53 protein-coding genes (2 of these 53 cut by a window edge) are annotated in these 57,671 nt (G+C 67.2%); 33 read left to right on the top strand and 20 right to left on the bottom strand.

Annotated elements, in window-relative coordinates:
• The 7 genes from ACWDPV_RS08160 to ACWDPV_RS08130 form a co-directional block, all read left to right on the top strand.
• Positions 1 to 817: the 3' portion of a phosphopantetheine-binding protein gene (locus ACWDPV_RS08160; protein ID WP_449742524.1), read on the top strand. The gene continues 650 nt to the left of window position 1, outside the view; 817 of the gene's 1,467 nt are visible here — the last part of the coding sequence; its start codon lies beyond the left edge, outside the window; its stop codon occupies positions 815 to 817.
• Between the two features lie 66 nt (positions 818 to 883).
• Entirely contained in the window at positions 884 to 1,597 is a 714-nt protein-coding gene (locus ACWDPV_RS08155; protein WP_449742523.1) for a condensation domain-containing protein, read from the top strand.
• The gene (locus tag ACWDPV_RS08150; RefSeq protein WP_449742522.1) at positions 1,594 to 2,457 is read left to right on the top strand and encodes a glycosyltransferase family 2 protein; all 864 of its coding nucleotides are present in this window, start codon (positions 1,594 to 1,596) and stop codon (positions 2,455 to 2,457) included. Before ACWDPV_RS08155 ends, ACWDPV_RS08150 begins: the two co-directional genes overlap by 4 nt.
• 120 nt (positions 2,458 to 2,577) lie before the next feature.
• The gene (locus tag ACWDPV_RS08145; RefSeq protein WP_449742521.1) at positions 2,578 to 3,216 is read left to right on the top strand and encodes a response regulator; all 639 of its coding nucleotides are present in this window, start codon (positions 2,578 to 2,580) and stop codon (positions 3,214 to 3,216) included.
• A complete protein-coding gene (locus ACWDPV_RS08140; RefSeq protein WP_449742520.1) occupies positions 3,213 to 4,490 on the top strand; it encodes a sensor histidine kinase in 1,278 nt (425 codons plus the stop codon). The genes ACWDPV_RS08145 and ACWDPV_RS08140 overlap by 4 nt, the downstream gene beginning before the upstream one ends.
• A gap of 188 nt (positions 4,491 to 4,678) precedes the next feature.
• The gene (locus ACWDPV_RS08135) at positions 4,679 to 5,164 is read left to right on the top strand and encodes a hypothetical protein (RefSeq protein WP_449742519.1); all 486 of its coding nucleotides are present in this window, start codon (positions 4,679 to 4,681) and stop codon (positions 5,162 to 5,164) included.
• 146 nt (positions 5,165 to 5,310) lie between these two features.
• The gene (locus ACWDPV_RS08130; RefSeq protein WP_449742518.1) at positions 5,311 to 6,141 is read left to right on the top strand and encodes a PIG-L deacetylase family protein; all 831 of its coding nucleotides are present in this window, start codon (positions 5,311 to 5,313) and stop codon (positions 6,139 to 6,141) included.
• A 26-nt stretch (positions 6,142 to 6,167) separates the two neighbouring features.
• Here the strand turns inward: ACWDPV_RS08130 and ACWDPV_RS08125 are convergent, their stop codons facing one another.
• Positions 6,168 to 6,593, bottom strand: coding sequence for a DUF779 domain-containing protein (locus tag ACWDPV_RS08125; protein WP_348805666.1), 426 nt, complete (start codon positions 6,591 to 6,593; stop codon positions 6,168 to 6,170).
• A gap of 15 nt (positions 6,594 to 6,608) precedes the next feature.
• On the bottom strand, positions 6,609 to 8,132 hold the full coding sequence (exaC, locus tag ACWDPV_RS08120) for an acetaldehyde dehydrogenase ExaC (RefSeq protein WP_449742517.1): 1,524 nt from the start codon (positions 8,130 to 8,132) through the stop codon (positions 6,609 to 6,611).
• A gap of 483 nt (positions 8,133 to 8,615) precedes the next feature.
• Here exaC and ACWDPV_RS08115 point away from each other — a divergent pair, with 483 nt between their 5' ends.
• Entirely contained in the window at positions 8,616 to 8,825 is a 210-nt protein-coding gene (locus ACWDPV_RS08115; protein WP_449742516.1) for a hypothetical protein, read from the top strand.
• Between the two features lie 4 nt (positions 8,826 to 8,829).
• On the opposite strand, the gene ACWDPV_RS08110 is transcribed toward ACWDPV_RS08115, so the two are convergent.
• Together ACWDPV_RS08110 and ACWDPV_RS08105 are read right to left on the bottom strand one after the other, a co-directional pair.
• Positions 8,830 to 10,113, bottom strand: coding sequence for a GAF domain-containing protein (locus ACWDPV_RS08110; RefSeq protein ID WP_348805669.1), 1,284 nt, complete (start codon positions 10,111 to 10,113; stop codon positions 8,830 to 8,832).
• Between the two features lie 90 nt (positions 10,114 to 10,203).
• Positions 10,204 to 10,461 carry a hypothetical protein gene (locus ACWDPV_RS08105; protein ID WP_348805670.1) on the bottom strand — a complete coding sequence of 86 codons (258 nt, stop codon included), beginning with the start codon at positions 10,459 to 10,461 and terminating at the stop codon, positions 10,204 to 10,206.
• 114 nt (positions 10,462 to 10,575) lie between these two features.
• Between ACWDPV_RS08105 and ACWDPV_RS08100 the strand changes: the two genes are divergently transcribed.
• The 11 genes from ACWDPV_RS08100 (at position 10,576) to ACWDPV_RS08050 (ending at position 24,125) form a co-directional block, all read left to right on the top strand.
• Positions 10,576 to 10,998 carry a YccF domain-containing protein gene (locus ACWDPV_RS08100; RefSeq protein ID WP_348805671.1) on the top strand — a complete coding sequence of 141 codons (423 nt, stop codon included), beginning with the start codon at positions 10,576 to 10,578 and terminating at the stop codon, positions 10,996 to 10,998.
• Positions 10,999 to 11,103: 105 nt separating this feature from the next.
• Entirely contained in the window at positions 11,104 to 12,663 is a 1,560-nt protein-coding gene (locus ACWDPV_RS08095; RefSeq protein ID WP_449742515.1) for an NAD(P)/FAD-dependent oxidoreductase, read from the top strand.
• The gene (locus ACWDPV_RS08090; RefSeq protein WP_449742514.1) at positions 12,660 to 13,445 is read left to right on the top strand and encodes a DUF1365 domain-containing protein; all 786 of its coding nucleotides are present in this window, start codon (positions 12,660 to 12,662) and stop codon (positions 13,443 to 13,445) included. The genes ACWDPV_RS08095 and ACWDPV_RS08090 overlap by 4 nt, the downstream gene beginning before the upstream one ends.
• Positions 13,442 to 14,806 carry a class I SAM-dependent methyltransferase gene (locus ACWDPV_RS08085; protein WP_449742513.1) on the top strand — a complete coding sequence of 455 codons (1,365 nt, stop codon included), beginning with the start codon at positions 13,442 to 13,444 and terminating at the stop codon, positions 14,804 to 14,806. The genes ACWDPV_RS08090 and ACWDPV_RS08085 overlap by 4 nt, the downstream gene beginning before the upstream one ends.
• Positions 14,803 to 15,669, top strand: a complete 867-nt coding sequence (locus tag ACWDPV_RS08080) for a DUF1295 domain-containing protein (protein ID WP_449742512.1) — start codon at positions 14,803 to 14,805, stop codon at positions 15,667 to 15,669. Before ACWDPV_RS08085 ends, ACWDPV_RS08080 begins: the two co-directional genes overlap by 4 nt.
• A gap of 173 nt (positions 15,670 to 15,842) precedes the next feature.
• A complete protein-coding gene (gene sigK, locus ACWDPV_RS08075; RefSeq protein ID WP_449742511.1) occupies positions 15,843 to 16,415 on the top strand; it encodes an ECF RNA polymerase sigma factor SigK in 573 nt (190 codons plus the stop codon).
• Positions 16,408 to 17,178 carry an anti-sigma factor gene (locus ACWDPV_RS08070; protein WP_449742510.1) on the top strand — a complete coding sequence of 257 codons (771 nt, stop codon included), beginning with the start codon at positions 16,408 to 16,410 and terminating at the stop codon, positions 17,176 to 17,178. The genes sigK and ACWDPV_RS08070 overlap by 8 nt, the downstream gene beginning before the upstream one ends.
• Positions 17,179 to 17,579: 401 nt before the next feature.
• Positions 17,580 to 19,079: an aldehyde dehydrogenase family protein gene (locus ACWDPV_RS08065; RefSeq protein WP_348809352.1), complete on the top strand. Its 1,500-nt coding sequence runs from the start codon at positions 17,580 to 17,582 to the stop codon at positions 19,077 to 19,079.
• Entirely contained in the window at positions 19,076 to 20,680 is a 1,605-nt protein-coding gene (locus tag ACWDPV_RS08060; RefSeq protein ID WP_449742509.1) for an APC family permease, read from the top strand. The genes ACWDPV_RS08065 and ACWDPV_RS08060 overlap by 4 nt, the downstream gene beginning before the upstream one ends.
• 9 nt (positions 20,681 to 20,689) lie before the next feature.
• Entirely contained in the window at positions 20,690 to 22,255 is a 1,566-nt protein-coding gene (locus ACWDPV_RS08055) for a GMC family oxidoreductase (protein ID WP_449742508.1), read from the top strand.
• A gap of 4 nt (positions 22,256 to 22,259) precedes the next feature.
• Positions 22,260 to 24,125 carry a putative nucleotidyltransferase substrate binding domain-containing protein gene (locus tag ACWDPV_RS08050; protein ID WP_449742507.1) on the top strand — a complete coding sequence of 622 codons (1,866 nt, stop codon included), beginning with the start codon at positions 22,260 to 22,262 and terminating at the stop codon, positions 24,123 to 24,125.
• An 8-nt stretch (positions 24,126 to 24,133) separates the two neighbouring features.
• Here ACWDPV_RS08050 and ACWDPV_RS08045 read toward each other — a convergent pair whose 3' ends face one another.
• The 4 genes from ACWDPV_RS08045 to ACWDPV_RS08030 form a co-directional block, all read right to left on the bottom strand.
• Positions 24,134 to 25,660: an ATP-dependent DNA ligase gene (locus ACWDPV_RS08045; protein ID WP_348809287.1), complete on the bottom strand. Its 1,527-nt coding sequence runs from the start codon at positions 25,658 to 25,660 to the stop codon at positions 24,134 to 24,136.
• Complete coding sequence (locus ACWDPV_RS08040; RefSeq protein WP_449742506.1) at positions 25,657 to 27,411, bottom strand: SulP family inorganic anion transporter; 1,755 nt, start codon at positions 27,409 to 27,411, stop codon at positions 25,657 to 25,659. Before ACWDPV_RS08040 ends, ACWDPV_RS08045 begins: the two co-directional genes overlap by 4 nt.
• Before the next feature lie 503 nt (positions 27,412 to 27,914).
• Entirely contained in the window at positions 27,915 to 28,178 is a 264-nt protein-coding gene (locus tag ACWDPV_RS08035; protein ID WP_449742505.1) for a hypothetical protein, read from the bottom strand.
• Positions 28,179 to 28,452: 274 nt separating this feature from the next.
• The gene (locus ACWDPV_RS08030) at positions 28,453 to 29,835 is read right to left on the bottom strand and encodes an L-serine ammonia-lyase (RefSeq protein WP_449742504.1); all 1,383 of its coding nucleotides are present in this window, start codon (positions 29,833 to 29,835) and stop codon (positions 28,453 to 28,455) included.
• 426 nt (positions 29,836 to 30,261) lie between these two features.
• Between ACWDPV_RS08030 and ACWDPV_RS08025 the strand changes: the two genes are divergently transcribed.
• The 10 genes from ACWDPV_RS08025 to ACWDPV_RS07980 all read left to right on the top strand — a co-directional run bounded on the left by ACWDPV_RS08025 (position 30,262) and on the right by ACWDPV_RS07980 (position 43,624).
• Entirely contained in the window at positions 30,262 to 31,593 is a 1,332-nt protein-coding gene (locus tag ACWDPV_RS08025) for an aromatic ring-hydroxylating oxygenase subunit alpha (protein ID WP_449742503.1), read from the top strand.
• Positions 31,590 to 32,636 (top strand): FAD-binding oxidoreductase, encoded by a 1,047-nt coding sequence (locus ACWDPV_RS08020; RefSeq protein ID WP_449742732.1) that lies wholly within the window; start codon positions 31,590 to 31,592, stop codon positions 32,634 to 32,636. The genes ACWDPV_RS08025 and ACWDPV_RS08020 overlap by 4 nt, the downstream gene beginning before the upstream one ends.
• Positions 32,637 to 32,646: 10 nt before the next feature.
• A complete protein-coding gene (locus tag ACWDPV_RS08015) occupies positions 32,647 to 33,891 on the top strand; it encodes a sarcosine oxidase subunit beta family protein (protein WP_449742502.1) in 1,245 nt (414 codons plus the stop codon).
• A gap of 36 nt (positions 33,892 to 33,927) precedes the next feature.
• Positions 33,928 to 34,269, top strand: a complete 342-nt coding sequence (locus ACWDPV_RS08010) for a sarcosine oxidase subunit delta (RefSeq protein ID WP_449742501.1) — start codon at positions 33,928 to 33,930, stop codon at positions 34,267 to 34,269.
• On the top strand, positions 34,266 to 37,082 hold the full coding sequence (locus ACWDPV_RS08005) for an FAD-dependent oxidoreductase (protein ID WP_449742500.1): 2,817 nt from the start codon (positions 34,266 to 34,268) through the stop codon (positions 37,080 to 37,082). The genes ACWDPV_RS08010 and ACWDPV_RS08005 overlap by 4 nt, the downstream gene beginning before the upstream one ends.
• Positions 37,075 to 37,680: a sarcosine oxidase subunit gamma gene (locus ACWDPV_RS08000; RefSeq protein ID WP_449742499.1), complete on the top strand. Its 606-nt coding sequence runs from the start codon at positions 37,075 to 37,077 to the stop codon at positions 37,678 to 37,680. The genes ACWDPV_RS08005 and ACWDPV_RS08000 overlap by 8 nt, the downstream gene beginning before the upstream one ends.
• On the top strand, positions 37,677 to 38,525 hold the full coding sequence (gene purU / locus ACWDPV_RS07995; protein WP_449742498.1) for a formyltetrahydrofolate deformylase: 849 nt from the start codon (positions 37,677 to 37,679) through the stop codon (positions 38,523 to 38,525). Before ACWDPV_RS08000 ends, purU begins: the two co-directional genes overlap by 4 nt.
• A 55-nt stretch (positions 38,526 to 38,580) precedes the next feature.
• Complete coding sequence (locus tag ACWDPV_RS07990) at positions 38,581 to 41,037, top strand: GcvT family protein (protein WP_449742497.1); 2,457 nt, start codon at positions 38,581 to 38,583, stop codon at positions 41,035 to 41,037.
• Between the two features lie 8 nt (positions 41,038 to 41,045).
• Positions 41,046 to 42,743, top strand: coding sequence for a BCCT family transporter (locus ACWDPV_RS07985; protein ID WP_449742496.1), 1,698 nt, complete (start codon positions 41,046 to 41,048; stop codon positions 42,741 to 42,743).
• Between the two features lie 83 nt (positions 42,744 to 42,826).
• Entirely contained in the window at positions 42,827 to 43,624 is a 798-nt protein-coding gene (locus tag ACWDPV_RS07980) for an IclR family transcriptional regulator (RefSeq protein ID WP_449742731.1), read from the top strand.
• 78 nt (positions 43,625 to 43,702) lie between these two features.
• Here the strand turns inward: ACWDPV_RS07980 and ACWDPV_RS07975 are convergent, their stop codons facing one another.
• The 7 genes from ACWDPV_RS07975 to ACWDPV_RS07945 all read right to left on the bottom strand — a co-directional run bounded on the left by ACWDPV_RS07975 (position 43,703) and on the right by ACWDPV_RS07945 (position 49,719).
• Positions 43,703 to 44,158 carry a DoxX family protein gene (locus ACWDPV_RS07975; protein ID WP_449742495.1) on the bottom strand — a complete coding sequence of 152 codons (456 nt, stop codon included), beginning with the start codon at positions 44,156 to 44,158 and terminating at the stop codon, positions 43,703 to 43,705.
• Positions 44,159 to 44,242: 84 nt separating this feature from the next.
• Positions 44,243 to 44,872 (bottom strand): MBL fold metallo-hydrolase, encoded by a 630-nt coding sequence (locus ACWDPV_RS07970; protein ID WP_348805695.1) that lies wholly within the window; start codon positions 44,870 to 44,872, stop codon positions 44,243 to 44,245.
• On the bottom strand, positions 44,869 to 45,963 hold the full coding sequence (locus ACWDPV_RS07965) for an S-(hydroxymethyl)mycothiol dehydrogenase (RefSeq protein ID WP_449742494.1): 1,095 nt from the start codon (positions 45,961 to 45,963) through the stop codon (positions 44,869 to 44,871). The genes ACWDPV_RS07970 and ACWDPV_RS07965 overlap by 4 nt, the downstream gene beginning before the upstream one ends.
• A gap of 163 nt (positions 45,964 to 46,126) precedes the next feature.
• Entirely contained in the window at positions 46,127 to 47,395 is a 1,269-nt protein-coding gene (locus ACWDPV_RS07960; protein ID WP_449742730.1) for a LuxR C-terminal-related transcriptional regulator, read from the bottom strand.
• 74 nt (positions 47,396 to 47,469) lie between these two features.
• The gene (locus ACWDPV_RS07955; RefSeq protein ID WP_449742493.1) at positions 47,470 to 48,324 is read right to left on the bottom strand and encodes a Rho termination factor N-terminal domain-containing protein; all 855 of its coding nucleotides are present in this window, start codon (positions 48,322 to 48,324) and stop codon (positions 47,470 to 47,472) included.
• A gap of 110 nt (positions 48,325 to 48,434) precedes the next feature.
• Positions 48,435 to 49,433 (bottom strand): ABC transporter permease, encoded by a 999-nt coding sequence (locus tag ACWDPV_RS07950; protein ID WP_449742492.1) that lies wholly within the window; start codon positions 49,431 to 49,433, stop codon positions 48,435 to 48,437.
• On the bottom strand, positions 49,426 to 49,719 hold the full coding sequence (locus ACWDPV_RS07945) for a DUF2218 domain-containing protein (RefSeq protein WP_449742491.1): 294 nt from the start codon (positions 49,717 to 49,719) through the stop codon (positions 49,426 to 49,428). Before ACWDPV_RS07945 ends, ACWDPV_RS07950 begins: the two co-directional genes overlap by 8 nt.
• A gap of 324 nt (positions 49,720 to 50,043) precedes the next feature.
• Here ACWDPV_RS07945 and ACWDPV_RS07940 point away from each other — a divergent pair, with 324 nt between their 5' ends.
• Positions 50,044 to 50,328 carry a DUF7218 family protein gene (locus ACWDPV_RS07940; protein ID WP_348809282.1) on the top strand — a complete coding sequence of 95 codons (285 nt, stop codon included), beginning with the start codon at positions 50,044 to 50,046 and terminating at the stop codon, positions 50,326 to 50,328.
• Here ACWDPV_RS07940 and ACWDPV_RS07935 read toward each other — a convergent pair.
• Genes ACWDPV_RS07935 through ACWDPV_RS07925 form a run of 3 tightly spaced genes read right to left on the bottom strand, consistent with a single transcriptional unit; the run spans position 50,303 to position 52,337 of the window.
• A complete protein-coding gene (locus tag ACWDPV_RS07935) occupies positions 50,303 to 50,629 on the bottom strand; it encodes a hypothetical protein (RefSeq protein ID WP_449742490.1) in 327 nt (108 codons plus the stop codon). The genes ACWDPV_RS07940 and ACWDPV_RS07935 overlap by 26 nt on opposite strands.
• The gene (locus ACWDPV_RS07930) at positions 50,626 to 51,123 is read right to left on the bottom strand and encodes a flavin reductase family protein (protein ID WP_449742489.1); all 498 of its coding nucleotides are present in this window, start codon (positions 51,121 to 51,123) and stop codon (positions 50,626 to 50,628) included. Before ACWDPV_RS07930 ends, ACWDPV_RS07935 begins: the two co-directional genes overlap by 4 nt.
• A 47-nt stretch (positions 51,124 to 51,170) precedes the next feature.
• Positions 51,171 to 52,337 carry an LLM class flavin-dependent oxidoreductase gene (locus tag ACWDPV_RS07925; protein WP_348809280.1) on the bottom strand — a complete coding sequence of 389 codons (1,167 nt, stop codon included), beginning with the start codon at positions 52,335 to 52,337 and terminating at the stop codon, positions 51,171 to 51,173.
• An 81-nt stretch (positions 52,338 to 52,418) separates the two neighbouring features.
• Here ACWDPV_RS07925 and ACWDPV_RS07920 point away from each other — a divergent pair, with 81 nt between their 5' ends.
• Positions 52,419 to 53,288, top strand: coding sequence for a response regulator transcription factor (locus ACWDPV_RS07920; protein WP_449742488.1), 870 nt, complete (start codon positions 52,419 to 52,421; stop codon positions 53,286 to 53,288).
• A gap of 145 nt (positions 53,289 to 53,433) precedes the next feature.
• On the opposite strand, the gene ACWDPV_RS07915 is transcribed toward ACWDPV_RS07920, so the two are convergent.
• Positions 53,434 to 54,240, bottom strand: coding sequence for a helix-turn-helix transcriptional regulator (locus tag ACWDPV_RS07915; RefSeq protein ID WP_348809278.1), 807 nt, complete (start codon positions 54,238 to 54,240; stop codon positions 53,434 to 53,436).
• Positions 54,241 to 54,595: 355 nt separating this feature from the next.
• Positions 54,596 to 55,246: a pyridoxamine 5'-phosphate oxidase family protein gene (locus ACWDPV_RS07910; RefSeq protein ID WP_348809277.1), complete on the bottom strand. Its 651-nt coding sequence runs from the start codon at positions 55,244 to 55,246 to the stop codon at positions 54,596 to 54,598.
• 142 nt (positions 55,247 to 55,388) lie between these two features.
• Here ACWDPV_RS07910 and ACWDPV_RS07905 point away from each other — a divergent pair, with 142 nt between their 5' ends.
• The gene (locus tag ACWDPV_RS07905) at positions 55,389 to 55,940 is read left to right on the top strand and encodes a DinB family protein (protein WP_449742487.1); all 552 of its coding nucleotides are present in this window, start codon (positions 55,389 to 55,391) and stop codon (positions 55,938 to 55,940) included.
• 226 nt (positions 55,941 to 56,166) lie between these two features.
• Positions 56,167 to 57,671, top strand: partial view of a DUF6777 domain-containing protein gene (locus tag ACWDPV_RS07900; RefSeq protein WP_449742486.1) — the 5' portion only. Its footprint extends 118 nt past the window's final position; 1,505 of the gene's 1,623 nt are visible here — the first part of the coding sequence; the start codon lies at positions 56,167 to 56,169; its stop codon lies off the right edge, out of view.

The raw sequence follows: 57,671 nt of genomic DNA, 5'->3' as shown, positions 1-57,671 counted from the left end.
CGCCTCGCGACTGCTTCCCGCCTACCTGCGTCCGGAACTCCACCGCATCGATGCCGTGCCCTACACCTCCAACGGCAAGGTGGATCGCGCCCGACTCCCCCACCCCGAACCGGCCGAACGGTCCTACGTCGCACCGCAGACCGCTCTCCAACACCGGGTGGCCGATGTCATCGCCGAGGTGACCGGAGCGGGCCGAGTGGGCCTGTCCGACAACTTCTTCGCCGTCGGCGGCACCTCGCTGTCGGCGACGCGGGTGGCGGTGGCACTGGAATCCGCACTGGGCGTGGCAGTTCCGGTGCGATTGTTGTTCGACAGGATCGATGTCGAGGACCTCGCCGAGGCCATTACGGCCGGCACACCGGAGGAGTCCGCGGAAGGGCCCGCGCTGGTCCGGACCGACGACCGGTCCCCGGTGCCGTTGGCGCCGGCGCAACGCCGGATCTGGGAGGCCGTACGGGCCGGCGCCGGCCACGACTGGAATGTGCCGATCGCCCTGCGCTTCACCGGCCCCCTCGACGTCGACGCCCTGCGCGGGGCGGTTCTCGACATCGTCGACCATCATGAGACCCTGCGAACCTGTCACCGCGACAACGGGAACGGCCCCGAACTACACATCCTCCCGACGTCGGCGGTCACCGGCATCGTCGACGACGGCGTGGTGCCGCGGGACATCACCGAGGCCGACCTCCCCGGCGTCACCGCCGAAATTGCCTGGGCACCACTGGATGTGGTGTCTGCCGCGCCGATTCGGGTGCAACTGTTACGCCTCACCCCGCTACGCGCGTCAACTCACCCACTGGTCAAACGTGTTCGGTGATCGCATGCCGGCGCCGGGGACCGCGCCCGGGACGCCTCCGTCATACCACCGCGCGCCGTTGTCGGAATGGGATTCACGCGGCGCGACCACGCAATTCGGGATCGATGCCGATCTGCACGCGACCCTGGAGCGACGTGCCCGCTCGGCCCGCGTCGGGCTGTTGTCGGTCCTGCAGGCAGCATTCGCGGTGATCCTCGCCGAACGCACCGGCCCGCCGACGTACACGTCGCCACCGCGAACGCCAATCGGCCACATCCGGTGCTGGACGGGGTGGTCGGCAACTTCGCCGAGGACCTCCCGATGCGCCTCGACGTCGACGACGCCATGCCGATGGTCGACTTGATGCGCGAGGTCGCGCGGCAACTCGCGGGCGGTCTGGCCCATCCCGACATCTCGGTGCCCGATCTGATTGACGAGTGGGGCCTGCGACGCGCCCCGGCCGGACCGTCCGGCGATCCGCTCTTCGCCGCGACCCTCATCCTGCAGCAGGCCGAGCTCGGGCAGACCGACACGGCCGCCATCGATCTCGGTGGCATCCTGGTCGCGCGGGAACCAGCGGACAACACGGTCGCCAAACACGATCTGGAGTTCACCCTGGTGGAACTCCGCGACGGTGACCGCCCGGCAGACATCACCGGCACGTTGCTGTATCCGCTGGCCCGCCACTATGACGCCACCGCGGCGGCGGTCGTCGACGGACTGCTCACCATTCTGCGGGCAGTGGCCGCATCCGGCGTCGACGACCTGCGCGTCGACGACCTGCGGGAGTTGCTGCGATGAGCGTGTCGGTCGTCATCGCCTGTTATCAGGGGTTGCCGGACCTCGACGTCCAGTTGTGGGCCCTGGCGCGTCAGGATTACACCGGGGACTTCGAGGTGATCATCAGCGATAACGAGGGAAGTGCCGCGTTACGTCGGCACGTCGACACCCATCCCCTGCGGGAGCGGTTGTCGCTGCGGTGGGTCGACTCGTCCGATGTCGCCGGCACGTCGCACGCCCGCAATGTCGGTACGCACTGCGCCGCACACGACTTCATCGCCTACTGCGATCAGGATGACGCGGTGCACTCCTCGTGGTTGCGCGCCCTCTCCGATGTGGGCCGCAATGCCGATCTCGTCGGCGGGCCGCTGGAAGGCGACACCCTCAACGATCCCGTGGTAGCGGCCTGGCGCGCCCTGCCCGACCCGTCGGAGCCGGTCGTGCTCGGGCGTCATCTGCCGATGACCATCGGCTGCAACCTGGGTGTGCGGCGCGCAGTGTTCGACGCGGTCGGCGGCTGGGACGAAACCTACCCGACGGCGGGCAGCGACATCGAGTTCTGTTGGCGTATCCAGGAAGCCGGATTCCGATTCGGCTTCGCCCCCGACGCGATGGTTGCATACCGGTACCGCACCGACATCGTCGACACCTGGCATCAGGTGATCGACTACGGTCGCGAGGAGGCCCGCGTGGCCAAGCAGTACGGCGCCCCCGGCCGGCAGTGGTGGTGGCTGCCGATCCACGCCGGAGTCGTCATCGCGTTGTGTCCGCTGTGGCCGTGGGCGTGGTCACGGCGCCGTCGAGGCGAATGGGCCTGGGTCACCGGCAATCTCGTCAGCCGTATCCGGGGCAGTATCCGCTCTCGGATCTTCTATCCCTGACGCCGGGAGCCACCGAAGCCGCGACACCGTGGTCCGGAGCGTCGCCCGCCCGCAATCGTTTCACCGCCCGATTTCGCGCGACGGCCCGCCTCGGGTCTCCCGGGCGAATACCCTGGGCGAATGGATCCTCTGGTGACGGCCGTCGTGATCGACGATCACCCGTTCTTCCGCGACGGCGTGGCCCGCGGGCTGACGCAGAGCGGACGCATCCGCGTGCTGGGGGAGGCGTCCGACGGTGAGACCGGGCTCGCCCTGATCAAACGGGAACTGCCCGACGTGGCGGTCGTCGACTACCAGATGCCCGGCATGACCGGCGCCGACGTCGCACACGCGGTCACCCGGGACGGACTGGCCACCAAGGTGTTGCTGCTCTCGGCGCTCACCGACGCACCCATCGTGTTCCGGGCGCTCGAGCAGGGCGCATCGGGCTATCTCGCCAAGGACGCCGACCGCGACGAGATCGTCGGCGCCGTCACGCGAGTGGCCAAGGGCGAGACGGTGGTTCCACCGGAATTGGCCGCCGGTCTGGTGGGCGAGATCCGGTCCCGGGCGACCTCGGACGCCCCGATCCTCAGCGAACGTGAACGCCAGGTGCTCGACGGCTTCGCGCGCGGCCTGTCCATTCCGCAACTCGCCGCCGAACTGTATATCGGCGCGTCGACGGTCAAGACCCACACCCAGCATCTGTACGAGAAGCTCGGCGTCTCCGACCGCGCGGCCGCGGTCGCCGAAGGCATGCGACGCGGGCTCCTCGAGTGACGTCGGCCGACGGACCGGCCCACGCGGCACCACTCCTGGGCCTCGCCGAGCTCGCCGACGAACGCCGCATCTCCCGCATCCTGGTGGACAACGCCCTGCACGGGGTCCGCATCCAGGTGGCGCTGCGTCTGCTGCTCGCGGTCTTCGTCCTGCTCACCGTCACCGTCGACGCCCCCGCGGAGCATGCGGTGGCCTGCATCGCCATCGCCGCCGCGTATGCGGTGTGGGCGGCGATGGGTGTTGTCCTCGCGCCGCGCGGCGGCATGGACGTCATCCGCTGGTCGTGGACGGCGTTGTTCGTCGACCTCGCGGTGCTGGTGGCGGTCACCCTGATCGCCGGTGAATCCGATGAGACAAGTTGGACCGCCGATATTCTCGTCGCCGGATTCTTCGTGGTGCCGATGATCGCGGCGGTCGGGTTGCGGCCGGTGGTCTGTGCGACGGTGATGATCCCGACCGTCGTGGTGTTCTTCGTCGCCAGCGCGCTCGCCAAGGACCCCAACGGCCGCCCGTGGTCGTACATCCTGCTGAGCACCGTGGCCCTGGCGACGCTTGCCGTCGGCGCCGTGGCCCTCTCGCGTCTGCAACGGTCCCGGGTGGTGACGATCGGTTCGCTCGCGGCGGCCCGCGCACGTCTTCTCGACGACGTGATCCAGATCGAGCAACGCGAACGCCGCGACCTGGCCGAACACCTGCACGACGGAGCGCTGCAGTATGTCCTCGGGGCACGCCAGGAGCTGGCCACACTCCGCGCCGGTGACACCGTCGACCCGCGGACGCTCGCCCGCATCGACGAGGCGCTACGCGAGTCGGGTCAACTCCTGCGGTCCACCCTCGGGGAGCTCCACCCGGCCGTCCTGGAGCAGTCCGGGCTCGCGGTCGCACTGACCGACCTGACCCGCTCGATCGAGCACCGTTCCGGCATGCACATCGCCGTCGACACCGCCGGCTGGCCCGCCGGCACCACCACTCCCGCCGACTCGGTGCTCTTCTCGACCGCCCGTGAACTGCTCACCAACGTCGTCAAACATGCGCGTGCGAGCACGGTGGAGGTGACAGCCGAACTCGACGGCGGCCAGGCACGACTCGTCGTCCTCGACGACGGTGTCGGCATCGACGAGGACGCGGCCGCCCGGCGGATCTCCGACGGCCACATCGGATTGGCCTCTCGTCGAGCACGTCTGGAGGGTCAGGGCGGCAGCCTGGAGATCATCCGCCGCCCCGGCGGTGGCACCGTGGCGATCGCCGTCCTCCCGGTGACCTCGGAGGGGTGAGCCGCCGGGGGACGAGTCGGTCCCCCGATCGGTGGAGGGCGGTTTCCACCATCGCATCCGCCGGTCGGCCGAACCCCGGGGCGCGTCATCCACGGCAAAGTAATCGGTGTCAGAAGGACACGGGCCACACCGCCGAGGCCCAACCGAAATCCGCACGGGACACCGTGATTCATGATCAGGAGACACTCATGACCAGCTCCGCCCGCGTCAGCACCCCCCGCTTCGCCGCCGCCGGAGTAGGCCTCGCCTGCCTCACCGCCGGCGCCCTCGCACTCACGGCACCCGCCGCGCACGCCGGCACCCTGCCAGTCACCCACCCCGGCGAGCCGACCATCGCGATGACGATCACCAACCACACTGACAAGGCCGAACACCTCCTCAACGACGGCACCGGCCCCAACGGCGTCTGGGTCAACGCGCCCCGCCAGACCCTCGCCCCGGGTGCCACCGAGATCGTCACCGCCGTCGCACCGCACGGCACCACCCTCGACATGCACGTCGCCTACCGCGTGGGGCTCGCCGGACCCACCGCGACCTACGAGGTCAGCAACAACCAGCACAACACGAACATCGCCAACACCGGGGTGACCGGTCCGTTCGCGAAGAACTACTGGATCAACCACACCTTCTCCAGCCACCACCCCAACACCAACATCGGTTTCGATCTCTGGTGAGGACATCACCGACGGCTCCGCTCACGCGGGCGTTCCGCACCCACGCGGCACGCCCGAGTTCGCGCGCTCTATGCAATGACCGCTCGAGTGCGCAGGCACCGCTCCGCACAAAACCACCCGCGCCAGCGAGATGACATGATCGACCGGTGAGCACCATAGTCTTCGTCCACGCCCACCCCGACGACGAGGGAACCGGCACCGCGGGCAGCATGATCCGCGCCTCCCGTGAGGGGCACCGGGTGGTCGTCGTGTATTGCACCGACGGCGATCCGGGCGACGTGCCCGACGATCTCGCCCCCGGCGAGACGGTGGCGAGCCGCCGCCGCGGCGAGGCAGAGGCATCCGCGGCCATCACCGGCACCGAACGGATCGTCTGGCTGGGATACGCCGACTCCGGGATGACCGGATGGGCGCAGAACGAGGCCGACGGGGTGTTCTCCCGCGCCGATCTCTCCGAGGCGGCGCGGCGGCTGGCCGACATCCTCGACGAGGAGAACGCCGACGTCGTCGTCGGATACGACTGGCACGGCGGCTACGGCCATCCCGATCACATCATGCTGCACAAGGCGACTCGCGCCGCGGTCGACCTCGCGGCGACGACGCCCCGCTATCTCGAGGTCACGATGAACCGCGACCTGATGCGGCAGCTGTTCGTGCTCGCCACCGCGGCGGGTATGGACGGATTCGACCCGGATACCGCCGGCGACGACGGCAACCCGATCGGAACTCCCGAGGCAGAACTACATTGGGCCGTGGACCTCGGCGACGACGTGATCTCCAAACGTGAAGCATTGGCCTGTCACGCCAGTCAGACCGACGTCAAACAACTCTTGGAGATACCGATCGAAGTGTTCCCCGTCGCGTTCGGTACCGAGCACTACATGGAACCCGGCCGACCGGCGGGTATGGTCCGCGCCTGGTGGCTCGACGAGACGGCCACCGGCACCAACACCAACACCGCCGCGCCGACCGGGTGACCGGCCGGCGCGGCGGCGAGGTGGATTCAGACGCCGACCGCAGCCCCGGTCAGCGGCGGATTCTGCTCGAGGACGACATTCTCGTCCTCGGTGAATGCCCGTGCCCGGGAAAGGAATCGGACGCCCTCGGGTGATTCGAGACTGAATCCGGCGCCGCGTCCCTTGACCACGTCGAGGATGAGCTGGGTGTGCTTCCAGAGTTCGAACTGGTCACCGTTGATCCAGACCCGCACCGCCGGAAGCGGTTCCGGGAGCGTGATCTCGCCGACCAACACATCACGTTGTCCCACACGGTATTCCCCGACCGGATAACACATCGGGGCCGAGCCGTCACAGCATCCACCACTTTGGTGGATCATGAGTCCGCCGTGCAGCTCCGACAATTTCGTCAGGAGCTGCACGGCGGCGTCTGTGGCGACCACCCGATCAGGCACTTGCTGTTCGGTGGTCATCGATTACCTCACTTCTCAGAAGAATCCCTTGGCATTCTGAGCGTAACCAACCAAGAGGTTCTTGGTCTGCTGGTAGTGCTCCAGCATCATCAGGTGGGTTTCGCGGCCGATACCGGACTGCTTGTACCCGCCGAAGGCGGCGTGTGCCGGGTAATCGTGGTAGGTGTTCGTCCACACGCGACCGGCCTGGATCTCGCGGCCCGCGCGGTAGGCGGTGGCACCGTCACGGCTCCACACACCGGCACCGAGGCCGTAGAGGGTGTCGTTGGCGATGTGGATGGCGTCGGCGTAGTCCTTGAAGGTCGTCACGGCCAGCACCGGGCCGAAGATCTCCTCCTGGAAGATGCGCATCTTGTTGTGGCCGTCGAAGACGGTCGGCTTGATGTAGTAACCGCCGGACAGATCGCCACCGAGGTCGGCGGCCTCGCCACCGATGAGCACCTTGGCGCCCTCTTCCTGACCGATGGCCAGGTACGACTGGATCTTCTCGTACTGGTCGTTGGACGCCTGCGCACCCATCATGGTCTCGGTGTCGAGCGGGTTGCCCTGCTTGATCTTGCTGACGCGCTCGACGGCCTTGGCGATGAAGTCGTCGTAGATGTTCTCCTGGATCAGCGCGCGGCTCGGGCAGGTGCAGACCTCACCCTGGTTGAGGGCGAACATCGAGAAGCCCTCGAGGGCGCGATCGAGGAAGCCGTCGTCGGCGCTCATCACGTCGTTGAAGAAGATGTTCGGGCTCTTGCCACCGAGTTCCAGGGTGACCGGGATCAGGTTCTCCGAGGCGTACTGCATGATCAGGCGGCCGGTGGTGGTCTCACCGGTGAAGGCGATCTTGCGGATGCGGTTGCTCGAGGCGAGCGGCTTGCCGGCCTCGACGCCGAAGCCGTTGACGATGTTGATGACACCGGCGGGCAGCAGGTCGGCGATGAGGCTCATCAGGTAGAGGATCGACGCCGGGGTCTGCTCGGCGGGCTTGAGGACGACGGCGTTGCCTGCGGCCAGCGCCGGGGCCAGCTTCCACACGGCCATCAGGATCGGGAAGTTCCACGGGATGATCTGGCCGACGACGCCGAGCGGCTCGTGGAAGTGGTAGGCGACGGTGTCCTCGTCGACCTCGGAGATCGAGCCCTCCTGGGCACGCAGGGCGCCGGCGAAGTAACGGAAGTGATCGATGGCCAGCGGGATGTCGGCGGCCAGGGTCTCACGGACGGCCTTACCGTTGTCCCAGGTCTCGGCGACGGCGATCTTCTCGAGGTTCTCCTCGAGGCGGTCGGCGATGCGCAGCAGCACCAGCGAACGCTCGGCCACCGACACCTTGCCCCACTGCGGGGCGGCCTTGTGGGCGGCGTCGAGCGCGAGGTCGATGTCCTCGGCGGTGGAGCGGGCGACCTCGCAGAAGACCTTGCCGTCGACCGGTGAGGGATTCTCGAAGTACTGACCCTTGACCGGCGGGGTCCACTGGCCGCCGATCCAGTTGTCGTAGCGCGACTCAAAGCTCATCACCGATCCATCGGTTCCCGGCTTCGCGTAAACAGTCATGTGTCTCCAGCTCCTCAGTGCCAGTGTCGGGGTGTCACACGGCCGCTTGCCGCGGTGTGTGTGATCTGTTGCACACAGTAGGAGGCCTGTGGTTGCAGCCACGTTGCAGCGGCGTTCGCAACGTTGCATACCCTCATTTCCGCTGTTCACAGCCACCGCCGGAGGGCAATCCCGGGGTGTGGTCGCCGGCGTCGGCGACGACGTTGCAACGTTGCGGCACGAACAATCAATCGGACGGGGCCGCGGGCCGGGCATGGCATGCGCGGCGGGTGGCGAACGGGGGACGACGACGTCCCCTGAGGAACTGAAATCCCTCTACCGAAGAGATGAACTTTCCGGTCCGGACAACTACTCCATCGCCGTGAGCTGCAACGATGGCAGCGATCATCCCAGAGCTGTTCGCGATGGCGCATGTTCTTGCGTCAGATGAAAGATGTCCGTGTACGAGAACATCCGCGTCAGGTATCCCGAGAGGTTTCCGCCATGAGCACCCCCCGCTCGTCGACCGATCGATCCGCGTCGCCGCTCGTCGGCGTACTGCTCGTTCTCGCATGCGTGGTGGCGGCGACGCTGATGGCCGTCATGCTGATCACCGCGGTCGACACGGAGATGACCCCCGACCGGCCGATCGTCCCGACGATGAATGCCGATCCGCAGCAGCCGCGTGACCCGGCGGCGACTCAGACCCCGTGACGACTCAGGCCCCGTAGCGCCGATCCAGCAGCCGGATCCGGCCGCCGACCACCGCGCGATCCGGGTGTCCCACCGGAAGCCGGTGCTCGAGCCGACGCCACGCGACCAGATCATCGCGACCATGCGTCGACGACGTCCACGTCCGCAGCGCACCCACCTCGCCCTCGGCGATCACCCGCGAACGCACGTCCTCGCGGATCTCCTCGAAGATCTCGGTGATGCCGGGGGCGGTCGATTCGACGAGCAGTCCGCCGCGGCCGAGGGCCTCGACGACGGCGCTCAGATCCCCACCGTCGGCGATCCGCCGGCGGATGTCACCGATGTCGGAGGTCATGTCGACGGTCAGACGGTACGGCCGCGACGACACCACATCGGTGCCCAGGTCACGCCGCAGCCGGGAGATCTCCGCGCGCACCGTCACCGGGTCGATCCCGTCACCGGCCAGCTGTATGGCCAGTTGTTCGGTGTTGAGCCCCTCCGGGTAGGCCTGCAGCAGGATCAGGATCTCGGCATGGCGTCGTGACAGGGTGCGCTCACCGGCGGCGTCGCCGTCCCGTCGCCATCGGTAGGTGTTGTCGCCGAGGACGGTCAGCCGCGCGCCCCCGCTCTCGGCCGGTGCGGCAAAGGTCGCCGGGTCGGCCAGGTTCACCGCACGCGACTGCAGTTCACGCTCCACCGCGGCGACGACGGAACGCACCGCCGCCAGCGCGAACGGTGCGGCCACCTCCCGGCCGCCGGTCACGTCGATGACGCCGATCACGTGCCCGGTCAGCGGGTCGTGCACCGGGGCCGCCGCACAGCTGTAGTCCTGCACCGCATCGGAGAAGTGTTCCGGCCCGATCACCTGCACACCCTTGTCGACGGCCAGGGCCAGACCGGGCGCGTTGGTCCCCACCACGTCCTCGCTCCACACCGAACCCTCGACGAAGTTGATCGTGGCGGCCCGGTCGCGGGCCTCGGTGCTGCCCTCCACCCACAGCAAGCGGCCGACCTGGTCGGTCAACGCCACCACGACGCCGGAATCGGCGATGTCGTCGAGCATCAGGTTCTGCACGAGCGGACGCACCGAGGTGATCGGATGGTCCTGGCGGTAGCGGGAGAACTCGGCCATCGTCATGGTGGCGCTGTCGTCGTCCTCGGGGAGAGGATCGACCGGATCGATGCCGCGATCACGGGACCGCGACCAGGATTCACGCACCACCGAACGCACCGCGTCCGTGGGCGGCGTGATCCCCGACAGAAAATCCTCGTAGGCACGCCGGATACGCGACGTCCCGAGTTCCGTCATAGTTCTTCTCTCGCTAGCACCTCTGTCGCCCCGATTATGCCAACTTCGCTGTGAGGTGGGCTACACACCACGGTTTCAGCCACCGATATGTCACGGAAGCCAACCGTTCCGGCGCGGATATCGGGCCCGGAGATGACTGTAAAGATAGGTGCTGACCAGCAATGCGGCAGCACATCCGACCGCGGGCCAGAGGAAACCGTTGTTCATCGACGACGATCCCATGGCCGCCACCGCCCATCCGATCACCAGCAGGATGGTGGCGATGGTGGCGAGCAGTCGCACGACGAGCACGAAGGTCGTGATGATCCACCAGAGCGTGACACGGGCGGACTCCGCGGCGGGTGCCATGGCAGCAGCGTACCGAGGTCGCGGTACGCAGCCCCGTCTCTCGGAGAACCTGCGGCCCGCCCCGGCCCGGGTTCGGGGCTGCCCGATATGCCCTCTTGTCGAGCACAATGGGGTATGCGCACCCTCCTGAACATCATCTGGCTGCTCTTCTGTGGCATCTGGATGGCCCTCGGCTACGTCGTCGCCGGCATCATCTGCTGCATCCTCATCATCACGATCCCCTTCGGAATCGCGTCCTTCCGCATCGCCAACTACGCCCTCTGGCCGTTCGGCCGCACCGTGGTCCGCAAGCCGACCGCCGGCGCGGCGTCGACGATCGGCAACATCATCTGGATCGTGTTCGCCGGACTGTGGCTGGCCATCGGCCACATCACCAGCGGTATCGCCATGTGCCTGACCATCATCGGCATCCCACTGGGCATCGCCAGCTTCAAGATGGTGCCCGTCTCACTGCTGCCGCTCGGCGCCGAGATCGTCCCCGCCGACCAGGCGACACCCGGCTACATCGCACCACCCCCGCCGCCGGTCCGATACTGACCCGGGCGGTTGCCCGCCGAACCCTCCCACTCGACAGCACCGACCGCCAGGCACCGACCGCCCATCACGACCCATCCGAACGCGCTCCGGGTCCGAACATCGGGCATGACCTCCTTCGGTTCCGACGGGTCCCCGACGCCCCGCGTCCCACACCACCGGCCACGCGTCGCCGTGGTGGGCAGCGGCGTCGCCGGACTCACCGCCGCCTACCGACTGTCCGCGCACGCCTCGGTCACCCTGTTCGAGGCCGATGACCGGCTCGGCGGGCACGCCCACACCCATCTCGTCGACGTCCCGGCCACCGACGGGAGCCCGGCCACCACCCTGGCCGTCGACTCCGGATTCATCGTCCACAACGACCGCACCTACCCCACGATGCAGGCGATGTTCGCCGAACTCGGTGTGCCGACCCAGGACACCGACATGTCGATGTCGGTGCACTCGGAGCTCACCGGCCTCGAATATGCGGGCGCATTGGGCGTATCGGGCCTGTTCCCCACCATGCGGACCCTCACCCGCGGCCGCTACCTGCGAATGCTCGGCGAGGTGGTCCGCTTTCATCGGGCGGCCCGCAAACTCCTCGACGATTCCGCTGCCGACGATTCCGCTGCCGACGATTCCGCTGCCGACGGTTCGGCGGACGTGGCGCTCGCGGATTTCGTACGCCGCGAACGCTTCTCCGACTACTTCGTCGAGAACTTCCTGCTGCCGCTGGTCGCCGCGGTGTGGTCGTGTGATGCGCAGACCGCGGCGGAGTACCCGGCACGCTACCTGTTCACCTTCCTCGACCACCACGGCATGCTGACGGTGTTCGGCTCACCCACCTGGCGCACCGTCGTCGGCGGATCGGTCACCTACGTGAACGCGATCGCCGACCGGGTCGTCGCCCGTGGCGGACAGATCCGGCTCAACACCCCGGTGCGACGCATCGACGACCTCGCCGCGTCGATCGCCATCGCCACCGACGACGGCGAGTTGGAGATGTTCGACGCCGCCGTCGTCGCCACACATCCGCATCAGGCCCTGCGCGCTCTCGCCGCTCCCACACCGGACCAGCACAGCGTCCTCTCGGCGATCACCTACGACCCCAAACCGGCCGTGCTGCACACCGACATCTCGCTGCTTCCGCGCGCCCGGCGTGCGTGGGCGTCCTGGAACTACCAGATCCGCCCAGACTCGGTCAGCCCAGACTCGAGCAACCGAGACTCGAGCAACCCGGGCTCGAGCAACGCCGACTCGATCAGCGCTGCCCCGAACCCCACCCCGGACACCGTCGAACGCGCCGCGACCACCGTCCACGGCGACGCGCTCGATGGGTCCGGGGTGGCCGTCACCTACGATCTGACCCGGCTGATGCGGTTGCCGACCACCGCGCCGCGCATGCTGGTGACCCTCGGCCGCACCGATCTCGTCGACCCGGCGTCGGTGATCGCGGAGATGACGTACGAGCATCCGGTGTACACCACCGAATCGGTTGCCGCGCAGCGTCGTCTGGCGCAGATCAACACCGACCGGCTCGTGTTCGCCGGCGCCTACCACGGGTGGGGTTTCCACGAGGACGGTGCCGCATCCGGCGCGGGCGCCGCCGAACTCCTCATCGCCACGCTCGGCGAGAATGACCGTCGGGAAGCGAATCATCGCATGCTGCAACAGGACCCGACGTGAACGCCTATGCGGCCGCGCACGGGGCCCGGATCGTGGAAACCCGGATCACCCACACCCGCCGATCACCCCTGCGCCATTCGTTCACCTACCGATCCGGGTCCTGGCTCATCGACGTCGACCGGCCACCCCGGTTCGACGGCCCCGGGGCATGGTTCGCCGAGTTCCGTCCGGCCGACCACTTTCCCGAACCGGTCGCCGACGGAGAATCGTTGCGCGAGAGGCTCAATGGTCATCTGTCCGGCGCCGGGGTCACCCCCGCCGACGGATCGGTGCTCGCACTGTTGTCGCCGCGGGTGGCGGGCTACGTGTTCAACCCGTTGAGCGTGTTCTGGTGTCACCGCGGCGACGGCAGCCTCGCGTATGTGGTGGCCGAGGTGCACAACACCTACGGCGAACGGCACTGCTACGTCGTCACACCCGACGACCACGGACGAGCCATGGTGGACAAGGAGTTCTATGTCTCACCGTTCCACGACGTGTCGGGCCACTACCGACTGCGGCTCCCCGAGCCCGATCCGTCCGGCCGGGTCGCCGTCTCGATCACGCTCGACCGCCCCGGCGCCGAGCCCTTCGTCGCCTCGTTGACCGGCCACGCCGTCCCGGTGACGCGGCGGACATTCCTTGCCGCACAACTGCGTACACCGCTGGCGCCCCTGGTGGTTTCGGCGCGGATCCGGTGGCAGGGCATCCGGCTCTGGGCGCGGCGCCTGCCGATCAGGCCACGACCCGACCATGACCACACTTCGACCATCGCATCGACCGTGACGGAAGGACGCCGATGAGCACGCACATCCCGAACACCGATCACACCCACACTCACACTCACGATCGGGCCGCACACCACCCGGGCGAGCACGATCTGACTCCCGAGGACGCCCGCCGCTGGCCCGACGTGGCGGCGGTACCGACCGGCCGGGCGGCCCACCTGCGCGGACTGGCCGCGGGCCGGTTGTTCCGTTATGCCGCAGCCGATCTCGATGTACGGATCGAGTACCCCGATGGAAGTTGCAACGGCCGGTCCGCCCATTCGGTGCAACCACGGATGATCCTGCGCCGACCCGACGACTTCGCACGTCGGGTGGGCAGCGGCGGACTCATCGGTTTCGGTGAGTCATTCATGGCCGGCGACTGGAGCACCGACGACCTCGTCGGCGTGCTGACGCCCTTCGCGTCGCGGGTCGCGCGCCTGGTGCCGCGCCCACTGCAGGCCCTACGACCGCTGGTGCTGCCGAAACATCCTGCCGAGGAGGAGAACACGACCGCCAACACCCGGTCCAACATCGCCCGGCACTACGACCTGTCCAACGAGTTGTTCGCCACCTTTCTCGATGAGACGATGACGTACTCGAGCGCCCTGTTCACCGATCCCGCAACCACCGGTATCGAAGATGCGCAGACACCGGATTGGGCCGATCTGGCCGACGCGCAACGCCGCAAGGTGGACCGACTCCTCGATCTCGCCGGCGTGGGAGAGGGCACCCGGCTCCTCGAGATCGGCACCGGCTGGGGCGAATTGTGCCTGTGTGCCGCAGCCCGCGGCGCCACCGTACGTTCGGTGACGCTGTCCTCCGAGCAACGCGACCTGGCGCTGCGTCGCGTCGCCGACGCCGGATTGGCCGACCGGGTGCAGATCGATCTGCTCGACTACCGACTCGTCGAGGGCACCTACGACGCGGTCGTGTCGGTGGAGATGATCGAAGCGGTCGGCGAAAAGTATTGGCCGACATATTTTTCCACCATCGACCGGCTGCTCGCACCGGGCGGGCGGGTGGCCATCCAGGCGATCACCATGCCACACGACCGCATGCGCGCCTCACGCCACACCTACACGTGGGTGCACAAGTACATCTTCCCGGGCGGACAACTGACCTCACTGAAGGCGTTGCGGTCGGTGACCGCCCAGCACACGTCGTTGCGGCTGACCGACACCATGGCGATGGGCACGCACTACGCGGAGACATTGCGGCTGTGGCGGGAACGCTTCACCGCCCGGCGACGTGAGGTCGCCGAACTCGGCTTCGACGCCACCTTCATGCGGATGTGGCAGTTCTATCTCGCCTACTCCGAGGCCGGTTTTCGGGCCGGGTATCTCGATGTGCATCAGCTGGTCTTCGCCCGGCCGGACCGGGGTGAACCGCGGTGACCGGCTGGGCGGGCTTCGGGATTCTCACCGCCTGTGCGCTGCTGCTCGTGGTGGTCCTGCAGGCGGTGACCTTCGCCATCGGCCATCGGATCGGGCGGTTCAACGTCGTCGACGTCACGTGGGGCCTCGGTTTCGTCGGGGTGGCCTGGCTGTCGCTGATCCTCGGTGGCGGCGACCCGGTCCGCCGATGGTTGCTGGCCGTCGGCGTGAGCGTATGGGGTCTGCGCCTGGCCTGGCACATGGTGGGCAAGTCCAAGGGCAAGGGGGAGGATCCCCGGTACCAGGAGATGCTGGAACGCTCCGGCGGCAACGGGCTGTGGGTGGTCGCCCGCAAGATCTTCGCCACCCAGGGTGCGGCGCAATGGTTTGTCTCCCTACCCATTCAGGTGTCGGCCGTCGCAGGTCCCACACCCGCCCCGGCCTGGATCGTGGCGGCGCTGGGCATCGTGGTCTTCCTCGTCGGGCTGGGCTTCGAGGCGGTCGGCGACGCCCAGCTGCGGGCCTTCAAGGCCGATCCCGCCAACAAGGGCGCGATCATGGATCGCGGTCTGTGGGCGTGGACCCGTCACCCCAACTACTTCGGCGACGCATCGGTGTGGTGGGGCATCTGGCTGGTCGCCGCGAGTTCGGGTGCCATGACCACCGGAGCGACGGTGATCGGATGCCCGGGTGCGCTCACCGTGTTGTCACCGGTGGTGATGACCTACTTCCTGGTGTACGCGACCGGCGCCCGGCTCCTGGAGAAGTCGATGAGCCGCCGGCCCGGCTATCCCGAGTATCAAGCCCGCACGTCGTACTTCCTTCCCCGCCCACCGAGATCGCGGGGCGACGCATCCACCACGGCGACCCGGCCACGGCCATGATCTTCGGGGTACCGGCCACCGCGCCCGGACTGTGGGCGCCGAGCGGACCGGATTCGTTGAGGCGGCGACGGACACCCACTAGGGTGAGCCTCGATGAGCACAGACGCGAACGACTCCGGAGCGCGCCGCACGGCAGTCAACAGCACCGGAGCACACGGCACCGGAGCGCCGATGTGACGGCCCGCGACACCCGCGATGCGGCAGTGCTGTCGGATCTGCTGGCGCGCACTGCCGACGGCGACACCGCCGCCTTCGCCGAGTTCTACGACCTCACTGCGCGGCGGGTCTACGGCATGGTGCGGCGGGTGCTCCGGGATGCGGGATACAGCGAGGAGACCACGCAGGAGGTCTATCTGCAGGTGTGGCGTTCCGCGCGCACCTTCGATCCCGCCGCCGGGTCGGCGTTGAGCTGGCTGATCACCCTGGCCCATCGGCGGGCGGTCGACCGGGTCCGGTCGGAGACCGCCGCCACTCGACGCGACACCGACTACTCCGCGGCGGACTTCGTGCGGTCCTTCGACGTCGTCAGCGATGAGGTCGAAGGCCGGGAGGCGCGTGAACGCGTGCAGGGTTGCCTGGACGGCCTGACCGACCGCCAGCGGGAATCCGTGGCCCTGGCCTATTACAACGGTCTGACCTACCGCGAGGTGGCGGAGCTTCTTTCTGTGGCCCTGCCGACCATCAAGAGTCGAGTCCGCGACGGCTTGACGCGTCTCCGCAACTGCTTGGGGGACAACGATGTCTGACGACGAACTCCTCGATCTGGCGCCGCTACTCGGCCTCGACGCGCTTTCGCCCGCCGAGGTCGACTCGGTACATCGACGCCGCGCGCGCGCCGATGCCGCCACCCGCGCCGAATTCGACCGTCGTGTCCGCGACACCAGGGAGGCGATGGCCTCGGTCAGTTCGATCACCGAGACCGCCCCGCCCGCGGCGTTGCGCGAGCAGATCCTGGCCGCGACGCGGGCCGACGTGACCGTCGTACCTCGCCGCACCGAACCGGTCCCGGCCGAGGACACCGCGGACGTGCCGGCGCCCGAGGCGCGGGTGTACCCACTGACCCGGCGCCGCTGGGCATATGCGGCGGCCGCCGCTGCGGTGGCCGTCGCGGTCGGTGGGCTCGGATGGGCGATCGGCTCGGGCCTGTCCTCGGATACCACCCCGCAAACACCCACGGCCGAAAAGGTCTTCACCTCCGAGGACGTCCGCACCTCCTCGGGGGCGGTCGCCGGGGGACGGGCAACACTCACGTTCTCCGAATCCGCAGACGCCGGAGTTCTCGTGATGAACGATGTTCCACCGCCCCAGCCGGGTACGGTGTACCAGATGTGGCTGTTGAGTCCGGACGGTGCCACGTCGGCGGGCACCATGACGCAGGCCGACGTCGCGCCGTCGACCACCGCCGTGATCCCACACCTCGGCGACGCCACCTCGCTGGCCTTCACCGTGTCCCCACCCGGCGGCTCCACCGCGCCCGGCGACATCGTCGCCCAGTTGCCGCTGGGCTGAGGCGTGCCCGGCGCGCAGGTGTTCCCACTGGTCGAGTCGGCCCGGAACGCCGGCTGCCGCGTCGATCTCCGTCGAAACGGAGGACCGAGTCGAGACCCGGCGAGGTCGGGCCGGTACGCCACCCCACGTCCCGCCGATCACGGCCCCACGCTTGACAGGTCACCGCCCATTCCGCACACTTGTTGCATTGGATGCAGCTGGTTGCACAATACGCAACAGCCCATCGGGGGCAGCCCCGCATCCCGCACGACAGCACGACGCAGCGTCGCGTCATCTCTCTCCATCGCCAGTTATCCCCATCCCCAGTCCCGTTCCGCGCCGGGCCCACCGCCGGCGCAGAGATCAGGTGCCCTGTGACCGCATTCGGCTCGACGCCCCTTCCCACCGCCTTCGACTCACCGCTGCTGCCCGACGCCCACCTCCACATCGCCGGCCGATGGCGACACGCCGCCGACGCCGGCACCCGCGACGTCATCAATCCGGCCACCGGATCGGTGTTCACCCGTGTCGACGAGGCGACCCCCGCCGACGCCACCGCCGCGATCGCTTCCGCCCGGGCCACTTTCGACGACGGGGCGTGGCCGAACACACCGGTCACCGAACGAGCGGCCCTGTTGCGTCGCATTGCCGACCTGCTCGTAATCAACAAGGCCGAGATGGCCCGCATCGAAACCCTCGACACCGGGAAGACGCTGGTGGAGAGCGAGATCGACATGGACGACGTCGAGTCCGTGCTCCGCTACTACGCCGCACTCATCGAAACCGAATCCGACCGCGTCGTCGATGTCGGCGTCCCCGGCGTCATCAGCCGCGTCGTGCGCGAACCCATCGGCGTCTGCGTGATGATCGCACCCTGGAATTACCCACTGCTGCAGATCTCCTGGAAGATCGCACCCGCGCTGGCCGCCGGTGCCACCATGGTTGCCAAACCCAGTGAGGTGACCCCGCTGAGCACCATCGCCTTCGTGGAACTGTGTTCGCGCGCCGGGGTCCCACCCGGGGTGCTCAACCTCGTTCAGGGCGCGGGCTCCACGCTCGGCGACGCCCTCACCGACACCGACGACGTCGACTTCATCTCCTTCACCGGTGGACTGGCCACCGGCCGCATCATCTCCGAGGTCGCCGCCCGCCACGTCACCAAGGTGGCCGTCGAACTCGGCGGCAAGAATCCGCATATCGTCTTCCCCGACGCCGACTGGGAATCCTCCGTCGATCAGGTGCTGACCGGGGTGTTCCTGCACTCTGGCCAGGTGTGCTCGTCGGGCACCCGACTCATCGTCCACGCCTCGATCGCCGACGACTTCGTCGACGCACTCGTCGCCGGCGCCGAGCAGATCGTCATAGGTGACGGTCTCGACCCGGCCAGCAAGACCGGCCCGCTCGTGTCGGCCGCACAGCTGGCCAAGATGGAAGAGTTCGTCGAATCCGCGAAAGCCGAAGGTGCCGTGCTCCGTACCGGCGGCGGGCGACCCGACCGCGACGGGCTCGACCCGGCCGGATACTACTTCGCGCCCACCATCTTCGATCACTGCAACCGGACGATGCGCATCGTCCGCAACGAGACCTTCGGACCGATCCTCACCGTCGAGCGATTCGACACCGAGGAGCAGGCCCTGGCACTCGGCAACGACACCGACTACGGCCTGGCAGCCGGGGTGCGCACCTCCGATGCAGCGCTCGGCGAACGCATGGTGCGGGGTCTGCGCCATGGCACGGTGTGGCTCAACGACTTCGGCTACTACACCCCCGCCGCAGAATGGGGCGGCTTCGGCAAATCCGGCAACGGACGTGAACTCGGACCCACCGGGCTCGCGGAATATCAAGAAACCAAACACATCTGGCACAACACCGCGCCGGCGCCGTCGCGGTGGTTCACTTCGACCGAGGACGGCGTCCAATGAGCACCTCCCCAACCACCCCCGGTTCCAGCGGCCTCGAGGACTTCGGCTACAAGGAATCCCTCGACCGCAGCATCGGCAAGTTCGCCAGCTTCGCCGCCGGCGTCAGCTACATCTCCATCCTGACCGGCACCTTCCAGCTGTTCTACTTCGGTTTCGGCACCGCCGGCCCCGCCTACCTATGGTCGTGGCCGATGGTCTTCGTCGGACAGTTATGTGTCGCTTTGTGTTTCATGGAACTTGCGGCCAAGTACCCGGTCGCTGGCTCGGTCTACAACTGGGCCAAACGTCTCGGCAGCCAAGGAGTCGGCTGGAGTTCGGGATGGCTGATGTTCACCGCGTCGGTCGTCACCCTCGCCGCCGTCGTCCTGGCCCTGCAACTCAACCTGCCGCGACTGTGGAGCGGCTTCCAGATCTACGGCAGCGGAGACGATCCCACCGACTACGCGGTGAACGCCGTCATCCTCGGCGCCATCATGATCGGCATCACCACCGCCATCAACGCGTGGAGCGTGCGGTTGATGTCGTTGATCAACAGCGTCGGCGTGTTCGTCGAGTTGATCGCCGCGGTCCTTATCGCGATCATCCTCGCCTTCAACATCACCCGCGGACCACAGGTCTTCTTCTCCACCAACGGATACGGGGCCGGTGAGAGTGGCGGCTATCTCGGCGCATTCCTGGTCGCGTCCCTCGCGTCGGGCTATGTGATGTACGGCTTCGACACCGCCAGCTCGCTCGGCGAGGAGACCGTCGAACCCCGCCGCACCGCACCCAAGGCGATCCTGCGGGCCATTCTCGCCTCCTTCGTCATCGGCGGCGCCATCCTGGTGTTCGCCATCATGAGCGCCCCCGACCTCGACGATGCGAAACTCGGTGAACCCGAGGGCGGTCTGCAGTACATCGTCGAGCAGGTCATGTGGGGCCCGGCGGGCAAGGTGTTCCTGTGCGCCATCGTCGTCGCGGTCATCGTCTGCTCACTGGCCGTACACACCGCCGCCATCCGGCTGATGTTCGCGATGGCCCGCGACAACGCACTACCCTTCGGTGAGCGCCTGGCCACCGTCAACCCCAAACGACAGACGCCGGTGGTGCCGGCCATCGTCATCGGCATCGTCGCGATCGCGATCCTGGTGATCAACATCGGTCAGGCACAGATCTTCACGGTGCTCACCTCGATCGCGATCATCATGATCTACCTGGCCTACCTGCTGGTGACCGGACCGTTGCTGCTCAAGCGATTCCGCGGTGAGTGGCCGCCGGCCGACCTCGCCGAGGGCGGCTACTTCACCATGGGCCGCTGGGGCATGCTCGTCAACATCGTCGCCGTCGTCTGGGGGATCGGCATGGCGATCAACCTGGCCTGGCCGCGGTCGGAGGTGTACGGCACACCCTGGTACAACACCTGGGGTGCCTTCGTCTACATCGGCATCATCTTCGGCGCCGGCTTCCTGTGGTACCTGACCGTCGGACACCGCAGTGTGGGTGTGCTGCAATCGCATTCGAGCACACCGGGTGATCCCCTACTCCCCGACACCCTGGTCCCCGATACCCCGGCCACCGACACGCCTCCGACCACCGACCCCACTTCGACCGAGAAAGCGTGACCCACCGCCATGCCAACGTTCGACTATGTGATCGCCGGCGGCGGCACCGCCGGTTGTGTTCTGGCAGCGCGACTGTCGGAGAACCCGGACACCACGGTGTGTCTCATCGAGGCCGGACCGTCCGACGTGGACGACCCGAACATCCTGGTGCTCAAGGAGTGGATGCACCTGCTGGACTCCGGATATGACTGGGACTACCCGGTGGAACCGCAGGCCAGCGGCAACAGTTTTTTGCGGCACGCCCGCGCCAAGGTCCTCGGCGGCTGTTCATCGCACAACTCGTGCATCGCGTTCTGGCCACTGGCCCAAGGACTTCGGGATTGGGAGGCGATGGGAGCCACCGACTGGGGACCCGAGGGTGTGCTGCCCTTCGTGTCGCGGGTGGAGAACAATGTTGCCGACGGTGACTACCAGGGGTATCCCCACGGCCACGCCGGACCGGTCCGGTTGCGCGATGTGCCACCGGCCGATCCGTGCGGGCAGGCGGTTCTCGACGCGGCTGCCGCCGTGGGCTTGCCGACCGTCGCATTCAACCGTGGCGACTGGCATCTCAACGGCGCCGGATGGTTGCAGATCAATGCCAACGAGGCCGGCGAACGTATGTCATCGTCGCACGCCTACCTGCATCCGATCCTCGGCCGACGCGAGAACCTGACCGTCCTCACCGACAGCTGGATCTCGGAGATCCTCATCGACGACGAGTTACGCGCCACCGGCGTCCGATTCCTGCGGCCGGATCTGACCGGCTACGACGAGGTCACCGCCGCCCGCGAGGTGATCGTCACCGCCGGCGCCATCGACACCCCGAAGCTGTTGATGCTCAGCGGCATCGGACCGGCCGACCATCTACGGGAGATGGGAGTGGCGGTCCGGGTGGACTCACCGGGGGTCGGTGAGAATCTCGACGATCATGTCGAAGGCCTGGTGTTCTGGGAGGCGAACCGACCGATGGTCACCGACTCCACCCAATGGTGGGAAATCGGCCTGTTCGCCACCACCGTCGACGGACTGGATCATTCGGACCTGATGATGCACTACGGCAGTGTCCCGTTCGACATGAACACACTTCGGTGGGGCTACCCGACCACCGAGAACGGCTTCTGTCTGACCCCCAATGTGACACAGGGACTTTCCCGCGGGACGGTGCGGTTGCGGTCACGCGACTTCCGGGACCGGCCCAGGGTCGACCCACGCTACTTCACCGATCCGGACGGTCACGACGAGCAGGTGATGCTCGCCGGGGTGAAACTCGCGCGCCGCATCGCCGACCAGCAACCCCTGAAGGACTGGGTGGCCCGTGAACTCGCCCCCGGTCCCGACGCCGTCACCGACGACGACCTCATCGACTACATTCACAAGACCCACAACACCGTCTACCACCCTGCCGGAACCGCCCGGATGGGTGCCGTCGACGACCCGCTCGCCGTCCTCGATCCGACGCTGAAGGTCAAAGGTGTTCGGGGACTGCGGGTCGTGGACGCCTCCGCGATGCCGAAGCTGCCGGTGGTCAACCCGAATATCACCGTCATGACCATGGCGGAGAAGTGTGCCGACCTGATCGCCTCCGGGACGTGAGGTGATGGCCGATGCCGGCGACGTCGACATCGCGGCGTTCCTGGCCGATCGGTCGCCGTTTCAGGAATTGACCGAATCCGAGGTGGCGCGGATCGCCGCGCACGCACGGGTGGTGGCGGTGGCGGCCGGTGAGGTCGTCGCGGAGTACGGCGACCACGCCGCCGACGCGATGTGGATGGTGCTGACCGGCCGGGTGGATCTGTCTGCGCCGGAAGATGATCCGGTCGGATCGTTCGAGACCGTCGGCGCCGGTGACCTGTTCGGGTACATCCCGCTGATCATCGGTCCCGGGGTCCGGTTCATCGCCCGCGCCGCCGGCCCCGCGACGCTGATCCGGCTGCCCGCCGATCAGGTGCGCGACATCTTCGAGAAGCGGGCCGGAGTGGCGTTCGTCGCCGAATCCGCGTGGCAGACCATCTCCGGTCACTCGGTCACCGGTCGTCCACCGCGCAAACCGGTGTGGTCGGCCGCCACCCGAGTGGGCGAACTCGTCGTGGCGCCCCCGGTTGTCGTCGATGCGGACACCGCGGTGGCGGATGCGGTGCGGGCGATGTCGGACGCCGGACAGTCGTGTGTGCTGATCCACATGATTGATGGTTCCCTCGGTATCGTCACCGAAAGCGATGTGGCGCACCGGGTTGTGGGTGCCGGGTTGGGTGGCGACGTGCCGGTGTCCGCGGTGATGACGGTACCGGCCCGCGCCGTCGACGCCGATCGGTATGCGTTGACCACCTGGCTGGAGATGCTGGAGGCCGGTGTCCGCCACATGCCGGTACTCTCCACCCGCGGCCGTGCCATCGGCGTCCTCACCGAGACCGATCTGCTGGTGGCCGCGAGTCGGGGCGGCTCGGCGCAACGGGCCATCGCCGAGGCCACCGACATCTCCGCCCTGCGCACCGCCACCGCGGCTCTGCCGCGTCTGGCCGACGAGCTGTTCGGTTCCGGCCTGGACGCCGAATCCACCTGCGGTGTCCTGTCTCTGGTGGTGGACACGACCGCACGACGCGCGGTGGAGCTCGCCGCGCAGAAGGTTCCCGGCGCCCACCTCACCGGCGGCGATTTCTCATGGATCTCGCTGGGCAGCGTCGCACGTCGTGAGGCGATGCCCTCCTCCGACGTGGACTCGGCGCTGAGCTGGTCGGTCGACAACGACGGTGACGCCGACACCTACCGTGCACTGGCACGGGCCACCCACGCCATTCTCGACGCCTGCGGCCTTCCGGGCGACAGCAACGGCGCCCTTGCCTACACGACCCGATTCTCGCGCTCGGCCGACGACTGGCGGCGCGCGGCGCGGCAGTGGCTCGACACACCTCTCGACGATCACGGACTGATCATGTCGTCGCTGCTCATCGACGGTCGGGTCATCATCGGGCCGGCGTCACTGCACACCGCACCGGCCGTCTATGCAGCCATGCGCGCGGAGCATCCCGAAGCGCTGCGCCTACAACTCCTCGACGCGTTGTCCCGACGGCCCCGCATCCGCGGTCTGCGTGACATCCTGTCGCGGCGAGGCGGCACCGTCGATCTCAAAAAGCACGTCGTGACACCCATCGCGAATCTGGCCCGGTGGGCCGGCCTCACCGCCGGAATCACCTGCGCCCCCACTCCGGCCCGGCTGCACAGTGCCGTGGACGTGGGCACCCTCAGCGCCGCCGACGCCACCATCCTGCACGACGTCTTCGCCCTCACCCAGCGTCTGCGCCTGCGCCATCAGATCGAGCAGATCCGTGCCGGCCACTCCCCCACCGACGTCATCGTGATGAGCGATCTGAGCCCTCTCGATCGCAGCATGCTCGCCGAGGGGGTCCGGGAGGTGGTCGGCATTCAACGACGGGTGCGTACGCACGAAAGCCTGACCAATGGTTGATGTTTTCCCTACCGCAGCAGTCCGCGCACCGTATCGATGTCGTCGGCCTCGGCCGCCGTCTTGTCCGGCCGATAGCGCAGAACGCGTGCGAACCGCAACGCCACACCGCCCGGGTATCGCGAACTGCGTTGTACCCCATCGAGTTCGATTTCCACGACGATCTCCGGCCGCAGGTACACGGTGCGCGAATCCCGGTGCGCCTCATGTCTGGGGAACTCCTCGGTCTGCCACCGCAGCAACGCGTCGGTGAGTCCCTTGAAGGTCTTGCCGACCATCACCGGGTCGCCACCGTCCGGATCACGGGCTCCCAGATGCAGATTGGACAGGTACCCGGCGCGTCGCCCCGATCCCCATTCGGCGCCGAGTACGACGAGGTCCATCGTGTGTACGGGTTTGACCTTCTGCCAGGACTTTCCGCGTCGGCCGGCGGCGTACGGTCCGGTCAGCGATTTCACCATCACCCCCTCGTGGCCCGCCGCCAGTGCCGCGTCCAGGACCGCCTTGGCCTCGTCCGGCGTCGGACGTCGCTGTGAGGTGATACGGAGCTGGGCCGCAACCGAATCCAGGGCGTCGAGTCGATGGGCGAGTGGCTCGTCGATCAGGTCATCGCCGTCGAGGTGCAGGCAATCGAAGAAGAACGGACGCAGCAGTCGGGGTTCGTCGGCGACGTCCGGATCGGTGTGGACCATCGATCCGAATCGGCTCATCGTCTCCTGGAACGGTCGCGGCCGACCGTCGTCGTGCAGGGTCAGTGTCTCTCCGTCGAGGATGACTGTGGTCAGGGGCAGTTCACGCACCACCGCAACGAGATCCGGCACTCGTGACGTCACGTCGTTGAGGGTGCGGGTGAACACCGCGACGTCGTCGCCGTCCCGGTGAACCTGGATGCGCGCCCCGTCCAGCTTGTGGTCGACGACGAGATCCGGCCCGAGGTCGGCCAGTGCGGCATCCAGGCTGTCTGCGGGGGTTGCCAGCATCGGCGACACCGCACGGCCGACCTGCAGGCCGACGTCGCCGAGCGCCTGCGCACCGCCGTCGATGGCCAGCGTGGCCGTGTCGGGGAGTGATCCGGTGAGCATGTGGGCGCGTCGGACCAGTGCCGCCGGCTGACCGGACACCGCGATGATCGCCTCGACCATCACGCCGGTCAACGCACCCTGGCGCAGTTCGCCAGTCAGTAGCCGGAAGAGAAATCCCTGCTCGTCGTCGGTGGCGCGACCGAACAGTCCGCGCAGCAGTTCCGCGCGTGCGGCCACCGATCCGGTGCCGGTGGTCGCGGCCAATCGGGTGAGGGCGGCGTCGACTTCCTCGACCGTCAGGATCGACGCCGCCACCGGCGGCACCTGCAGATCGCGCAGGGTCCGCCAACCGATCCCCAGACGTCCCTGGGGTATGTCGCCCGACAGCCATGCGACCACCAGCGGGACCTCGGGTCCCGCCGCCGACAACAACTCTCGCAATGCGGCGGACTTGGCGTTGCGTGATCGGGTCGCGCCCACCGTCGCCGAGGTGGCCACCACATCGGCGAACCTCACGCCGGTTCCTCGGGGTGATCACTGTCCAGGTGCGGCAGTACACCGTCGGGTGGTGCGGCGTCCGGGAACTCGGCCACGTAGGCGCGCAACGCCGCCCCGACAGTCGAGAAGACGTGGTCGGGGTTGAGGACGGCGAGGATGCCCTCCGCCTGCAGCGTCTCCTGCAACTCGGGATCGACGCCGGCGAGGACGAAATGTGCCCCGTCGGAGTGGATGTACCGGATCAGGTCCTCCAGGACGGTGGATGCCGAGTAGTCGACGTCGGTCATCACCGTCGTGTCGAGCACCAGCCACCGAACGGGTTCCGGCGCGCCTTTCACCAGTGCCATCACGTCGTCGGCGAATCGTCCGGCGTTGGCGTAGAACAGGTCCGCGTCGTACCGGAAGACGATGAGGCCGGGCAGCGACTGGCGGCCGGGTTCGGCGGTCTCGTAGCGTCGGCTGCCGCGCGCCCCGACCCCGATGACGAAACGCTGCGGACTGTACTGACGTCGAACGAGTTCGAGCAGCGACACCGCCATGGCCGCCACGATACCGACCTGAACACCGAAGACGATAACGATCACCGCGGTCAGGATCGCGATGCCGAACTCGATACGGCGGACATGCCAGACCCGTCGGAACCGGTGCACGTCGATCAACCGGAGCGCGATGAGAAACACGATCGCCGACAGCACGGCGTGCGGTAGGTCGGCGAGTGCACCGTCGAAGAACACCACCACAGCCAAGGTGATGGCGGCCATGGTCAGGTTCGCCACCTGGGTGCGGCCATGCTGCTCGTCGAGCAGTTGGGTCTTGGTGGGACTTCCGTTGACGACGAACGTCCCACTGAATCCCGCGATCAGATTGGCACCCGAGAGCCCGAGGATGTCCCGGTTGATGTCGGCGTTCTGACCGTGCCGTTGCGCGAAACTTCTCGCGGTGGCCGCGCTTTGGGTGAGGACGACGAGCGCGCACCCCAGGGCCACCGTCGTCGCCGTGACCACGTCGCCCAGCCCCATCCCGTGGGGCCACCCGAAGCTCGGCAATCCCGCATGCACCGTGCCCATCACCGGGATGTGTTCCGACCACCCGAACACGGCCACCGCCACGATGGAACAGATGACGACCACAACCGCCACCGGAAAGCGCGGCACGAGTCGCACACCACCGATGAGGAGCGCGAGGGTGATGCCCGCGAATGCCGCAGCACCCCAGTTGATGTCACCGAGATGGCGAACAATGTTCCACCAGCGCTGCCAGATTCGGTCGCCGTACCCCTCGAATCCCAGCATCCCGGGGATCTGACCGGTAATGACCGTGATCCCGGTTCCGGCGAGGAATCCGATGAGCACCGCGGTCGACAGGAAGTCGCCGAGGAAGCCGAGCCTCAGCAACCGCGCGATGGCGAGCAGGGCCCCGGTCACGATGGCGATCAGACACGCCCACTGCAGCCACGCCGTCGAGTTCGGCACGAGGCCCACCACACCGATTCCCGCGATACCGGACGCCAGCAGGGCGGCGGTCGCCGAGTCCGCACCGACCACCAGGAGCCGCGACGATCCGATGAAGGCGAACACGACCGCCGGCAGGATGATCGTATAGAGCCCCGCCACCACCGGTACCTGCGCAATCGAGCTGTAGCCCATGCACTCCGGAATGGCGATCGCCGCGAGAGTGATCCCCGCCAGAATGTCGGCGCGGAGCCACTGCCGCCGATACCCGGCAAACGCAGGCGGCGCCAGCCGCGACAGGACAGTCCTTCCGCTCATTGTCACAGGCTATCCCCAACGAGCCCCTCCTCGGCGCAAACAGCGCCACCACCTCACTGACAGCCCTCCCTGCCACTGACAGCGCCCCCCTCACTGACAGCGCTCGGCACTTCACTGACAGCGCCTTCCCTCTCACTGACAGCGCCCGCCCCCTCACTGACAGCGCTCACGATTCCGGTAAACGCACTCGCAATTCCGTTGACAGCGCAGGTAATTACGATCGAGCCCGCCCATCCCGCCGGTCGAGCCGGACGAAACGCCGGCGCCGGCGAAGTCCGAGTCCGCCGGGCGGACCTTGTCGAGGTCGAGGCCAGGCGACGTGTCGCTGGAATACTCACCACCACAGCACCTCCCGCGAAAGCGATGCGCTATACCACACCCCACCGACAACGAGAGCCCACCGACAACGAGCTATCCACAGACCAAACATTATGCACAGCACCAGTATTCAGAATAGTGACCCTTACGCCCGAGTGACAGTGGCACTTCGTCGGTGCTGACGATCATGACGCCGATCGTGGCATCACAGCACAGTTTGCGGGCGGTGGCTTGGTGACCGATCCCATGAATGCCAGTGACGCCAAGGATGGTGTGCCGGTGGGGATGGTGAGGTTGACCAGTTCGGTGGGCACGCGTGGCCCGTCGTCGCTGTGTTCACCTGCGGCGGCGCGGGCGGCGGTGTCGAGGATGACCTCCAGCGCGTCGGCACGTATTTGTCCTGCGGTGCGCGGATCGCGGGATCCGACCACCACCCTGGTTGATCCCACCGGAAAGTGTTGACCCACAACGACGACCGCTACGGCCCTATCACCGCAGGACCATGACTCTGGATGGATTAACGGGTGCGGCATGAGGACTTGCGTTCCAGCCTCGACTTACGAGGTCTCGACCTCGACAAGCGCGGCCCGCGGATACGCCCTCGCTCCTCAGGTTACTCGACCAGCGGGAGGGTATCTTGAGAACTCCACAGTGAATCATGCGATCCGCCACTAGGTTCGGAGGTTCGAGGGCTGCCCGACGGCGGTGCGCAACGCCCGATTCCTAGCATTCCACCACACTCAGCGGCACATGGATGGCCAGCCCGCCCGTGGCGGTTTCCTTGTACTTGGCATGCATGTCGTGACCGGTGGCGCGCATGGTGGCGATCACCTGATCCAGGCTGACATGATGACTGCCGTTTCCGCGCAACGCCATTCGAGCCGCATTGATCGCCTTTCCGGCGGAGATCGCATTGCGTTCGATGCACGGGATCTGTACCAGGCCACCGATCGGATCGCAGGTCAGGCCGAGGCTGTGTTCCATCGCGATCTCGGCCGCGTTCTCCGCCTGGGCGGGCGTGCCACCGAGCACTTCGGCGAGTCCGGCGGCTGCCATGGCGGCCGCCGACCCGACCTCCCCCTGACAGCCCACATCGGCTCCGGATATCGAGGCCCGCTCCTTGATCAGCCCGCCGATCGCCCCGGCCGTCAGCAGGAATCGCACGGTCACATCGTCACGATCGCCTCGTCCGGCCTTGGTGTAGTTGCGGGCATAGTGCAGGACCGCCGGAATGATCCCGGCCGCACCGTTCGTCGGCGCGGTGACCACCCGCCCACCGGCCGCATTCTCTTCGTTCACGGCAAGCGCCACCAGGTTCACCCAGTCCTCCGCGAACTCGGCCGATCTGCACGGATCGTCGGCGATCAGCCGATCGTGCCATTGCCGCGCACGTCGTGCCACACGAAGCCCGCCGGGCAACGTTCCCTGCGTGCGCATTCCACGTTCGACGCAGTCGTCCATCACCGCAGCGATATCCAGGAGGCCCGCGTACACATCGTCGGCGGAACGGTCCCGTGCCTCGTTGGCCCAGACCACCTCGCTGATGGCCAGGTTCTCCCGGGTGCAGATGTCCAACAGTTCCTCGGCACTGCGGTATGCGTACTCCGGCTCGCCGGCGCCGCCATCGGCATGCGAATCATGCTCGGCCAGAACGAATCCACCACCCACCGAGTAGTACACCTCCCGAGCAAGGACCTCGCCATCCGCACCGAGTGCCCGCAACTCCATGGCATTGGGATGGCGTGGCAGGCATCGGTCACCGTGAAGTCCGATGTCCGCCACGGTGAACGGCAGGTCGACCGACCCCGCAACCAGCACGCGACCCGTCGCGGCGATGCGGGCCAGCGCGTGATCCTTGACCTCGGAGGTGATCGCCTCCGGTCGGTGACCCTCCAACCCCAGGAGAACCGCGGTGAAGGTTCCGTGGCCCGCGCCGGTCGCGGCCAACGACCCGAACAGGTCCACCTCGACATCGGCCAACTCGAGGAGCAGGCCACGCTCGGCGACCTCGGACGCGAACCGCGCCGCTGCCCGCATCGGACCCACCGTGTGCGAACTCGATGGTCCTATCCCCACCGAGTACAGATCGAAAACACTGACACACATGGACGTCACATCTCCAAACAAGGCGAATGGCGGTGGAAGGGAACTCCGACGACGCAACTCCCACTTCGTCGGGAGCGAGAACGGGACGGAAAGCAACGTGGGTGGTTGCTCCGTCGGCTGCGCGCGTAGCGTCATCGCCCGCGCACGTCGATGGCGTATGACCTGGCCTGATGCGAGGTGTCGTTGTCATCGGGAACTCCGTCGTCGCTGCGTCGGCTCCCACGGAAAAGGTGACACACCGCGGTTGACATCGCAACCCCAAACCCCCACACTTGTTGCATAGAGTGCGCAGCGTTGCGCAATACGCAACATCGATTCTCTGCTCGAGAGTCACTCCACACATCCGGTCGCCGACGATCCGGTTGTGGCCAACATCACACATCATCACATGCGAAATACGCTGGCCAAGAGAGGCTTTCCACGCCGATGACCGCACACTTCATCGCCGGCTCCACCGACCGGGCAACACCCCGCGACTCTCTCGACCCCGACACCCGTGACCTGATCGTCAGACGTGTCGCCGGCGAGAGTCTGCCCGCCGCGTTCTACACCTCACCGGACTTCTTCGACCGCGACATCGACGAGATCTTCTCCAAACAGTGGATCTTCGTCGCCGCCGAGGCGGAGATCGCCGAACCCGGCGACTACGTCACCATCAGCTTCGGCCGCCGATCGGTGATCGTGACCCGGGACGACAACGACGTGGTCCGCGCCCACCACAACGTCTGTCGCCACCGCGGTGCACGCCTGCTCACCGACCCCAACGGCTCCACCGGAACCATCGTCTGCGCCTACCACTCGTGGACCTACGGCATGGACGGGCGGCTGATGTTCGCCGACGCCCAGGCCCCCGACTTCGACAAGACCTGCTTCTCCCTCCGTACCGTGGCGGTCCGCGTCATCGCCGGCCTCGTCTTCATCTGCCTCGCCGAGCAACCGCCCACCGACATCGACGACGTCGCCGCCATCGTCGAGCCCTACCTCGCCCCCCACCGGATCGCCGAGGCCAAGGTCGCCAAGCAGACCGACCTCATCGAGAACGGCAACTGGAAACTCGCCATGGAGAACAACCGCGAGTGCTACCACTGCGGCGGACACCCCGAACTGCTCAACGTCTTCTTCCCCGTCTGGGGTTACAGCGACACCGACGCCGTCCCCGACCGCCTCGAACCGGTCACCGAACGCTACCGCCACGCCACCGCCGAGATGATCCAGACATGGGACCGACTCGGACTTCCCTACCCGAGAATCCAGCAACTCGACACGCGCCCCACCGGTTTTCACATCGAACGCGAAGCGATGGACCTTGCAGGCGAATCGTTCACCCTCGACGGCACCATCGCCTGTACCCGACCCCTGACCGACGACCTCCCCGACCGCCGGCTCGGCCGACTGTCGATGCACCTGCAGCCCAACATGTGGTTGCACATCACCGGTGACCACGCATTGCTGTTCTCGGTGATCCCCGTGGCACCCGACCACACCCTCGTCCGCACCACCTGGCTCGTCCACGCAGACGCCGTCGAAGGCGTCGACTACGACCTCGACCATCTCACCAGCGTCTGGGAGATCACCAACCAGCAGGACGCCGACCTCGTCGCCCTCGCCCACCAGGGCATCGCCGACCCCGCCTACGTCCCCGGTCCCTACGGACCGTCGGAGTTCCAGGTCGAAGCCTTCATCAACTGGTACATCACCACACTGCGCACCAATCTCGGACTCCCCCAGCCGGTTACCGGTATTGCGGAGAGTGCCTGATGAGTGAGCACCTATTGATCTGCATCGACCGGGTCCCCCTGACCCGAGACATGGCCACCTTCACCTTCCGCACGGTCGAACCGCACACCTTCGTGTTCAACCCCGGCCAATTCCTGACCATCGGCGTCACCATCGACGGCCGAACCGTCCAACGCTGCTACAGCATCTCCTCACCCCCCACCCGACCCGACACCCTGTCCATCTCCGTCAAACGCAAAGCCGGTGGGCATGTGTCGAACTGGTTGCACGACAACATGACCCCTGGGATGACCATGACCGCCAGCGGCCCCGTCGGCCGGTTCAGCTACATGGGCAAAGGCGCACAACGCTACCTGTTCATCTCCGCGGGCAGCGGCATCACCCCCGTCATGTCGATGGTGCGCGCCGCCACCGACGGCACCACCGATCACCCCTACCGCTCCGGCGACGAAACCGACATCGTCTTCATCCACAGCGCCCGCACCCTCGACGACATCCCGTTCCGCGCCGAACTCGAAGAACTGTCCATCGCCCACCCCGGTCTCGACGTCGCCTTCGCCCTCACCCGCCTCTCCGACGACGACACCACCGCCGCCTGGTCCGGACACCGCGGCCGACTCGACGCCGACACCCTCCTGCGGATGTGCCCCGACCTGGCCGCCCGCGAGGTCTTCCTTTGCGGCCCCGGGCAATTCCGCAGCGGCGTGCGCTCCGCACTCGTCGCCTCCGGGGCGAGTCTCGCCCACATCCACGAGGAGAGTTTCGGCTTCGTCCTCCCCACCCCCGGCGCCGACGACGCCGACGGAGTCACCGTCGACTTCACCCGACGCGCCCGCCGCGTCACCGTCACCGCCGGAAGCACCATCCTGGCCGCCGCGGCCGCCGCCGGCGTCACCCTCCCCTCCTCCTGCGGCGTCGGCCTCTGCGGCTCCTGCAAGGTCACCAAGGTCTCCGGCGACGTCGTCATGAACCACCAGGGCGGCATCCGCCGACGCGAAATCGAACAGGGGAAGATCCTGCTCTGCTGCTCCGAACCCATCTCCCCCGTCGTGATCGACTACTGAGGACCACACCATGAACACCCAGCCCGCTCGCTCCGCTCCCGGCGCCGAACTCCCCGAGCACCCCGACTTCCTCTGGCGCAACCCCGATCCCCAACCCACCTACGACGTCGTCATCGTCGGTGGCGGCGGACACGGCCTGGCCACCGCCCACTACCTGGCCCGCAATCACGGCATCACCAATGTCGCCGTGCTGGAACGTGGTTGGCTGGCCGGCGGCAACATGGCCCGCAACACCACCCTCATCCGGTCCAACTACCTGTGGGACGAGAGCGCCGGCATCTACGAGCACTCCCTCAAGCTGTGGGAGGGACTCGAGGACGAACTCGGCTACCCGATCCTGTTCAGCCAGCGCGGCGTACTCAACCTCGCCCACACCGAACAGGACGTCCGCGACTCCATCCGCCGCGTCGAGGCGAACCGGCTCAACGGAATCGACGCCGAATGGCTCGATCCCAAACAGGTCGCCGAGGTCTGCCCCATCGTCAACACCGCCGACAGCATCCGCTACCCGGTGATGGGCGCCACGTTCCAGCCCCGCGGCGGAATCGCCAAACACGACTGGGTCGCCTGGGGTTTCGCCCGCAGTGCCAGTGACGCCGGCATCGACATCATCCAGAACTGCGAGGTCACCGGCTTCGAGACCACCGACGGCACCGTCACCGCCGTCAATACCACCCGCGGACGCATCGGCGCGGGCACCGTGGCACTCTGCGCGGCCGGCCACACCTCCACCCTCACCGACCAACTCGGCTTCGGCCTCCCCCTGCAAAGTCACCCGCTGCAGGCTCTGGTCTCCGAACTCCTCGAACCCATCCACCCGACCGTCGTCATGTCGAATGCCGTGCACGTGTATGTGTCCCAGGCGCACAAGGGTGAACTGGTGATGGGCGCAGGCGTCGACTCCTACAACGGTTACGGCCAGCGCGGCGCCTTCCACATCATCGAACGGCAGATGGCCGCGGCCGTGGAACTGTTCCCGATCTTCGCCCGCGCCCGACTGCTCCGCACCTGGGGCGGCATCGTCGACGTCACCCCCGATGCCTCCCCCATCCTCGGAGCCACCCCGTACGACAACATGTTCGTCAACTGTGGCTGGGGTACAGGCGGTTTCAAGGCCACACCGGCGGTCGGCTGGTGCCTGGCCCACACCATCGTCACCGGCACACCGCATCCGATCAACGCCCCGTTCACCATCGAACGATTCACCACCGGCGAACTCATCGACGAACACGGCGCCGCAGCCGTCGCCCACTAGCCAACTCTCTCAGCCCATCCCAGCACGGAGAACCTCATGCAAATGATCCCCTGCCCCCACTGCGGGCCGCGTGACGAGATCGAATTCCACTACGGTGCCGCCGCCGGCATCGCCTACCCGGCACAGCCGGAGTCCCTCGACGACGCCGACTGGGGTGCCTACCTCTTCTACCGTCCCAACCCGAAAGGTGCACTCGCCGAACGCTGGTGCCACAGCGCCGGATGCCGACAATGGTTCACCATCACCCGCGACACCGTGACCTACGCCTTCACCGGCGGACCCACCGCATCAGCGATCACCGCATCGTCCTCCACTGCATCGGCCCCCACCGAATCTGCCCCGACTGCAGCGGCCGCCACCTCCGAGGCCCTCTCATGACCCGCTCACTCACCGGCATGCGTACCCCCACCGGCGGTCGCATCGACCGCACCCGGCCGATCGACTTCGTCTTCGACGGCGTCACCTACTCCGGATACGCCGGCGACACCCTCGCATCCGCGTTGCTCGCCAACGGTATTCACACCATCACCAGCAGCGTCAACCTCGGTCGCGTTCGCGGCATCACCGGTTCCTGGTCCGAGGACGCCACCGCACAGGTCGGCATCGACGCCCCGTACAGCGAACCGATGGTGCCCGCCACCACCATCGAACTGTGCCCCGGAATGGTGGCGCACGGCGTCCCCGGATGGGGCAAGCTTTCCGCCGACATCGACGCGGCCCGTTACGATTCCCTGCACCATCATCCCGATGTGCTCGTCGTCGGCGCGGGTGCCGCCGGTCTGATGGCGACACTCATGGCCGGGCGCGCCGGAGCACGCGTCATGCTCGTCGACGAACGCCCCGAGGCCGGCGGCATCACTCCCGGCGCGCCGTGGGTGGCCGACGCTCTCGCCGAAATCGATGCACTACCCACCGTCACCCGCCTGCAACGTACCACCGCCTTCGGCGCCTACGACGACGGTTTCGTCCTCGCAGTCGAGCGCCGCACCGACCACCTGCAGCGTGTCGACGACGCCCCGGAGATCTCCCGCCAACGCATCCACCGCATCCGGGCCCGCCGCATCGTCGTCGCGACCGGTGCCCATGAGCGTCCGATCGTGTTCGCCGCCAACGATCTTCCGGGTGTCATGCTCGCCGGTGCCGCCGCCGACTACCTCCACCGCCACGGAGTGCTGGTCGGACACCGCGCCGTCGTGTTCACCGCGGGCGACGCCGCCTATGCGGATGCCTTCGCACTGGCCGAGGCGGGCGTCACCATCTCCGCCATCGTCGACGTCCGAACCCAGGTGTCCGACGATCTGCACGACACCGCTTCCCGCCGCGGCATCACCATCCGCACCGGCGACGCCGTCACCTCAGCGCTGGGTACCGAGCATGTCAGCGGTGTCGAACTCCGCGACGGCACCCGCCTGGACTGCGACACGGTCCTGGTCTCCGGCGGCTGGAATCCGGCCGCCCACCTGTGGAGTCAGCTCCGCGGAACCATTGCTTTCGACGCCGCCGCGGCCGCCTTCCTGCCGACGGGCTCGCTCCCCGGCGTCGAGATCACGGGTGCTGCAGCAGGTTTGCTCACGATCGGGTCGTGCCTCACCGACGGCCGACGCGCCGGTCTCGCCGCCCTACGCTCGCTTCGGATTCCGCTTCCGGAGTTGCGGGTCGTTCCCCGTACCGTCGACCGCACCCCCGCGGCCACGGCCACCTACTGGCGCGTCCCCGAGGCCGACCCCACGATCTCGTTCGTCGATCTGCAACGTGACGCCACCGTCGCCGACATCGAACGCGCCGTCGGGGCCGGGATGTCCTCGGTCGAACATGTCAAGCGCTACACCACCATTGGTACCGCGCATGATCAGGGGAAGACATCCGGTATCGTGGCCTCCGGCATCGTCGCCGAGCTTCTCGGTATCGACGTCTCCGACGCCGGCACCACCACCTTCCGGCCGCCGTACACACCGGTGTCCTTCGCCGCGCTGGCCGGCCGCGACCGCGGTGACCTCTACGATCCGATCCGGCGTACACCGCTGCACGCGTGGCATATGGACCGCGGCGCTGTCTTCGAGGACGTCGGAGCGTGGAAGCGGCCCCGTTTCTATCCACGCGGAGGCGAGGACATGGACACCGCGGTGCTTCGTGAATGTGCCGCCGTGCGTTCCGGTGTCGGCATCCTCGACGGTTCCACCCTCGGCGTCATCGACGTCGCCGGCCACGACGCACCCGCCTTCCTCGACATTCTCTACACCAACCTGATGAGCAGCCTGAAGATCGGCAAGATCCGCTACGGCGTGATGTGCGGACCCGACGGCATGGTGAAAGACGACGGCACCGTGATGCGGATCGCCGAAGACCGCTACACCGTCTACACCACGACCGGCAACGCCGCGGCCATCCTGGACTGGATGGAGGAGTGGCATCAGACCGAATGGCCGCATCTGCAGGTGTTCACCACCTCGCTCACCGATCACGTGGCCACCTTCCCCGTCGTCGGCCCACGCTCGCGCGACGTCGTCGGCGCGGTCTTCGACGACCTCGACGTCACCAACGATGCCTTCGCCTTCATGGACTGGCGCGACACCACGTACCGGGGCGTCCCGATACGGATCGGCCGGGTCAGCTTCTCCGGTGAACTCGCCTATGAGGTCAACGTCGCCGCCGAGTACGCCGAGGTTCTCTGGCGCGCGCTGATCGACGCGGGCGAACCGCACGGCATCACCCCGTACGGCACCGAGACCATGCACGTGCTGCGCGCGGAGAAGGGCTATCCGATCATCGGGCAGGACACCGACGGCACGGTCAGTCCCCACGATCTGGGCATGGGTTGGGTGGTGTCGAAGAAGAAGCCCGACTTCATCGGCAAGCGCTCCTTCTCCCGGCCGTCCAATCAGGACCCGTTGCGCAAGCATCTGATCGGGCTGCTCCCCGTGGACGGGCAGACGAAACTCCCCGAGGGATCGCAGATCATCGCGCACTGCGCCGATCGCCTCCTGCCGCCACCTCCGATCCCCATGCTCGGCCACGTCACCTCCGGTTACCTCAGCGCCGAGCTTGGCCGACCGTTCGCCCTCGCCCTCGTCAAGGGTGGTCGCGACCTGATCGGTACCCGCCTCGACGTTCCCGTCGGTGACCGCCTGATCGAGGTCGAGGTCACCTCACCAGTTTTCGTCGATCCCGAAGGAGCCCGACGCGATGGCTGACGCCACTTCTACCTCCCTGCAACCGGTTTCGCCACTCGCACGGTGGCGCGACAGATTCTCCACCCTTGCCCCGGCCATTCTCCTCGCGGAATCACCGGTCGCGCAGGTCGTCGTGCGGACCACCGACGCCACCGTGATCGCCCAACTCGACCTTCCCGCCGCATGCCAGGTCCGTCGCGCCGACGACGAAGTCGCGATCTGGCTCGGACCGGACGAATGGTTGCTGTGTCGTCCCGGCGTCACCGGTCACGACTACCTCGCCGAGATCGCATCGAAGCCGACCGACACCTCCGGCGTGTACCTGATGGACGCCACCGGCCAGCGCACCCGACTCCTCCTGGGCGGTCGATTCGCCACCACCATCCTCGCCCACGGCTGCGCCATCGATCTGCATCCGGAGTCCTTCGGACCGGACGAGGCCGCGCAGACGCTACTCGCGCAAGCCGGAATCATTCTGCACCGCAACTGCACCGGCGACGAAGAGACCGATCCGCAGTTCGCGGTGTTCGTTCGCACGTCGTTCGCCGACTACCTCGCCCACTGGCTCGTCGACGCGTCGGTGGAGTACGTGACCAGCCCAGAAAGCGCACGCTCATGACCACCACCTTCATCCTCACCCTGCGTTGCCCGTCGCGCAGCGGCATCATGCACGCCGTCTCGTCGTTCCTCTACAGTCACGGCTGCGAGGTCCTCGATCACCGGCAGTACGACGACCCGGTCACCCACACCCTGTTCGTCCGAACAGAATTCGCCTCCGCTCGGGAATCCAGCGCGGCGGACATGACCCGCGCCTTCGATCACCTCGCCGCCGGCATCGGCGCCGAGTTCGAGATCAACGACCAGTCACCGCAACACATCCTGGTGATGGTCTCCAAGCTCGGTCACTGCCTCAACGACCTCATCTTCCGCTGGCGGGCCGGCACACTCGGCGGTGACCTGGTCGCCGTGGTGTCCAATCACACCGACCTTGAACCGATGGCCACCTCGGCCGGCCTTCCGTTCCATCATGTGCCGGTCACCCCGGACACCAAGGCGCAGGCCGAGTCCCGGCTCCTGGAACTCACCGACGCCCACAACGCCGACCTGGTGGTACTCGCCCGCTACATGCAGATCCTCTCCGACGAGACCTGCACTGCCCTGCGTGGCCGCGCCATCAACATCCACCACTCTTTCCTGCCCGGATTCAAGGGCGCCAAGCCGTATCACCAGGCACATCAGCGCGGCGTCAAATATGTCGGCGCCACAGCCCATTACGTGACGCCCGACCTCGACGAGGGACCGATCATCGAGCAGGAGGTGATCCGCATCGATCACACCCACGACCCCCGGCGGCTCGCCACCGTCGGCAGCGACGCCGAAGCTCTGGCGCTGTCCCGGGCGGTGCGCTGGCACAGCGAGAACCGTGTCCTCATGAACGGCACCAGCACGGTGGTGTTCAGTTGAGCCACTCCCACCGCCCCGACCCGCGTGATCCGCACCCCCACCAGAAAGACCTCCCATGAGCACACCGAAAGTCGTGATCGTCGGCGCCGGCATCGTCGGTACCTCCCTCGCCGACGAGCTCACCGCGCGCGGCTGGACCGACATCACCGTCCTCGACCGCGGCCCCCTCTTCGCCACCGGCGGATCGACCTCGCACGCACCGGGTCTCGTCTTCGCCACCAACCCGTCAAAGACCATGACCGAACTCGCCTCCTACACCTGCGAGAAGTTCTCTGCGCTCGAACACCCCGACGGTTGGTGTTTCAACCACGTCGGCGGACTCGAGGTCGCCACCACCGACGTCCGGTGGGGCGACCTGCACCGCAAGGCGGGTTGGGCGGCCTCCCGCGGCGTCGACCACGAACTCCTCACGCCCGAGCAGTGCGCCGCCAAGTACCCGCTCCTCGACCCCGACCTCATCGTCGGCGGCCTGTTCACCCCGCGTGACGGGCTGGCCAAGGCGATGCGCGCCGTCGAGGCGCAGGCCACCCGCGCCGCAAGCCGCGGTGCCCGATTCGTCGGGCATCAGGAGGTCATCGACGTCGTCGAGGAGAACGGCGAGGTGCGCGGCGTGCGTACCGCCACCGGCGTCGTCGACGCCGACATCGTGGTGTGCTGCACCGGATTCTGGGGCAAGGAGTTCGGACGGCGTGTCGGTTTGACGATCCCACTGGTGCCGATGGCCCACCAGTACGCCTACACCACACCCCTGGAATCCCGTGCGGGCGTCAACTCCGCACTCGCCGAGGCATCCCTGCCCATCCTGCGCCACCAGGATCACGACCTCTACTACCGCGAACACGGCGACCGCCTCGGCATCGGCTACTACGGTCACCGTCCGATGCCGTCGGATGTCACTGCCCTCGACTACGATTCGACGATCTCCCTCGACGAGATGCCGTCGAAACTGATGTTCACCCCCGACGACTTCGCCGAGGCCTGGGAGCAGACCACCCGCCTCATCCCGGAACTGGCCACCGGCAAGGTCGACGAGGGATTCAACGGCATCTTCTCCTTCACACCCGACGGGCACTCGGTGGTCGGCGAGCACCGCGACCTGTCCGGATTCTGGGTCGCCGAAGCCGTGTGGGTCACCCACTCCGCGGGCATCGCCCGCACCCTGGCCGAGACGCTGGTCGAGGGCACGCCCTCGGTCGACACCCACGAATTCGACCTGTACCGCTTCGAAACGGCGGCCCTCACCGACGATTTCATCCTCACCACCAGCTCACAGTCCTTCGTCGAGGTCTACGACGTCATCCACCCGCACGATCAGCGCAAGGCACCCCGGCAGGTCCGCACCAGCCCGTTCTACGACCGGCAGGCCGCGCTCGGCGCCGAGTTCTGGGAGGCCGGCCTGTGGGAGCGTCCCGCCTGGTTCGAGTCGAACCGGCATGTGCTGGACGCACTCGTCGCCGACGGAGTGACCATCCCGCAACGGGATTCGTGGTCGGCGCGGCACTGGTCGCCGATCGCGGTTGCCGAGGCGGCCCACACCCGCAGTCACGTCGCCCTGTACGACATGACGCCACTGACCCGTTACGAACTCGCCGGTCCCGGTGCGCTGGATCTGTTGCAGCGGCTGACCACCAACAACCACGCGAAGTCGGTCGGGTCGGTGACCTACACCTTGATGCTCGACGAGAACGGTGGTGTGCGTTCGGATCTCACCGTGGCACGCCTCGCCGAGAACGTGTTCCAGATCGGCGCCAACGGCCCCATCGATTTCGACTGGATCAGCCGGCATCTCCCCGCCGACGGCAGCGTCACCCTGCGCGACATCACCGGCGCCACCTGCTGTCTGGGCCTGTGGGGACCGCTGGCCCGCGACGTACTGGCACCGCACACCCCCACCGACCTCACCAATGACGGCCTGAAGTACTTCCGCTGCGTGGCCACGACCATCGGGTCGATCCCGGTGACGCTGATGCGCGTGTCCTACGTCGGCGAATTGGGTTGGGAGATCTACACCGACGCCGAGTACGGACGCGGCCTGTGGGATCTGCTGATGACCGCCGGCGCCGACCAGCAGATCATCCCGGCCGGCCGTATCGCGTTCAACGCGCTGCGCATCGAGAAGGGTTACCGGTCGACGGGCACCGACATGACCATCGAGCACACCCCCGACGCCGCCGGTCTGGGCTTCGCGGTGCGGATGACCAAGGACGACTTCATCGGCAAAGACGCACTTGCCGAACGGCAATCGTCGGTTACCTTGCGTACCATCGCGTTCACCGACCCCGCCGCCGTGGTCCTCGGCAAAGAACCGGTCAGCGTCGACGGCACCGTTCGCGGTTACGTCACCAGCGCGGGCTGGTCACCCACCTTCGGCGCATGCCTGGCCTATGCGTGGCTGCCCACCGACACCGCCGACGGCACCTCCGTTCAGGTCGCCTATCTGCAGCACACCTACGAGGCCGTCGTCACCGCCGACCCGGTCGTCGATCCCCAGATGAATCGAATCCGGAAGTAGGACAACCCATGACGAAACCCGTCGGCACCGACCAATCGATAACCGGACGATTCCGGTCGATCACCCGACCGCAACTGGACCCGACCGTCTTCGGTGTCACCGCCGCCCTCGTCGTCGGATTCCTCATCTGGGGTCTGCTCGCACCGGACAACCTGGCGTCGGTCGGCGCCACCGTGCTGGCCTGGATCACCGCCAATCTGGGGTGGCTGTTCGTCCTCGCCGCAACCGGTTTCGTGATCTTCGCGGTCTGGCTGGCCGTCAGCAGGTACGGCCGCATCCCGCTCGGCAAGGATGGCGAAAAGCCCGAGTACCGCACGATCAGTTGGATTGCGATGATGTTCAGCGCCGGAATGGGCATCGGCCTGATGTTCTTCGGCGCCTACGAACCGCTGTTCCACTACGTCGAGGCCCCACCCAACACCGACGTCAACGACATCGGGGTGGCGATGGCGACCACGATGTTCCACTGGGGATTTCACCCGTGGGCGATGTACGCCGTCGTCGGCCTGGCCATTGCCTACAGCACCTACCGCCTCGGCCGCACCCAGCTGATGAGCGCGGTGTTTGCCCCGCTGCTCGGCGGTTCCACCAACGGGCCGGTCGGCAAACTCATCGACATCCTGGCGATCTTCGCGACCCTGTTCGGCACCGTCGCGTCATTGGGACTCGGTGCCCTGCAGATCGGTTCGGGCCTGAGCAAGATCGGCTGGGTCGACGAGCCGTCGACGATGCTGCTGGTGGCGATCATCGCCATCCTCACGGCCTGCTTCGTCGCCTCGGCGGTGTCCGGCATCTCCAAAGGCATTCAGTGGCTGTCGAATACGAACATGGTCCTTGCGGTGATCCTGGCCGTCTTCGTCTTCGTCGTCGGCCCGACCGTCTTCATCCTCAACGTGCTGCCCACCACCCTCGGCGCCTACGCCAACGACATCACCGCCTTCTCGGCACGATCGTCGGCCACCGTGGACGCCGACGGCGCGGCCTGGCTGTCGAGCTGGACGATCTTCTACTGGGCGTGGTGGGTGTCGTGGACCCCGTTCGTCGGGATGTTTCTGGCGAAGATCTCCAAGGGCCGCACCATCCGCGAGTTCGTGGTCGGCGTGATGGTGGTGCCGACGGCGGTCTCGCTGGTGTGGTTCGCGATCTTCGGTGGCACCGCCATCCGTGAACAGATGACCGGCGTCCTGGGATTCAACGCCGCCACCGCGGCCAGCGAGGACACCCTCTTCGACGTGTTGTCACACCTACCGTGGACCGGGATCGCCTCGGCGTTGGTGATGATCCTCGTCGCGATCTTCTTCGTCTCCGGCGCCGACTCGGCGTCTCTCGTAATGGGGACACTGAGCGAACGCGGGGCGCACGAGCCGACCCGCGCGGTCACCATCTTCTGGGGCACGGTGACCGGCGCGGTGGCCGCCCTGCTGCTGGCGATCAGTGGCGACGACGGCCTCAACGGCATCAAACAGATGGCGATCATCGCGGCGTTGCCGTTTCTCATCGTGATGATCGGGATGTGTGTGTCGCTCTACCTCGACCTGCGGCACGACCCGCTGATCGTGGCCCGGACCCAACTCACCGAGCAGGTCGACGAGCACGTCCGCCGGCAGGCCGAATCGATCGCCACCGGCGAGATGGACGTGGTGACCGTCGTCGACGACGAGGTCGTCGCCGTGGCGGAGACCGTGACGTCCGCGGAGACGCCATGACGCTGGCCCACCCACCACGCACCCGCAACGGCGCGGGTGCGTTCCCGGGGGTGCCGCCGCGGTCGTCTACAGTGGGCACCATCATGGCCACGCAGGAGAACAGGACCGGCGACGAGGCCCCCACGCCGTCCGGAGCCGTCCAATCCGTCGATCGTGCACTGGCCGTCCTGGAACTCATCGGCGCGATGGGGTCGGCGGGCATCACCGAACTGGCCGCCGAACTCGGCGTCCACAAGTCGACGGTGTCGCGCATCGTGGGCTCGCTGGAGTCCCGTGGCTTCGTCGAGCCCGAACCCGGCAGCCGCAAGTATCGCATCGGTTTCACCGTTGTGCGCCTTGCCAGTTCGACCAACGCCTCATTCGATCTGTCCAAGCAGGGCCAGGAGATCTGCGAGAAGCTGGCCGGCGAGTTCGGTGAGACCACCAACCTCGCCGTCCTCGGCGGTAATCAGGCGGTCAACATCGTTGAGGCACAGGGCACCTCGAGTGTCGCCCTGCAGACGTGGGTGGGTCAGACCTCACCCGCGCATGCCACGTCGTCGGGCAAGGTGCTATTGAGCGCGTTGTCCGACAACGAGATCCGCGAACTGTTCGCCGGCGGCCTCACCCGCTACACCGATCACACGATCACCGACATCGAGGCACTCCTGGCCGATCTGGCGCAGGTCCGCGAGCGCGGGTGGGCCATCGCCGACGAGGAACTCGAGGTCGGTCTGGTCGCGATCGCCGCGCCGATCCGTGATCAGACCGGCGCGGTGATCTCGGCCCTGAGCGTGTCCGGGCCGCGGTACCGCGTCGACCCCGACCACGCCGCGGACATCGCTGCCCAGGTCACCGCCGCAGCATCAGAACTGAACTCGCGCTTCGGCTTTCGGGGTTGATACTCCGCCTCCGGCCGGCGGCCACACCATCGGCCGGAATCGAGCACCGACGGCGGGCCGGGCGACCGTTGCCCGCGGTCAGTTCGCGATCGACGACACCGGCGCCGCCGACGAACCCGCCGGTCGATCACTGGCGCTGCGGAAGAGCACCGACTCCAGCGCCCAGCGGCCGGATCCGATGAAGACGAGCAGCAGCAGCGACCAGCAGAACAGTGCCGCCGAGTCGCCGTCGTTCTGGATCGGAAGCATCCCGTCGCCGAGATGCTTCCAGAAGTAGGCCACGGCCATCGACCCGGAACCGATGAATGCAGCGATCCGCGTTCCGACGCCCAGCATGACCATCAGCCCGCCGACGAGCTGAATCGCCGCCGCCCACCAGGACGGCCACGCCCCGAACTCGGCGGTGGAACCGCCGTAGGGCGCGACCGGCCAGGCGAACAGCGTGGACGTGCCGTGGCAGAAGAACAGGAAGCCGACGATGATCCGGAAGATCCCGATCGCCCAGGGCGCAGCCTTATCAAGTGAGGTAAGCATTGCCTAACTATCACAATGCTTGCATGATCAACCAATAGCTGTGAGGTAACTGTGAGCTACCTCACGGGAGCGGATCGCCCGCCGTCAGCTCCCCCGCTTGATCCATTCCTCAAGGTGGGGGGCCTCCTCGGCGATCGTGGTGCCGTCCCCGTGACCGGTGTAGACCTTGGTCTCGGGATCGAGGACGAAGATCTTGTCGCGGATGGATTCGATGATCGTCGGGAAGCTCGAGAACGAGCGCCCCGTCGCCCCGGGGCCACCCTGGAACAGGGTGTCGCCACTGAAGAGCACTCCGGCCTCGGGCACGTAGATCACCGACGACCCCGGCGAATGCCCGGGCGTGTTGATCACCGTCAACGTCGTCCCCGCGACCTCGATCTGCTGCCCGTCGGACAGATCCTCGTGCTCGACGTCGGGATGGGTGTCGTTCCACAGCATGTCGTCACCGGGATGCAGCAGGATCGGCGCGCCGGTCTCTTTGGACAGTTCCGGTGCCACGGTCACGTGGTCATTGTGGCCGTGCGTGAGCACGATCGCCTTGACTGTGCGGTCGCCGACCGCCGCCAGGATCGGCGCCGCCGAATGCGCGGCGTCGATGATGACCACCTCGTCGTCGTTGCCGACCAGCCAGATGTTGTTGTCGACATCCCAGGTCCCGCCGTCGAGCGAGAATGTCCCCGACGTGACGACATTGTCGATACGCAGGTCGCTCACTGCTTGACCTCGACCACCGAGCGCAGCACCTTGCCGGCCTCCATCGCCGAGAACGCGGCCTCGACGTCGCCGAGTCCGACCCGTTCGGTGACGAACTTCTCCAGCGGCAGCCGACCCTGCTCGTAGAGGTCGATGAGCATCGGGAAGTCGCGCTCGGGCAGGCAGTCGCCGTACCACGACGACTTCAGCGAACCGCCGCGGGAGAAGAAGTCGACCAGCGGCATCTCCAGGGTCATCTCCGGGGTCGGCACCCCGACCAGGACCACGGTTCCGGCCAGATCCCGCAGGTAGAAGGCCTGCTTCCAGGTCTCCGGGCGGCCCACCGCGTCGACGACCACGTCGACACCGAAGCCGTCGGTGAGGTCCTGCACGGCTGTGACGACGTCGTCGACCTCGGCACCGTTGATGGTGTGGGTGGCACCGAGATCCTTCGCCCACTCCAACTTCGAGGCGTCCCGGTCGATCGCGATGATCGTGGTGGCACCGGCCAGTCGCGCGCCGGCGATCGCCGCGTCACCGACACCACCGCAGCCGATGACGGCCACCGAATCGCCACGGCCGACGTTGCCGGTGTTCATCGCGGCGCCGAGGCCGGCCATCACACCGCAGCCGAGGAGCCCGGCGACGGCCGGGTCGGTGTCGGGGTTGACCTTGGTGCACTGACCCTCGTGGATGAGGGTTTTCTCGATGAACGCCCCGATGCCCAGGGCGGGGGTGAGTTCGGTGCCGTCGGCCAGCGTCATCGCCTTGCTGGCGTTGTGGGTGTTGAAGCAGTACCACGGGCGTCCGCGCTTGCAGGCGCGACACTCGCCGCAGACGGCGCGCCAGTTGAGGACGACGAAGTCGCCGACCTCGACGTGGGTGACGTCGGACCCGATCGCCTCCACGACGCCGGCCGCCTCATGGCCGAGGAGGAAGGGGTACTCGTCGTTGATCCCGCCCTGCTTGTAGGCGAGGTCGGTGTGGCAGACGCCGCAGGCAGCGATCTTGACGATCACATCGTGCGCACCCGGGTCGGGAACCACCACGTCCACCAGTTCGGTCGGCGCATTCTTGCTGCGCGAAATAACTCCCTTGACCGTCTGCGACATATCCGCTTCTCAATCCTCTCGATGACAGAAACCGTTGACACCTGCGACATGCACGTGCCGTACCCAGTGTTGTCGGGGTCGGGAACACATGCATCCATCCGAATGGATGGTTCTACCTAGACGAAAGTACAGACCGGCCCGACCACGTTCCTTCGGCCCGCTGTTATTCGGCGACGATGCCCGCACTCGCCGCGAGCAGGCCCGCCTCCCCACGGTTGGACACCTTGAGCTTCTGCAGGATCGCCGTGACGTGGAACTTCACCGTGCTCTCCGACACTCCGAGCGCCGCGGCGATCGCCTTGTTACGGCGGCCGAGTGCGAGGTGCCCGAGCACCTCCACCTCACGGGGATTCAGCGCCGAGAGCCGATCCTCGTCGGGCCGGGCCGCCGACGCCGCGAGCGGAATCCGCGCCGACACCCGCGTCCCCCACCCTGGGATCGACTCCACCTCGAGCTCCCCGTTGAGCGCCTGCAGCCGACCGGCCAGCTGCCGGGCGAGCAACTCGCCATCGAGCTCACCCGGTCCCTGATCACGGATGTCGACGACGAGGTCATCGCCACTGCTGTCCCACTCGATGCGCACCCGCGCCAGCTCCGGTTGGGCGGCGACGGCCACCGCCGCCGCGCGCACGATGGCCCGCGCACCGTGTGCGATCTCCCCGGGCAGCGGACTGCCGTCGACCGACGGGCCGACGTAGTCGACGTCGGCGGCAAGGTGACGCAAGGCCGGTTCGAGTTCGGCCTGCAGCCGACGAAACGCCGTGGTCACCGCTTCGGTGGCGAGCTTGCGGTCGGTGTCACCGACCGCGCGCAGGGTGATCAGCGCCGACGATGCCGTCTCCGCGGCCGTCGACCGCGCCGTCCGATCGTCCAGGTCGCGCGAACGCAGGGTGCCCAGCACGGACGCCAGAGTGTCCTCGTGCGCCTCAGTGAGCTGCGCGATCGTCCGGGCGCGCTCACTGGACGCGGCCCGCGACTCGGCCAGGTAATCGGGACTCGCCTGGGCGACCTGCTGCCGGATCGACACCGCGACGATCGCGAACCAGGCCGCCAGCAGCTCCTTCGACGTCCCCGTCCCCGATCTGCTCCGTCTGGGGACCAGCACCAACAGTGTGTCGGTCGCGTCGCGAACGGCGCGGATCGGCCGGCGCGCACCACCGAGGACGGCGTCGAGTTCACTCACCTCGCCGACGCCGACGGTGTTCTTGATCTGATCGAGTTCGTCGATGGTGGCGCGCTCGACGATGTCCGGGGTCCCGGCCACCTTGCGCGGTCGTCCGGTGCATTCGCGGGTGAAGATGATCAATGCCTCGTGGGCATCCGTCGGCGCGAGGAATCGCGAGAATCGCACCGCGATCTCGGGCAGCGGACCGTCGATGACGGCGCACAATTGCTGCCACTGCCCGATGGGCGAGGCGAGACGCGGTTCGATACTCACCGGTCCATTGCACCCCGCCGGCGGGCCGGGTGCCAAACGTCGGGTTACCGCGGCGTCGCCTCAGCGAGTCACTTCAGTGCGGCGATCAACTGCGCCTTCGTCATCGACGAGTACCCCTTGATGCCCTTGGCCTTGGCCTGCGTACGCAATTCGGCGACGGTGGGACCGCTCCGCGACGCACGCTGTGTGGCCTTGGCGGGGGTCTGCTTCGCGGGGGTCTGCTTGGCGGGGGTCTGCTTGGCGGGTGCAGGTTTGGCGGGAGCAGCCTTCGCCGGCGCGGGTTTGACGGGCGCAGGCTTGGCCGGATCGGGTGTCGCCGGGGCGGGCTTCTTCTCACCCGGTGCCGCCACACCCCATGCGGCGGTGGCCTTCTGCGCCGGACTCTTACCGTCCGACGACGGTGGGGTGGACAGTGTCGACGACGCCGGTGGGGTGGACGGCGCCGCTGTCGACGGAGTCGCGGGGGTCGACTTCGGTTGCGCTGCAGGCTTCGTGGCAGGCTTTGGCTCCGCCGGTTTCTCGGCGGCGGGTTTCTTCTCGGCAGGCTTGGACTCGGCCGGTTTCGACTCGGCGGCCTTCTTCTCGGCCGGCTTCGTTTCGGCCGGTGTCGCGTCCGCCTTCGGCTCAGCAGACGTCGGCCTCGGGCCCTTGTCGGATCCCAGTCCAACGACCTTCAGCAGTTCGGTGCGCAGATTCGCGACGTCACGTTCGGAGCGTTTGATGCGTTTGCGGGCCGCCTTCTCCACTCGTGCCAGATCGGTGGTCAGCCGACCGATCTCGGACTCCAGCCGCGCAATGGCCTTGTCCTTCTTGCTCTCACCGGTCTTCTTGAGTTCATCGGTCTTCTTGAGTTCATCGGTCTTCTTGGGTTCATCGGTCTTCTTGGGTTCGCCGGCCTTCTTACCCGCATCCTTCTTGCCCACGCCCACATTCCTCCCATACCCGCCTACCTCGGCCGGGTCTCAGGGTAGTACCCTGCGTGCGCACGAGGCAGGTGTCTGCGGCGTTCGGCGTGTTCGCCCGACGCACCCCGCTACCTCGCCGGCCTCGATCTCCACAGGTACACCGCGCAACCGACCACCGACCATCCGGCGAGCACCAGGAACGGCCAAACATATTGGTGATCCGGGAAATACACGGCGGTGTGCTGCGCGTTGACCGATGCTCCGGGCGGTAACCATCCACCGATGGTGGCCAGCAGGCGCGGAAGCAACGGCCACGACACCGCCCCTCCGGAGGACGGATTGCCCAGCAGCACCATCACCAGCCAGGTCGGGATCATTGCCCACCGACCGAACAATGAACTGAACATCGTGAACACCATGCCGCAGGTGAACAGCGTCAAGGTGAGGATGAACCACGACTCCACGAACGGCAGGTCCAGCGCTCCGAGAAGCCAGTCGGCGACCGCGGCCATCCCGAATCCACCGAGTATCGAGTACGCCGCGGTGAATCCAATTCTCTCCCAAGGTCGTAACGACCTGGCGTGCACTCCGAGTTGTACGGCGCCGACGAATCCGACGATCACCGACGCGAGCGTCATGTAGAAGATGGTGAGCCCGTGCGGATCTCCGTCCTGCAGCGGCTTGATGTCGGTGACGGTGACGGTGAATCCGGCCTTCTCCAGAACCGGCGGCATCGACTCCTCCAGCAGGGTGGCCACCGTCTGACCGGAGGCGCCGCTCACGTCGAGAGCGAGATGCGTCGACCCCGACCGTGTCTCGATGATCGCGAACACCTTCTGGTCATCGATCAGCTCCAGAGCCTCCGACCGGTCGTCCACATGCCGCACCTGGAGCGAACTTCCTAGTGCGACTTCGAGTTCGGGCTCCAGCGCCGCAGCGGTCGACGGCGCCAGGGTGCCGACGACGACGATCGGGATGTTCTCCGGTTTGGGGTTGGCCGTCGCGTACGTGTAGGACGCGACGAACAGTGTTGCCGCGCAACCCAGGATCAGCACCAGCACGGTCGCCGGCAGAAACCGGGAGCCACGGAATTCGTCCCATGCCCGACGCACTCGGGTGTCAGTCATCGTCAGCCGAGTCGGCGCGCAATTCGAGGCCGTGACTCACGGCGCGCCCGATGACGTCCTCGTACAGATCGGCGTTGTCCGGTGCGGTGGTCAGGGTGAACACCAGCGCTTCCGGTGTGCTCACGAGTTCGGCGTGAGCGGCGCCGTCACCCATCTCGAGCGTGCCGGTGCCGGTCGCCGCCTCCCACCGGGTGACCGACCGCCGACTCAGATGCGAGGCGAGTTGGTTGTCGTAGCGGGCCGCGCGATCGGTGGCCACCGTCGCGATGCTGGTGATGGTGTTCAACGTGAATTCCTCTCTCACCGTGCGGCGGTCGGCACCTGCGCCGACATCGACGGGTACACCGTCCGGGCGTTGCCTTCGCCGATCGCGTGTCGTCGTCGGGTGTGGCAGTGGCGGTCTCGATGCCGCGGCGGGTGTCACGTTACTCGTAGGGATGACATCGAGGAGCGGATCGACGGCGCAACGTGACGGCGCTCTCCCCACCACTGACGGCGCTCACCTGAGCGCTGTCAACGTCATGGCAAGCGCCGTCAACGGAGAACGGGATACCTCGATCGGACCGCCTTGCCGACCACTCGGCGTAGCGTGGTGCCAGAAGGAGGCACCATGGCCGCAGACAACAAGCCCGCCGACGATCCCGGACCGTCGGTCAAGGACGACGAACTGTACGAGAAGCTCCGCGATGAGGGGAACTCCAAGGAGAAGTCCGCCCGCATCGCGAATGCCGCAGCCGCCCAGGGCCGTTCGAAGGTGGGCGCGCGTGGCGGACACTCCGGCTCCTACGAGGACTGGACCGTCGACGAGCTGCGCTCGCGCGCAAAGGAACTCGACCTGACCGGGTACTCGTCGATGAAGAAGGACGAACTCATCGAGGCGCTGCGAGAGCACTGACCTCGACGTCGCCCGCGGCACCGACCAATTCGTCACCGCACCGTTCCCACCCCCACAGGGTCGCGCACGCCAGGAGCACCGGGAACCATCGGCCGCTGAACGCGTGCACGCCACGCAGTTCGGCGGCCAGCGCCCGGGTGTTGATCCGCACCCGACCGCCGTCGTCGACGCGACCGAATGCTCTACGCCGCAGTCCCATTCGGGTATCGGACGATCCCGCCGCACCGTCCCCCACCCGCAGACAGGTGTAGTCGTGGGGATCGTGCAGCGTCAGTCCCTCGGCGTCGACGACGATGATCATCGGCGCCCCCGGTGGGTGCCGAACACCCGGCGGTGATAGGTCAGCGGTTCGGCGACCTCGTGATCCGCACCGATCACCTCGCCGAAGATCACCGTATGATCGCCACCGACAGCGAACTCTGTTGCGGTGCAGGCGACCCAGCCCGAGGTGCCGTCGAGGGCAGGAAGGCCGTCACGTCGCCGCCAGCCGACACCGTCGAACTTGTCACGGCCCTTGCGGGCAAACGCCAGCGCCACATCCGATTGCTCGGACGCCAACACGTTGACCCCGAATCGTTCCGACTCCCGGATCAGCGCGAGCAGTTCGGAATCACCGTCGAGCGCGACCGCCACCATCGGCGGCCCCATCGACAGCGACATGAACGCACTGACCGTGGTGCCGTGCGGCCGGTCACCGTCGAAGGTCGTGATGACGGTGACCGGCGTGCACACATGAGCCATCGCCTCACGGAAACCCGTTGCCACCGAATCAGGTCGCGCAAGTTGCGGACTCATCCATTCACTCCTTCTGTATCCAACCCGCGGCAGCAGGCCGTGCCGTGTCAGCCCTTGGCCGAGACTTCCTGCTCATACTTGCGGGTCATGTGGTCGACGGCCTCCATCTGTTTCTTCGCATGACCCTCGCGCACCGACCGCGCCAGCGCAGCGGCATCGAGGGTGGGCTGGGCCTGCTCCTGGAAGTGCGGGAACACCTCGTCGGCGAACAGTTCCGCCGACCTCCTGGTGTCCTCGGGATTGGCCCAGTCATGACCCATCTGCAGCATGCAGCCGAAGCCGCCGGATTGATCCCACAACCGCTGCACCTGCGCCCGCGCCTGCTCTGGTGTGCCGATGACGCCGATGCCGGCCTCGTTGATGAAGTCGATCATCTCCGTCAGCCGACTGCCCGACACCGCCATCTGCGGGAATGCGGCCACATGCTGGAAGTAGTCGAACCATTCCTCGATGCCGTACTCCACCTGCTTGCGGGCCTGCGCCTCGGTTTCGGCGATGTGGAACGGCCCGGCCAGACGCCACTGCGACCGGTCGACGCTGGTGCCGTGGGTCTGCGCCCGCTCCTCCATCACATTCCAGTGGTGGGCGAGCGCGTCGAACCCGTCGGCCGACAGGGTGGCGCCGATGGAGATCAGCCCCAGTCCGTAGCGACCGGCCAGACGCGGCCCCGTCGGCGAGGCGACCGCGGCGAGGGCGATCTCGATGCCGCCCGGCGAATACGGCGCGAGCTGCAGCTTCGCGTCGAACAACTCATGAGTGCGGGTCTTGGCGCTCACCGTCTCACCCCGCATCAACCGGACGACGATGTCGAGGTTCTCCGACAGCAGTTCACGCGTGTCGGTCGGGTCGAGACCGATCATCGCCGAGTCCGTCGGCAACGAGCCCGGCCCGATCCCGAACACCGTACGGCCCCGCGTGAGGTGATCGAGTTGCATGATCCGATCGGCCGCCCACAGCGGATTGTGATAGGACAGCGACGTCACGCCGGTCCCGAAGGTGATCCGCGGCGCCCGCTGGGCGGCGGCGGCGATCATGATCTCCGGCGACGCGATGATCTCGCTGCCCGCGGAGTGATGCTCGCCGTACCAGACCTCGTCGTAGCCGAGTTTGTCCAGGTGGACGGCCATCTCCAGATCACGCTCGAGAGCCGCGGTCGGATTGCGTCCGGGAACGTGGAACGGGGCCATGAAGTAGCCGAAGCGAAGTCTGCTCATCGTGTGTTTCTCCTGGTCATGCGGTAATGCGAGGGTGTCGTACCGGAGTCCGGTGCGCGCTGAGATCACCGTAGACGCGCTGTGACCGACACCACAGTGCACCAAAGTGGACACTCCTCCTTGCACCTGAATCCCGCGTCGAGTTTCATGGGTTCGGGGCACCTGTGGCATGGATCACAGGAGGCGCACCTGATGCACGACGTCGACACCCGCGAGTCACTGCCGAGCGCGGAGTACGAGCGGATCTTCGCGGTGCTCGACATGTGCGAACAGGCGGCCACCCTCGAGCACTTCAAACACACCCTGATGGACGCGCTGCACACGCAGTACGGGTTCCCCAACACCACATTCCTGGCGGGGCCGACATTTCGCAGCGCGTTCGCCGACTCGGACCCGGTCACCACGGGCAGGATCACGCCGATCATCGACGAGTACCAGACGGGCTGGTATCGCACCGACATGTTCGCATCGGCCGAATCCTTTGCCGCCCTGCAGGGTCCGCGCGCCATCTCGCACCGTCAACTGCGGCGCTTGCCATCGACTGCGGTCGAGTACCTCGAGGGCTTCCTCTACCGACGACGCCTGCACAGCGCCGCCGTCCTGCACCTGGGACTCGCCGCCGATTGCCATGGACTGATCGGCATCTTCGACTCCGAGGGCAAGGACCTGCCGCCGACTCGTGTACACGCACTGGGGTTGTTGGCGGGGCAGTTGTCGGCACAGGCCAAGTCGATGCCCGGGAACCCGGTGCCCGACTGGCGCACCCACCTCACCCCAAGCCAGCAGGAGATCGGCGCTCTGGTCTCCGACGGTCTCACCAATGAGGAAATCGCCGCCGTGCTGCGCCTGGAGGTCGACACCGTCAAGAAGTACGTCAGCCGGATCTTCGCTCTGACCCGCGTCCGCAATCGGGCCGAGTTCGTCAAGCTGGTCTACACAACACCGGCCTGACCTCGCATAACGCCGACGCGGCTGATCCTCGTCGGCGCGGCGCCCTCACGTTCACGCGGTCTGTGCAATGACCGCTCCTGGCGTGGGCACCGCGCGGACACGAAACACCCGCGCCGACACCGTGTTTGATGGCCTCAGGGCGGGGTCACGGCAACAGCCCGGACCGGCGCGCCACGACGACCGCTTCCAACCGGCTCGCCGCACCCAGTTTCCGCATCGCATCCTTCATGTAGCCCTTGGCGGTCTGCACGCCGATTCCCAACGACTCGGCGATCCGCGCATTGGGGTACCCCAGTGCGGCCAACGCCACCACGTCCTGCTCCCGCGCGGTCAATTCGACGGCGTCGGTGTCGGGACCGGCGTCGAGCAAGCCGTCGGTGATGCGGGCGATCGCGTCGGCGATGTCGGCGTCGTCGACCGACCTCGCGAGTTCCCGTAACTGCGTGTACGCCTGCGTCATCCGGATGCGGAGGGCATCGGCGTCGGGGTCGGCGGCCGCGGTCTCCACCGAGGTCCGCGACGCCACGATCTGTTGTTCCAGGGTGCGGGCCTCCAGGGCCAACGCATCCAGCGCCCGGCCACCGATCGGGTCGTCGGTGTGCAGTGCCCCGTAGATCACCGCGACGGGTTCGCGGTCGACGATGACCGGCGCCGCCGCCATCGCACGCAGACCCTCGGTTTCGATGACGGCGTTGTAGCGGTGCGTGATCCGCGGGGTCCGCAGGTAGTCGTCGACGACGAGCGGCCGGTTGGTGGCCACGACCTTGCCGCCCAGCCCGTGCCCGATGTCGACGGCCACGCCGTTGAGGGCACCGACGGTCGGCCCGACGAACTGGCTCAGCCGCAGCGCCCGACCCCTCTGCACGATGCCGCCGAAGGCGAGCGAAACCCCACTGACCCGACGCAGACGACGCAACGCATCGGTGACCGGCGCAGCCAACGACTCGGGCATACGTCACCTCCTGTGCTGTCTGCCGACCCTCTCCGGGATTGACGCCCTGTGCCCGCGCGGCCAGACCACGGCCGGCAAGTGTGACTCAGCTTACTCGGGCCCACCACCACCATTTCGCCCGCCGGATACCGATATGAACGCGGCGTGAGAGGTCTCCCGTGTCGATATACGACGCGAGTGCCCTCTGACACCGCGTTTGTATCGCCGCTCGGCCGGACCATGCGATATAGACGGGACGGCCGGGCCGGACGGAAGCAATAATCTCCTCCGATGCCCTGAGCCATCCCGGTTATATCGCCACTCGGATCAGTGCACGGCCGGCGAGACGAAATCCGTTGGGGCCACATGCCTCACGTCAGCCACCAACCAGCCGCCGGACCGACTCGGGAACCCGATGTCCGGTGGCGGTGATCGGATCGTCGAAGACGGTGCGTGTCGGCACCACACCGGTCCAGTTCTCGGTCTCGACGCCGGGACCACCGATGCGCGCCTTCGCGATCCACTGCCCGTCGACGATCGGGATGCGCAGGGCGATGGTTGCCGCCCGTTCCTTGCGGGTGATCTCCGGGGCCTCGGCGACGCGCCCGGGAATCAGCTTGTCCGACAGCACTTTCAGCGCTGCGACCTCGTCGTCGGCGCGCTCGGGGATGCCGCGGATGACCGCCGACCGATAGTTCGCGGAGTGATCGAACAGCGCATCGGCGACGACGATGCCGTCGAGGATGAACACGGTGAACGTGGACGGAACGCCTTCGGCGACATGACGCAGGGCGCCGGCGGCGATGGATCCGTGCAGCAGGAGCGCGTCGCCGTCGCGGGCGAACAGCATCGGCACCGACCACGGCCAGCCATCGATCACCGTCGACAAGGTGCCGACCAGCGTGGAGTCGAGGACCTCGTCGAGCAGCGCCCGATCACCGCCGCGATGCGGTTTGCGGCGCAGACCGCCGAGCGCCGCGGGTTCGTCGGCGTGGCGGTCCGCAGCTGATGTCGGGTCGGAGGTCATGCACGCATCGTCGCCCTGCAGCCAGGACGCCGCAACCGAATTCCCACCAGAACCGCCGGACTATCGCGGACCGAAGTTGTCCGCAATCACCCTTACCGTCGACAGCGTCAGTTCACTTCACCCCACACCAGAAGGACTCACCATGGCCGGCACCTACACCCCCGTCACCCTGTCCGTCGATGTCACCGGCGAGAAGGAGGAACTGCTCACGCTCCTCGACGACCAACGTCAGGTCTTCCTCGTGACACTCCGCGACCTCGACGACGCCCAGGCACGGACGCGCACCACCGTCAGCGAACTCACCCTCGGCGGACTGCTCAAACACCTGACGCTGGTCGAGCGCGGTGCCACCGAGACGATGACGGTCCGCGACGAGGAGGCCACCTTCGACATGTCACTGATGGAGCACGCCTACGAACTCACCGACGACGAGATCCTCGACGACTGGCTCACCGCCTACCGCGAGGCGGCGGCCGCCTACGACCGCGCCGTGGCCGGGCTCGATCTGGACGACCAGATCCCCCAGGAGACCGCGCCGTGGCAGCCCGAACGCGAATGGTGGTCGGCGCGCAAGATGGTGCTGCACATGCTGCGGGAGACCGCCCATCACAGCGGCCACGCCGACATCATCCGCGAGGCACTCGACGGCCAGACGACGATGTCGGCATTGTTCGACTTCGGCGACGCGTTCTGAGAAGGGACTCCGGCGCAAGGGCCGGTGCGTATACATCGCACCGGCCAATCCCGGCGTTACTTTCCTGTAGTCCGATCGGGTGGAATTGTCGGACGGTCGGCCGAATACCCCTATTCTTGGTTGCCCCTGCTGAGAGCGGCTCCCGATACTGATGGCTCGGGGATCACCACAACGCCGTTCATTCGTGTTCATCCCACCGTGAACGCGAGCCGACGCAGGAGACCAGATGTCGTATTACCCGCCCGGGCCACCCACATACCCGCCGTCAGTGCCGTTCGGGGCCGTGCCGCCGGAACCGCAACCTCGCAATCGCCGCAACCTCACGATCATCCTGGCGGCCATCGTGGCGGTGCTCGCCTTGGTGTTCTCCGGCGTCGTCTTCTACGTCTACAAGCACAACAAGGACGGCTTCGAGCTTCCTTTCCTGTCCTTGACGTCGGCGGACGCACCGGGCGACCAGCCGTTCATGGCGCAGCCGAACCTGACCAACCGGCCGATCGACAACGGCCTACGGCTCTCGGCGAACACCGGCGCGCAGGATCAGGGCACCCGGACGGTCAGCGGCACCACGCCGGGTCTGTACATGGGCGGCTCCACCACCTGTGATCCGGCGGCGCTGGGCAACTATCTCGCGCAGAACCCGAGCCAGGCGTCGGCGTGGGCGAGCGTCTACGGCATCAGCCCGTCGGCGATCCCCTACTACCTCGACTCGTTGACCCCGGTCGTGCTGACCGCGGACACCTGGGTGACCAACTACAGCTACGCCGGTGGTTCGGCGGTGCCGTTCCAGGATGTGCTGCAGGCGGGCACCTCGGTGCTGGTCGACAGTTCCGGTGTGCCGCGGGTGCGCTGCCAGTGCGGTAACCCGCTCGCACCGCCGGCGTCGGTGCCGATCGGTGGGTACCGCGTGCGTGACACCGCGTGGCCCGGCTACCAGGTCAACTACATCACCCGCGTCGCCTACAACACGCAGAACGTCACGGTCATCAACAACACGACGACCATCGTGACCCAGGCCCCGACGCAGGCATCGGCTCCCGCCGGAACGTCGCCGTTGCTGACCCTGCTCAACCCGGACACTCGCCAGCTCGTCGAGCGGACCGTCGGCGGACTGCTGGATCTGTCGGGTCAGCCGCCGCTGGCCGAGCCGCTGCCCACCCCGGCCGCGCTCAACGTGCCGTTGCAGGTGAACAACGACGAGGGCGCCCGCGCTCAGGGTCTGGCCGGGGCCGGTGAGACCGGCGCGGCACCCGAGGTCATGTCGATGGCCGAGAGCAATGGCAACGTCCCGTCGGTCGAGAGTGAGACGACCGACGAGAACGGTTCGACCAACGCCGCAGGCGAGACCACCGCTCCCGGTGAGTCCTCGGAGTCGTCGACGGAGTCGAGTTCATCGAGTTCGAGTAGCAGTTCGTCCTCGTCGGAGGCGCCGTCGCCGACCAGCTTCAGCGGCAGTGGCGACTCGATCGGCTCCTTCACCTTCGAGGAGGACGGTTCGACGGTCAGTTGCTCGGCACCGTCGGAGGAGACGACCGGATCGGTCAGCCTCAGCTGCAACGACGGAGTGTCCCGGACCGTCTACCAGAGTTCGCTGTCGCAGTCGTCGGTCACCTCGGCCACCGATTCGACCGGCGTGTGGCATGTGTCCCTGTCGGGCGGTTCGACGTCCTCGGCGGCGGTCATCTCGGCCTCGTGGCAGACGCTCACCGCGCTGACCACCACGACCGAGAC

It is taken from the genome of Gordonia sp. NPDC003504 (assembly GCF_053587995.1).
This window is presented reverse-complemented; position numbering and strand designations above follow the sequence as displayed.

Coding starts and splice junctions, on each gene's coding strand:
- ACWDPV_RS08095 (WP_449742515.1), top strand. CDS start 11,104: ATGACCTCCTTCGGTTCCGACGGGTCCCCGACGCCCCGCGTCCCACAC.
- ACWDPV_RS08155 (WP_449742523.1), top strand. CDS start 884: ATGGGATTCACGCGGCGCGACCACGCAATTCGGGATCGATGCCGATCT.
- exaC (WP_449742517.1), bottom strand. CDS start 8,132: ATGACTGTTTACGCGAAGCCGGGAACCGATGGATCGGTGATGAGCTTT.
- ACWDPV_RS08150 (WP_449742522.1), top strand. CDS start 1,594: ATGAGCGTGTCGGTCGTCATCGCCTGTTATCAGGGGTTGCCGGACCTC.
- ACWDPV_RS08055 (WP_449742508.1), top strand. CDS start 20,690: ATGCCAACGTTCGACTATGTGATCGCCGGCGGCGGCACCGCCGGTTGT.
- ACWDPV_RS07935 (WP_449742490.1), bottom strand. CDS start 50,629: ATGATCATCGTCGTCGACGCCGAGGGACTGACGCTGCACGATCCCCAC.
- ACWDPV_RS08000 (WP_449742499.1), top strand. CDS start 37,075: ATGGCTGACGCCACTTCTACCTCCCTGCAACCGGTTTCGCCACTCGCA.
- ACWDPV_RS07985 (WP_449742496.1), top strand. CDS start 41,046: ATGACGAAACCCGTCGGCACCGACCAATCGATAACCGGACGATTCCGG.
- ACWDPV_RS07975 (WP_449742495.1), bottom strand. CDS start 44,158: ATGCTTACCTCACTTGATAAGGCTGCGCCCTGGGCGATCGGGATCTTC.
- ACWDPV_RS07930 (WP_449742489.1), bottom strand. CDS start 51,123: ATGAGTCCGCAACTTGCGCGACCTGATTCGGTGGCAACGGGTTTCCGT.
- ACWDPV_RS08050 (WP_449742507.1), top strand. CDS start 22,260: ATGGCCGATGCCGGCGACGTCGACATCGCGGCGTTCCTGGCCGATCGG.
- ACWDPV_RS07905 (WP_449742487.1), top strand. CDS start 55,389: ATGGCCGGCACCTACACCCCCGTCACCCTGTCCGTCGATGTCACCGGC.
- ACWDPV_RS08040 (WP_449742506.1), bottom strand. CDS start 27,411: ATGAGCGGAAGGACTGTCCTGTCGCGGCTGGCGCCGCCTGCGTTTGCC.
- ACWDPV_RS08105 (WP_348805670.1), bottom strand. CDS start 10,461: ATGGCACCCGCCGCGGAGTCCGCCCGTGTCACGCTCTGGTGGATCATC.
- ACWDPV_RS07990 (WP_449742497.1), top strand. CDS start 38,581: ATGAGCACACCGAAAGTCGTGATCGTCGGCGCCGGCATCGTCGGTACC.
- ACWDPV_RS08060 (WP_449742509.1), top strand. CDS start 19,076: ATGAGCACCTCCCCAACCACCCCCGGTTCCAGCGGCCTCGAGGACTTC.
- purU (WP_449742498.1), top strand. CDS start 37,677: ATGACCACCACCTTCATCCTCACCCTGCGTTGCCCGTCGCGCAGCGGC.
- ACWDPV_RS07965 (WP_449742494.1), bottom strand. CDS start 45,963: ATGTCGCAGACGGTCAAGGGAGTTATTTCGCGCAGCAAGAATGCGCCG.
- ACWDPV_RS08010 (WP_449742501.1), top strand. CDS start 33,928: ATGCAAATGATCCCCTGCCCCCACTGCGGGCCGCGTGACGAGATCGAA.
- ACWDPV_RS08125 (WP_348805666.1), bottom strand. CDS start 6,593: ATGACCACCGAACAGCAAGTGCCTGATCGGGTGGTCGCCACAGACGCC.
- ACWDPV_RS07915 (WP_348809278.1), bottom strand. CDS start 54,240: ATGCCCGAGTCGTTGGCTGCGCCGGTCACCGATGCGTTGCGTCGTCTG.
- ACWDPV_RS07940 (WP_348809282.1), top strand. CDS start 50,044: ATGGCCGCAGACAACAAGCCCGCCGACGATCCCGGACCGTCGGTCAAG.
- ACWDPV_RS07950 (WP_449742492.1), bottom strand. CDS start 49,433: ATGACTGACACCCGAGTGCGTCGGGCATGGGACGAATTCCGTGGCTCC.
- ACWDPV_RS07910 (WP_348809277.1), bottom strand. CDS start 55,246: ATGACCTCCGACCCGACATCAGCTGCGGACCGCCACGCCGACGAACCC.
- ACWDPV_RS08145 (WP_449742521.1), top strand. CDS start 2,578: ATGGATCCTCTGGTGACGGCCGTCGTGATCGACGATCACCCGTTCTTC.
- ACWDPV_RS08030 (WP_449742504.1), bottom strand. CDS start 29,835: ATGTGTGTCAGTGTTTTCGATCTGTACTCGGTGGGGATAGGACCATCG.
- ACWDPV_RS08015 (WP_449742502.1), top strand. CDS start 32,647: ATGAACACCCAGCCCGCTCGCTCCGCTCCCGGCGCCGAACTCCCCGAG.
- ACWDPV_RS08085 (WP_449742513.1), top strand. CDS start 13,442: ATGAGCACGCACATCCCGAACACCGATCACACCCACACTCACACTCAC.
- ACWDPV_RS08100 (WP_348805671.1), top strand. CDS start 10,576: ATGCGCACCCTCCTGAACATCATCTGGCTGCTCTTCTGTGGCATCTGG.
- ACWDPV_RS08070 (WP_449742510.1), top strand. CDS start 16,408: ATGTCTGACGACGAACTCCTCGATCTGGCGCCGCTACTCGGCCTCGAC.
- ACWDPV_RS07925 (WP_348809280.1), bottom strand. CDS start 52,337: ATGAGCAGACTTCGCTTCGGCTACTTCATGGCCCCGTTCCACGTTCCC.
- ACWDPV_RS08115 (WP_449742516.1), top strand. CDS start 8,616: ATGAGCACCCCCCGCTCGTCGACCGATCGATCCGCGTCGCCGCTCGTC.
- ACWDPV_RS07980 (WP_449742731.1), top strand. CDS start 42,827: ATGGCCACGCAGGAGAACAGGACCGGCGACGAGGCCCCCACGCCGTCC.
- ACWDPV_RS08025 (WP_449742503.1), top strand. CDS start 30,262: ATGACCGCACACTTCATCGCCGGCTCCACCGACCGGGCAACACCCCGC.
- ACWDPV_RS08110 (WP_348805669.1), bottom strand. CDS start 10,113: ATGACGGAACTCGGGACGTCGCGTATCCGGCGTGCCTACGAGGATTTT.
- ACWDPV_RS08005 (WP_449742500.1), top strand. CDS start 34,266: ATGACCCGCTCACTCACCGGCATGCGTACCCCCACCGGCGGTCGCATC.
- ACWDPV_RS08135 (WP_449742519.1), top strand. CDS start 4,679: ATGACCAGCTCCGCCCGCGTCAGCACCCCCCGCTTCGCCGCCGCCGGA.